Origin of the sequence: Rhodococcus sp. IEGM 1241 (genome assembly GCF_033142365.1) — a bacterium.
Taxonomy (GTDB): domain Bacteria; phylum Actinomycetota; class Actinomycetes; order Mycobacteriales; family Mycobacteriaceae; genus Rhodococcus_F; species Rhodococcus_F erythropolis.
The window spans coordinates 1929839-1987509 of record NZ_JAWLSE010000001.1; the positions used below are offsets into that span (position 1 = coordinate 1929839).

The 57671-nt window shown below is 63.4% G+C and carries 47 protein-coding genes (1 of these 47 cut by a window edge); 21 read left to right on the forward strand and 26 right to left on the reverse strand.

The genetic code is table 11. The features are described from left to right. Positions 1-288 precede the first annotated feature (288 nt). Entirely contained in the window at positions 289-1482 is a 1194-nt protein-coding gene (locus tag R4P70_RS09320; RefSeq protein WP_003945072.1) for an NADP-dependent malic enzyme, read from the forward strand. A gap of 70 nt (positions 1483-1552) precedes the next feature. Here R4P70_RS09320 and R4P70_RS09325 read toward each other — a convergent pair whose 3' ends face one another. Genes R4P70_RS09325 through R4P70_RS09340 form a run of 4 tightly spaced genes read right to left on the reverse strand, consistent with a single transcriptional unit; the run spans position 1553 to position 5015 of the window. Continuing rightward, positions 1553-2242 carry an ABC transporter permease gene (locus R4P70_RS09325; RefSeq protein ID WP_003945081.1) on the reverse strand — a complete coding sequence of 230 codons (690 nt, stop codon included), beginning with the start codon at positions 2240-2242 and terminating at the stop codon, positions 1553-1555. Continuing rightward, on the reverse strand, positions 2239-2922 hold the full coding sequence (locus R4P70_RS09330; protein ID WP_019749338.1) for an ABC transporter permease: 684 nt from the start codon (positions 2920-2922) through the stop codon (positions 2239-2241). Before R4P70_RS09330 ends, R4P70_RS09325 begins: the two co-directional genes overlap by 4 nt. Positions 2923-2926: 4 nt before the next feature. Next, complete coding sequence (locus tag R4P70_RS09335) at positions 2927-4072, reverse strand: ABC transporter ATP-binding protein (RefSeq protein ID WP_020908449.1); 1146 nt, start codon at positions 4070-4072, stop codon at positions 2927-2929. Positions 4073-4076: 4 nt separating this feature from the next. Further along, complete coding sequence (locus tag R4P70_RS09340) at positions 4077-5015, reverse strand: ABC transporter substrate-binding protein (RefSeq protein ID WP_020970194.1); 939 nt, start codon at positions 5013-5015, stop codon at positions 4077-4079. A gap of 203 nt (positions 5016-5218) precedes the next feature. Between R4P70_RS09340 and R4P70_RS09345 the strand changes: the two genes are divergently transcribed. Continuing rightward, positions 5219-6103 carry an ABC transporter substrate-binding protein gene (locus R4P70_RS09345; RefSeq protein ID WP_317830703.1) on the forward strand — a complete coding sequence of 295 codons (885 nt, stop codon included), beginning with the start codon at positions 5219-5221 and terminating at the stop codon, positions 6101-6103. 80 nt (positions 6104-6183) lie between these two features. Here the strand turns inward: R4P70_RS09345 and R4P70_RS09350 are convergent, their stop codons facing one another. The 3 genes from R4P70_RS09350 to R4P70_RS09360 form a co-directional block, all read right to left on the reverse strand. Continuing rightward, positions 6184-7125 (reverse strand): alpha/beta hydrolase fold domain-containing protein, encoded by a 942-nt coding sequence (locus R4P70_RS09350; protein ID WP_019749334.1) that lies wholly within the window; start codon positions 7123-7125, stop codon positions 6184-6186. A gap of 63 nt (positions 7126-7188) precedes the next feature. Then, on the reverse strand, positions 7189-8019 hold the full coding sequence (locus tag R4P70_RS09355; protein WP_019749333.1) for an SDR family NAD(P)-dependent oxidoreductase: 831 nt from the start codon (positions 8017-8019) through the stop codon (positions 7189-7191). Further along, positions 8016-9590 carry a flavin-containing monooxygenase gene (locus R4P70_RS09360; RefSeq protein ID WP_019749332.1) on the reverse strand — a complete coding sequence of 525 codons (1575 nt, stop codon included), beginning with the start codon at positions 9588-9590 and terminating at the stop codon, positions 8016-8018. The genes R4P70_RS09355 and R4P70_RS09360 overlap by 4 nt, the downstream gene beginning before the upstream one ends. Before the next feature lie 71 nt (positions 9591-9661). Between R4P70_RS09360 and R4P70_RS09365 the strand changes: the two genes are divergently transcribed. Next, on the forward strand, positions 9662-10291 hold the full coding sequence (locus tag R4P70_RS09365) for a TetR/AcrR family transcriptional regulator (protein ID WP_007736130.1): 630 nt from the start codon (positions 9662-9664) through the stop codon (positions 10289-10291). A 126-nt stretch (positions 10292-10417) separates the two neighbouring features. On the opposite strand, the gene R4P70_RS09370 is transcribed toward R4P70_RS09365, so the two are convergent. From R4P70_RS09370 to R4P70_RS09390, 5 genes are all read right to left on the reverse strand, one after another. Then, the gene (locus R4P70_RS09370; protein WP_021344987.1) at positions 10418-14179 is read right to left on the reverse strand and encodes a multifunctional oxoglutarate decarboxylase/oxoglutarate dehydrogenase thiamine pyrophosphate-binding subunit/dihydrolipoyllysine-residue succinyltransferase subunit; all 3762 of its coding nucleotides are present in this window, start codon (positions 14177-14179) and stop codon (positions 10418-10420) included. A gap of 175 nt (positions 14180-14354) precedes the next feature. Beyond that, on the reverse strand, positions 14355-18164 hold the full coding sequence (locus tag R4P70_RS09375) for an ABC transporter ATP-binding protein (RefSeq protein WP_317830704.1): 3810 nt from the start codon (positions 18162-18164) through the stop codon (positions 14355-14357). Positions 18165-18200: 36 nt separating this feature from the next. Continuing rightward, complete coding sequence (locus R4P70_RS09380; protein WP_019749328.1) at positions 18201-18974, reverse strand: ABC transporter permease; 774 nt, start codon at positions 18972-18974, stop codon at positions 18201-18203. After that, complete coding sequence (locus tag R4P70_RS09385; RefSeq protein ID WP_020723663.1) at positions 18971-19972, reverse strand: ABC transporter ATP-binding protein; 1002 nt, start codon at positions 19970-19972, stop codon at positions 18971-18973. Before R4P70_RS09385 ends, R4P70_RS09380 begins: the two co-directional genes overlap by 4 nt. A 68-nt stretch (positions 19973-20040) precedes the next feature. Further along, complete coding sequence (locus tag R4P70_RS09390; protein ID WP_317830705.1) at positions 20041-20790, reverse strand: hypothetical protein; 750 nt, start codon at positions 20788-20790, stop codon at positions 20041-20043. 154 nt (positions 20791-20944) lie between these two features. Here R4P70_RS09390 and R4P70_RS09395 point away from each other — a divergent pair, with 154 nt between their 5' ends. Next, on the forward strand, positions 20945-21355 hold the full coding sequence (locus R4P70_RS09395) for a VOC family protein (protein WP_019749325.1): 411 nt from the start codon (positions 20945-20947) through the stop codon (positions 21353-21355). A gap of 12 nt (positions 21356-21367) precedes the next feature. Here R4P70_RS09395 and R4P70_RS09400 read toward each other — a convergent pair whose 3' ends face one another. After that, positions 21368-22402, reverse strand: a complete 1035-nt coding sequence (locus R4P70_RS09400; protein WP_029255797.1) for a glutathione S-transferase family protein — start codon at positions 22400-22402, stop codon at positions 21368-21370. A 35-nt stretch (positions 22403-22437) separates the two neighbouring features. Next, positions 22438-23127, reverse strand: coding sequence for a GNAT family N-acetyltransferase (locus tag R4P70_RS09405; RefSeq protein WP_019749323.1), 690 nt, complete (start codon positions 23125-23127; stop codon positions 22438-22440). Between the two features lie 144 nt (positions 23128-23271). On the opposite strand from R4P70_RS09405, the gene R4P70_RS09410 reads away from it, so the two are divergent. Next, on the forward strand, positions 23272-23895 hold the full coding sequence (locus R4P70_RS09410) for a PadR family transcriptional regulator (RefSeq protein ID WP_019749322.1): 624 nt from the start codon (positions 23272-23274) through the stop codon (positions 23893-23895). 2 nt (positions 23896-23897) lie between these two features. Further along, complete coding sequence (locus R4P70_RS09415) at positions 23898-25382, forward strand: DHA2 family efflux MFS transporter permease subunit (RefSeq protein WP_019749321.1); 1485 nt, start codon at positions 23898-23900, stop codon at positions 25380-25382. Here the strand turns inward: R4P70_RS09415 and R4P70_RS09420 are convergent. Beyond that, positions 25342-26742 (reverse strand): FAD-binding oxidoreductase, encoded by a 1401-nt coding sequence (locus R4P70_RS09420; protein ID WP_133727808.1) that lies wholly within the window; start codon positions 26740-26742, stop codon positions 25342-25344. The two genes, R4P70_RS09415 and R4P70_RS09420, sit on opposite strands and share 41 nt — an antisense overlap. Here R4P70_RS09420 and R4P70_RS09425 point away from each other — a divergent pair. The 4 genes from R4P70_RS09425 to R4P70_RS09440 all read left to right on the forward strand — a co-directional run bounded on the left by R4P70_RS09425 (position 26741) and on the right by R4P70_RS09440 (position 30598). Next, positions 26741-27541 (forward strand): enoyl-CoA hydratase/isomerase family protein, encoded by an 801-nt coding sequence (locus R4P70_RS09425; RefSeq protein WP_031332045.1) that lies wholly within the window; start codon positions 26741-26743, stop codon positions 27539-27541. The genes R4P70_RS09420 and R4P70_RS09425 overlap by 2 nt on opposite strands. A gap of 93 nt (positions 27542-27634) precedes the next feature. Continuing rightward, a complete protein-coding gene (locus R4P70_RS09430; protein WP_042952424.1) occupies positions 27635-28828 on the forward strand; it encodes a class I adenylate-forming enzyme family protein in 1194 nt (397 codons plus the stop codon). Positions 28829-28863: 35 nt separating this feature from the next. After that, entirely contained in the window at positions 28864-29625 is a 762-nt protein-coding gene (locus R4P70_RS09435; protein ID WP_019749317.1) for a crotonase/enoyl-CoA hydratase family protein, read from the forward strand. A 7-nt stretch (positions 29626-29632) separates the two neighbouring features. Continuing rightward, positions 29633-30598: an adenosine deaminase gene (locus R4P70_RS09440; RefSeq protein WP_070797492.1), complete on the forward strand. Its 966-nt coding sequence runs from the start codon at positions 29633-29635 to the stop codon at positions 30596-30598. Positions 30599-30601: 3 nt separating this feature from the next. On the opposite strand, the gene R4P70_RS09445 is transcribed toward R4P70_RS09440, so the two are convergent. Then, positions 30602-31915, reverse strand: a complete 1314-nt coding sequence (locus tag R4P70_RS09445; protein ID WP_019749315.1) for a D-arabinono-1,4-lactone oxidase — start codon at positions 31913-31915, stop codon at positions 30602-30604. Between the two features lie 78 nt (positions 31916-31993). Between R4P70_RS09445 and R4P70_RS09450 the strand changes: the two genes are divergently transcribed. Next, positions 31994-32641, forward strand: a complete 648-nt coding sequence (locus R4P70_RS09450) for a TetR/AcrR family transcriptional regulator (protein ID WP_020908434.1) — start codon at positions 31994-31996, stop codon at positions 32639-32641. Between the two features lie 70 nt (positions 32642-32711). Further along, positions 32712-33887: an amino acid deaminase/aldolase gene (locus tag R4P70_RS09455; protein WP_020970184.1), complete on the forward strand. Its 1176-nt coding sequence runs from the start codon at positions 32712-32714 to the stop codon at positions 33885-33887. Positions 33888-33933: 46 nt separating this feature from the next. On the opposite strand, the gene R4P70_RS09460 is transcribed toward R4P70_RS09455, so the two are convergent. After that, complete coding sequence (locus R4P70_RS09460; RefSeq protein ID WP_317830706.1) at positions 33934-37377, reverse strand: TM0106 family RecB-like putative nuclease; 3444 nt, start codon at positions 37375-37377, stop codon at positions 33934-33936. An 83-nt stretch (positions 37378-37460) separates the two neighbouring features. On the opposite strand from R4P70_RS09460, the gene R4P70_RS09465 reads away from it, so the two are divergent. After that, positions 37461-38102: an alpha/beta hydrolase gene (locus R4P70_RS09465; RefSeq protein ID WP_317830707.1), complete on the forward strand. Its 642-nt coding sequence runs from the start codon at positions 37461-37463 to the stop codon at positions 38100-38102. A gap of 5 nt (positions 38103-38107) precedes the next feature. Here R4P70_RS09465 and R4P70_RS09470 read toward each other — a convergent pair whose 3' ends face one another. Further along, positions 38108-38725: an isochorismatase family cysteine hydrolase gene (locus tag R4P70_RS09470; protein WP_317830745.1), complete on the reverse strand. Its 618-nt coding sequence runs from the start codon at positions 38723-38725 to the stop codon at positions 38108-38110. Between the two features lie 92 nt (positions 38726-38817). On the opposite strand from R4P70_RS09470, the gene R4P70_RS09475 reads away from it, so the two are divergent. From R4P70_RS09475 to R4P70_RS09485, 3 genes are all read left to right on the forward strand, one after another. Continuing rightward, positions 38818-39519, forward strand: a complete 702-nt coding sequence (locus R4P70_RS09475) for a FadR/GntR family transcriptional regulator (protein WP_317830708.1) — start codon at positions 38818-38820, stop codon at positions 39517-39519. Then, entirely contained in the window at positions 39516-40886 is a 1371-nt protein-coding gene (locus tag R4P70_RS09480; RefSeq protein WP_317830709.1) for an FAD-binding oxidoreductase, read from the forward strand. The genes R4P70_RS09475 and R4P70_RS09480 overlap by 4 nt, the downstream gene beginning before the upstream one ends. Before the next feature lie 78 nt (positions 40887-40964). Continuing rightward, the gene (locus R4P70_RS09485) at positions 40965-41960 is read left to right on the forward strand and encodes an NAD-dependent epimerase/dehydratase family protein (RefSeq protein ID WP_317830746.1); all 996 of its coding nucleotides are present in this window, start codon (positions 40965-40967) and stop codon (positions 41958-41960) included. A gap of 56 nt (positions 41961-42016) precedes the next feature. Here R4P70_RS09485 and R4P70_RS09490 read toward each other — a convergent pair whose 3' ends face one another. From R4P70_RS09490 to R4P70_RS09505, 4 genes are all read right to left on the reverse strand, one after another. Further along, positions 42017-43804, reverse strand: a complete 1788-nt coding sequence (locus tag R4P70_RS09490; RefSeq protein WP_019749307.1) for an AMP-dependent synthetase/ligase — start codon at positions 43802-43804, stop codon at positions 42017-42019. Positions 43805-43943: 139 nt separating this feature from the next. Next, positions 43944-44642 carry a hypothetical protein gene (locus R4P70_RS09495; RefSeq protein ID WP_019749306.1) on the reverse strand — a complete coding sequence of 233 codons (699 nt, stop codon included), beginning with the start codon at positions 44640-44642 and terminating at the stop codon, positions 43944-43946. A gap of 126 nt (positions 44643-44768) precedes the next feature. Beyond that, a complete protein-coding gene (locus tag R4P70_RS09500; protein ID WP_024487772.1) occupies positions 44769-45395 on the reverse strand; it encodes a phosphoribosyltransferase in 627 nt (208 codons plus the stop codon). 55 nt (positions 45396-45450) lie between these two features. Beyond that, entirely contained in the window at positions 45451-46278 is an 828-nt protein-coding gene (locus tag R4P70_RS09505; RefSeq protein WP_020908425.1) for a carbon-nitrogen hydrolase family protein, read from the reverse strand. A 102-nt stretch (positions 46279-46380) separates the two neighbouring features. On the opposite strand from R4P70_RS09505, the gene R4P70_RS09510 reads away from it, so the two are divergent. Then, complete coding sequence (locus R4P70_RS09510; protein WP_317830710.1) at positions 46381-48165, forward strand: DEAD/DEAH box helicase; 1785 nt, start codon at positions 46381-46383, stop codon at positions 48163-48165. 101 nt (positions 48166-48266) lie between these two features. On the opposite strand, the gene R4P70_RS09515 is transcribed toward R4P70_RS09510, so the two are convergent. The 4 genes from R4P70_RS09515 to R4P70_RS09530 form a co-directional block, all read right to left on the reverse strand. After that, the gene (locus R4P70_RS09515) at positions 48267-50165 is read right to left on the reverse strand and encodes an ABC transporter ATP-binding protein (RefSeq protein ID WP_019749303.1); all 1899 of its coding nucleotides are present in this window, start codon (positions 50163-50165) and stop codon (positions 48267-48269) included. Between the two features lie 92 nt (positions 50166-50257). Next, a complete protein-coding gene (locus R4P70_RS09520) occupies positions 50258-50848 on the reverse strand; it encodes a hypothetical protein (protein WP_317830711.1) in 591 nt (196 codons plus the stop codon). 56 nt (positions 50849-50904) lie between these two features. After that, complete coding sequence (locus tag R4P70_RS09525; RefSeq protein WP_317830712.1) at positions 50905-51315, reverse strand: YchJ family protein; 411 nt, start codon at positions 51313-51315, stop codon at positions 50905-50907. 22 nt (positions 51316-51337) lie between these two features. Then, on the reverse strand, positions 51338-52900 hold the full coding sequence (locus tag R4P70_RS09530) for a long-chain-fatty-acid--CoA ligase (protein ID WP_317830713.1): 1563 nt from the start codon (positions 52898-52900) through the stop codon (positions 51338-51340). A 260-nt stretch (positions 52901-53160) separates the two neighbouring features. On the opposite strand from R4P70_RS09530, the gene R4P70_RS09535 reads away from it, so the two are divergent. From R4P70_RS09535 to R4P70_RS09550, 4 genes are all read left to right on the forward strand, one after another. Continuing rightward, the gene (locus R4P70_RS09535; RefSeq protein ID WP_092763254.1) at positions 53161-53934 is read left to right on the forward strand and encodes an ABC transporter ATP-binding protein; all 774 of its coding nucleotides are present in this window, start codon (positions 53161-53163) and stop codon (positions 53932-53934) included. Between the two features lie 4 nt (positions 53935-53938). After that, positions 53939-56473, forward strand: coding sequence for an ABC transporter permease (locus R4P70_RS09540; RefSeq protein ID WP_060939479.1), 2535 nt, complete (start codon positions 53939-53941; stop codon positions 56471-56473). Between the two features lie 67 nt (positions 56474-56540). After that, positions 56541-56987, forward strand: a complete 447-nt coding sequence (locus R4P70_RS09545; protein WP_020970172.1) for a hypothetical protein — start codon at positions 56541-56543, stop codon at positions 56985-56987. Positions 56988-57094: 107 nt separating this feature from the next. After that, on the forward strand, positions 57095-57671 hold the 5' end (the start) of the coding sequence (locus R4P70_RS09550) for an acyl-CoA dehydrogenase family protein (RefSeq protein ID WP_007736177.1). Its footprint extends 599 nt past the window's final position; only the first 577 of its 1176 coding nucleotides appear in the window; its start codon is at positions 57095-57097; its stop codon lies off the right edge, out of view.

Consider the following 57671-nt stretch of genomic DNA (forward strand, 5'->3'; position numbering starts at 1 on the left):
GAGTTACTTCGAGGCGGCGCCACAGCCCGGCCCCGAAGTGCAGGTTTCGTCAGAATTTCTCCCGAAACCTAGATTGCATGGATACGCCAGGGCTCACCCGCCCCACACCATGACGCTTCGGATGTATTGCGGCCCACTTTCTCGCGCACGCCGAATGCTCTTCTTCTCAGTAGTCGTTCGCGGAAGAAATGATCTCTGACCGTTGTGAACGTAGTTTCGCAGCGGTCCGAAGGATTACTTCCCAGTAACCCAGCCCCGCTTGAGGCTGGACTAATCAGGAGTGTCATCGTGTCCCTCGTGACTGAAGCCATCAACGTACCCAAGGTCGAGTTGACCGACGAAGAAATCTTTGCCGCTCACGTCGGTGGCAAGCTCTCGGTCGAGACCACCGCGCCGCTCGATACGCAGCGGGCCCTCTCGATCGCCTACACGCCGGGTGTTGCTCAGGTGAGCCGCGCCATCGCTGCAGACGAAACCCTCGCCGATCGCTACACGTGGACCAACCGACTTGTCGTCGTGGTCAGCGACGGCACCGCGGTTCTCGGACTCGGCGACATCGGCCCCCGCGCGTCGCTGCCCGTCATGGAGGGCAAGTCGGCACTGTTCAAGAACTTCGCCGGACTGAACTCCATTCCGCTGGTTCTCGACACCAAGGATCCCGACGAGATCGTCGAGACGCTCATCCGTCTGCGCCCGAGCTTCGGCGCGGTCAACCTCGAGGACATTTCGGCGCCGCGTTGCTTCGAGATCGAGAAGCGCGTCATCGAAGCCCTCGACTGCCCCGTCATGCACGACGATCAGCACGGAACCGCCATCGTGGTCCTCGCTGCCCTCAAGGGCGCCGTGAAGGTTCAGAGCCGCGACATCACCACACTCAAGGTCGTCATCTCCGGCGCCGGTGCTGCGGGTGTTGCGTGCGCGAACATCCTGCTCGCCGCCGGAATCAGCGACGTCATCGTGCTGGACTCGAAGGGCATCATCTCGGGCGAGCGCAGCGACCTCAACGACGTGAAGGCAGAACTCGCGGCCCGCACCAATCCCCGCGACCTGCACGGTGGTGCCATCGAGGCTCTCGAAGGTGCCGACGTGTTCCTCGGTGTCTCGGCGGGCAAGATCCCCGAGGAGCTCATCGCTTCGATGGCTCCCGAGTCGATCGTGTTCGCGCTCTCCAACCCGGACCCGGAGATTCACCCCGAAACCGCGTCGAAGTACGCGGCGATCGTGGCTACGGGTCGCAGTGATTTCCCGAACCAGATCAACAATGTTCTCGCCTTCCCCGGTGTGTTCAAGGGCGCGCTCGACGCCGGCGCCCGTCGCATCACCGAAGGTATGAAGCTCGCTGCCGCCGAGGCAATCCTGTCGGTGGTCGGCGACGAGTTGGCGGCGGACAAAATCGTCCCCAGCCCACTCGACCCTCGCGTGGCACCCGCAGTAGCGGAAGCCGTCGCGGCCGCAGCGCATGCTGAGGGCGTGACCAGCTAAGAGGGACTACGAAAGCCCCGATCGGGACCCGCACACAAGGTTCCGATCGGGGCTTTTCGTGTGTACCGATCTACAGACGAGTGAGGTCGGGTGTTCGGCGCAGCCTGCCGGTCCCGGGAACCGATGCCCAGACCACCAGCGCCAGTAAGCCGTCCACGACCAGAGCCACAACCGCGACCAGAATTGCGCCGACGACCACTCGGTCGTACTTGTAGAGCGCGAGACCGTCGAAGATGTACCGGCCGAGGCCGCCGAGGTTGACGTAGGCGGCGACCGTTGCCGTGGCAATCACCTGCAGTGTCGCGTTACGCAGTCCGCCGAGAATCAATGGCAGCGCATTGGGTATCTCGACGCGGAAGAGCACTTGGAGTTCGGTCATACCCATCGCCCGCGCGGCCTCGACGACGCCGCGGTCGACGCTGGCAATTCCGGCGTACGTGCCGGCGAGTAGTGGGGGAATACCAAGGATGACGAGGGCGAGAATCGGCGGCATCACTCCCAGGCCCATGAGAAGAACAAGGAAGGTGAGCAGGCCGAGAGTGGGCAGTGACCGCAGTGCGTTGACCAGACTGACGACCACGATCTCACCGCGACGCAGATGGCCGATGAGTAATCCGATGGGCACCGCGATCACAGCCGAAAGCGCCACGGCCAGAACGCTGTACCAGAGGTGCTGGAGGATGCGGGTGCCGATTCCGGTGTCGCCGCTCCAATTTCCGGGATCGACGATGAAGTCCCAGGCTCCGGTGAAGATGCTCATACGGGTTCCCCCTCGGCAGCCACGACGGCGGGGACCTTCGACGAGGTCGATGTTCTGGTCCACGGGGTCAGGAATCGGCCGATCAGATACAGGATCAGGTCGAGCGCCAGGGCCAGCACGACAATCGCGATGATGCCGGCAACGATCTGGTCCGGGTAGTCGCGGTCGTAGCCCTGTTTGAACAGAACTCCCAGCCCGCCGATTCCGATCAGCGATCCGACCGAAACCAGCGAAATATTGGTAACGGCAATAACTCTGATGTTCGCGATCATCACCGGCAGTGCCAACGGCAACTCGACCGTCAGGGCGCGTCGTAGCGGTGTGAACCCGACGGCGGTGGAAGCGTCGATGACGTTGTCCGGCACCGAATCGAGTGCTTCGGGCACGGCCCGGATGAGCAGTGCTGTCGCATAGACGCTCAGTGCGATCACGACGTTGAGCGGATCAAGGGTCTTGAGTCCGAACAGTTGGGGGATGGTGACGAACAGCGCGAGCGACGGAATCGTGAACGCAATGCTCGCCAGGGTTAACGTGATTCGGCGCAGCCATCTGACGTTGCGGATCGCTGTTCCGACCGGAACGGCAATCAGGAGACCGATCAACAAGGGCAGCAGCGCCAGATACAGATGGGTCTTCGAGTAGTCCACGACCGTCGAGAAATTGTCGATGAGCCAGCGCATGCCGCTACGCCCCGAATCCCTCGGTGAAGGCGACTCGGTTGCGTTCCTCGTCCTCGCGTCGACGCTGATCTGCCAATTTCGCCACGACTTCGGACCCGAGGATCCCGCCGATGACCGCTCCCTCGCCGTCGACGGCAACGCCGATACCGGAAGGGGACGAGATTGCCGCATCGAGTGCTTGGCGTAGATCACCGCCGGGGGAGAACAACGAACCACCGGCCGACGTCGACTGCGCGAGAGTGCGTCCCGAGCGCAGGCCTTCGACGCCGGTCACGTCGATCCATCCCTGCGGACTTCCGCTGTCCGTGACCACGAGAACCCACTCGCCCAATTCGAGACGCAGAGCCTTCAATTCGTTCTCGACGGCCGTGCGTACGGGGTGCAACGGAACCTCGTCGGCAGCGCGGAACGACAATCCCCGATATCCGCGATCGCGTCCGACAAATCCGGCGACAAAATCCGTTGCCGGTGCGGCCAACACGTCGCGAGGCGCCGCAACCTGCTGAAGCCGCCCGCCGGGACCGAAGACGGCAATGTGATCACCGAGTTTGACTGCCTCGTCGATGTCGTGGGTGACAAAGACGATCGTCTTCTTCAGTTCGCTTTGAAGACGGAGCATTTCGGTCTGCAAATCCTCACGCACCACCGGGTCGACGGCGCTGAACGGCTCGTCCATCAACAGGATCGGCGGATCGGCAGCCAATGCACGCGCAACTCCCACACGTTGTTGCTGCCCACCCGAGAGTTGCCCGGGATAGCGGGTGGCAAGGGAGATGTCCAGACCGACTCGTTCGAGTACCCCCAACGCGGCTTTGCGCGCTGCGCGGCGGGACTCACCGCGCAGTACCGGAACCGTTGCGACGTTGTCGATCACGGTGCGGTGCGGAAGCAAGCCGGCGTTCTGGATGACGTACCCGATGCCGAGACGCAGCTTCACCGCGTCGGTCTGGGCGATGTCACGACCGTCGACGAAGATCTTGCCCGACGTCGGTGTGATCATCCGGTTGATCATGCGCATCGACGTCGTCTTGCCGCACCCGGACGGCCCCACGAACACCGTGAACGACTCGGCCTCGATGGTGAGATCGAGACGGTCGACGGCGGTGGTGCCGTCCGGATACTGCTTGGTGACGCCCTCGAAGGTGATCACGTGACTACGAGACCGGCTTGTCGAGGCCCTGCGCCGTCACCCACGCCTTGGCCGCCGCTGCCGGCTCCGTCTTGGTGTCGCCGGACACCTGGACGTTGAGTGCCAACAACTCTTCGGTGGTGAGCTTGGCGGACACCGCATCGAGGACTGTCTTCAACTTGTCGGAAGACTTCGACGCGCGCAGCACCGGCACCACGTTCTGAGCCGGGAAATTGTTCTTCGGGTCTTCGAGAACCACGAAGTTGTTTGCCGGGATGGAGGCAGACGTCGTGAAGATGTTTGCCGCGGTAATGTCCCCGGACGAGAGAGCCTTCACTGTTGCCGGTCCGCCGCCGTCGGCGATCGGGACGAAGTTGGCTGCCGAGATGTCGAGGCCGTAATTGGACTTCAAACCGGGCAATCCGGCTGGACGTTCCTGGAACTCGGCGGGAGCGCCGAACTTGACCTCGGCGGAATGCGGAGCCAGATCGGCGATCGTCTTCAGGTTCCACTTGTCAGCGGTTTCCTTCGTGACGACGACGGCGTCCTTGTCCTCGGCGGATGCAGGCGTCGCAATTGCCAATTCCGACCCGAGAGCTGCGGGAAGAGCAGCGAGGACGTCAGCGGAGCTGGTGGCCGTGCTGTCGGGATCCAAGTACTGCAGGAGATTTCCCGTGTAATCCGGAATGACGCTGATCGACCCGTCCTTGAGCGCCGGAATGTACGCCTCACGGCTGCCGACGTTGAACGACGTGGACACATCGAACCCGTTGACACGCAGTGCTTCGGCGTAGATGTTGGCGATCGTCTCGGATTCGGTGAAGTTGGCGGAGCCGACGACGATCGCGTTGGGATCGCTGTTGGAGTCACCGTCACTGCTACCGCACGCTGTCAGTGCAGTGAGAGAGACAACGGTTGCCGCGGCTACGAGCCAACGGTTGGAACGAAATCGTGAGGTGCGCATGAGCGTCCTTCCGGTTTTTCGGGCGTCCCGTGTTTCGGGCGTCGGAAACCATCCCCTTGTGGCGAAGCCACCCGAGTGGCTTCGACGGCGCCGCCACCGAGTGGCTGCGTCAGGACTGGTTACCGCGCATCGCCCGACAAGTGTAACGATAGGTACCGACATGGCACGGTTTTCGATCCATGGGATTGGATGTGAGGATTTCGGTGAAGAGCACACGCACGAAGTATTCGACTGTTGTTGCAGCACTGATGGTCCTGCCAATTCTCAGCGGATGCGCAAACGGTGATTCGGTGGTAGAGAGCGCCGGAGCGGAGTCTCGTGACCAGATCGTGGTGGCTGCTGACACATCAGTGGAGAGTTCGGTGTTGGCCGAGGTGTATTCGACGGTCCTCTCATCCTCCGGTCTGTCGGCTCGCGTCGAATCGGTGGGTGGAGGCAGAACCCAATCACTCGAGGCTCTGGACGCAGCGCGAGTCACCTTGGTGCCCGAGTTCACCGGTGCGCTGCTCGATCACTACGACCCGTCATCCCGGGCCCGCAAGGCCGACGACGTCTTCGAAGCCTTGAGTCGCTCTCTGCCGGAGGGTCTTTCGGTCTCCGACTATGCGATGGCCGAAGATCGTGCGGTCCTCGCACTCGACACCGCATACGCACAGTCGTTGGGAGCGAAGACGATAGAAGCCTTTGCTCCTTCGTGCGCCGCGGCGACGCCGCTCGTCTCCGCGAGATTCGTCGAGGACGGGGCAGTGGAACAATTGGCCGAGGGCGCCGAGTGTGTCTTCGCCGGTGTCGATCAGGCAACGCCGGCAGACGTACCCGGTGCACAGGTATTCGGAACCACGACGCTGTCAGCGCTGGCACAATCCGATGCCGTCACAGTGCTCGCTGATTCGAATCACGTTCTGGCTGCGCAGAATGTCGTTCCGCTCTTTCGAGCGGGCGCACTGGGAGATTCGGCTGTCAAGGCGCTCAGCGTCGTTGCGGGTGAACTGTCCACCACCGATCTCGCCGCAATGATCGAGCAGGTGCGGACCGGCAAGGCGTCAGCCTCGGAAGTGGCACGAACCTGGTGGGACACCCGTCAGTGACATGGACGGAGTGGGCCACCCGTCAGTGACATGGACGGAGTGGGCCACCCGTCAGTGACATGGACGGAGTGGGCCACCCGTCAGTGACTGTTCGATCCCACTGCTGAACTCGAATCATCCTTGGCACGAATCAGTTTCGATGCGATGAACTGGCCGAGGTCGGCAACGGCGTCTGCTGCTTCCTTCACCAGTGACGCCTGTGCGTGAGCCACGTGCCACAGTCGCGCGTACTCCACCAGGGACACGTCGACGCCGGCAGCGGAGAGCTTGTCGGTGAACGTCATGATCTGCGGGTAGAGGACCTCCTCGGAACCGACGTGAATCCTGGTGGGCGGCAACCCGTCGAGCTTGCCGTGCATCGGCGCGTAGCCAGGATCAGTACGGTCGCCGCCGGCAAGGTAAGCGTCGGCGGCATCGAAGGACCAAGCTGTGTTGACCACCAGGTCGGCCTTTTTGGTGGCACCCCGATCGCCGGGATCGACCCACGGCGAGATCAGTGCGAGCGCGCCGGGGGTCACGCCGTGACGCTCGATCAGACGCAGAGCGGTCGCCGCGGCCAAACCGCCACCGGCCGAATCGCCGGCAATGGCAACGCGGTCTTCCGAATAGTCGAACTCGGTGACCAACTGCATGAAGGCAGAGACCGCGTCGTCGAGAGCGGCGGGATACGGATTCTCCGGCGCGAGACGGTAGTCCAAGGTGAAGACCGCACTGGACGACTCACGGGCGAGATGAGCTGCGAGAGAACGGTGTGTGGCCAGCGAACCCAGCGTGTACGCCCCGCCATGCAGGTAGAGAACTGCGGTGGGGCGCTCGGTTGCGCCGACGGTGATCTTCTCAGCCGGTCGGCAAGCCAGCTCCAGCGGGCGCACGACGGCGCCCGCTGGAACCTGCTGTAGCGGTGCCCCGGCCTCGAGCAGCAGACGTTGAATCCGATACGGCAGCCGCGAGTTGAAAGCCAGACGGAAGTACGGCTTCAACAAGAATGCGACCACGGGCAGCGGAAGGGTGAACGTGCTCACCGGCAGGGCTCCTGACTCTTTATGCGAACTGCGCTGTGAAACGAACGACGCTGTGAAACGAACTCAGCTGGACTTGGGCATCATTCGGCCGGCGACGATCGCGACGATGCGCTGGTAGCCCGATCCTACGAGGCGAACCCAGGCGTCGAGTGCGATTGCGTCCATCCCGATGAGAACTCGCGGCTTGCTCTTGCGAACACCGTTGACGATCGTCTTGGCGGCGTCCTCCGGAGTGGTGCGCGCGAGCTTGCGGTCGAAGAACTCGGAGAAGACCGCAAGATCTTCGCCCGGGCCTGCGGTGGCGTTGCGTGCGATGGCGGTCTTGATTCCGCCCGGGTGCACACAGGTCACCTTCACCGGGTGCTTGGCGATCAGCATTTCCTGGCGAAGCGACTCGGTGAAACCGCGAACGGCGAACTTGGCCGAGTTGTAGGCGCTCTGACCCGGCATCGACAGCAGACCGAAGAGGCTCGACACGTTCACGATGTGCCCGTCACCGGAGGCGATGACGTGGGGAAGGAATGCCTTGGTGCCGTTGACAACTCCCCAGAAGTCGACGTCCATGACACGTTCGAAGTCCTTGAACTCGGACTTCTCGAAGGTGCCGTGGTACGCGATTCCGGCGTTGTTGTAGATCTGGTTGACCTTGCCGAAATGGGCGACAACCGCGTCGGCGTACTCGAGAACCGCCTCGCGCTGGGTGACGTCGAGATGGTCCGACTTCACCTCGGCGCCGATGGCCTCCACCAGACGTGCTGTCTCGGCGAGCCCGACGGTGTCCACGTCGGAGATCGCCAACTTGGCGCCCTGGCCGGCCAGGTTCAGTGCGAGTGCGCGACCGATGCCCGATCCCGCTCCGGTGATGACTACGACCTTGCCTGCAAAATCACTCATTGTGCTACTGCCTTCTCGTCGTCGAGGTCGATCTGTGAAGTGGTCGCGGTGCCGACGGCGCCGAGATCCGAGGTGGCGACGCTGCGGTATGCCGCGAGGTCGAAATGCTTGGTGGCATTGCGGAACTGGAAGGTGAAGCCAGGCCACAGGGTGGTGTTGTTTCCGTGCTTGTCCATGTACCAGCTGGCGCAACCGCCGTTGTTCCACACGCTCTTGGACATAGCTGCCTGCAGGTCCTTGTTGTACTTGTCCTGCTTGTCCTTGCGCACCTCGATGGTGCCGATGTCGTACTTGTCGATGGTGGCGATCGCGTCGACCAGGTAGTTGATCTGCGACTCGATCATGAAGACCATCGACGAATGTCCGAGGCCGGTGTTGGGGCCGACCAGGAAGAACATGTTGGGGAAGTTGGCAACTGCGGCGCCCTTGTATCCCTGCATGCCGGTCTCTTCGAAGACCTCGGCGAGCGAGCGTCCGTCCTTGCCGAAGATTCCCGCGAAGGTGGGGGAGTCGGTGACGTGGAATCCGGTCGCCACGACGATGGCATCGATCTCACGGGTGGTGCCGGTCTTCGAGACGATCCCGTTGGCGGTGACCTCCTCGATGCCTTCGGTCACCAGGTCGACATTGTCCTGGGCGAGGGTGGGGAAGTAGTTGTTCGAGATCAGCATGCGCTTGCAGCCGATCTGGAAGTTGGGCATGACCTTCTTACGAAGATCCTTGTCCTTGATCTGAGCCTTCAGGTGACGCTCGGCGGCGAACTGCAGCGGCTTCATGAAGACCGGCGCCTTGGCCAGGCCGACGACCTGCGTCTCTCGCATCCAGTAGATACCGGTGCGGCACAATTTCTGGAAGCCGGGAAGGTACTTGAACGCGAGGTGCTCGATCTTGGTGTACTCGCGGTCTGCGCGGGGCAGGATCCACGGCGCCGTGCGCTGGTACACGTCGAGGTGTGAGACCTTCTTGCCGATAGCGGGCACGATCTGGATGGCGGAGGCGCCGGTTCCGATGACGGCCACGCGCTTGCCCGTCAGATCGGCATCGTGGTTCCAGCGCGAGGAGTGGAAGATCTCGCCCTTGAAGCCGTCGATGCCCTTGATGTCCGGGAGTGAAGGCTCACACAGTGCGCCGACGGCCGAGACGACGATCTTTGCGACGAATTCACCCTTGTTGGTGCTGACGTGCCACTGAGCCGACGACTCGTCCCAGCGGGCGGAGAGAACGTCGCAGTCGAAAATGTGCTTGTCGAGCACCTTGTGGCGGTTGGCCACCGACTGGATGTACTTGTAGATCTCGGGCTGGGTGGAGAAGGAGCGCGTCCACTCCGGATTGAGTGCAAAAGAGTACGAGTACAAATGCGACGGCACGTCACACGCGGCGCCCGGGTAGCTGTTGTCACGCCAGGTTCCACCGACGTCGTTGCCGCGCTCGAGAACGACATAGTCGGTGATGCCGGCCTGTGCCAGTTTGATCGCCGCACCGAGACCGGCGAAACCGCTGCCGATGATCAGTGTGCCGACGTGGCGAGTATCCGCGGCAGGTGCTGAGGTATCTGTAACTGGAAGACTCATGTAGGGAACGATATGCCTTTATTGAGTCACGGTCAATAGCTTATTGACGGATATTCAGTAGTCTATTGGGCATGGACGCAGTAAAGCGAACGCGGCTCGACCCTGCGCAACGCCGAGCGCAACTCATCGACCTCGGGGCGCGCATGCTGGCCGAACGGCCGCTCGAGCAGATTTCCGTCGAGGACATCGCCGATCAAGCGGGGGTGTCGCGTGGGCTTCTGTTCCACTACTTCGCGTCGAAAAGCGAGTTCCATCTCGCCATCGTCCGACACAGCAGTGAACAGATGCTCCAGCGCACGGAGCCGAGCGAGTCGGACGATCCGATGCTCACCCTCCGATCGGTGCTGGCGTCGTACGTCGACTACGTGACCGAGAACCGCAATACCTACGTCTCGCTGCTCCGGGGGACCGCCAGCGGGGATCCGCAGATGCGTGAGGTGTTCGAGCAGACTCGCGACATCATGGCCAAGAGAACCCTCGATCAGCTCCCCAAGATCGGCCTGACTCGAACGCCTCAGGTGGAGTTGGCCGTTCGAGGTTGGATCGCGTTTGTCGAGGAAGCCACCATCAGTTGGCTCCGCGCGCCCGCAATCACCCGCGAGGAACTGATCGACCTGACGGTTCAGTCGTTGCCCGCGTTGGCACTGGCCGCCGTCGGCTTCGATGCCGGGCCGGATCTGGGTCTGCTGCAATCGAATTGACGTGAACGCAGAAAGACCGGGCCCCACACTCCTTGCGGAATGTGGGGCCCGGCCTTTGGGTACTGCCACTGCTTACTTGGTCGGCAGGAACGCCACTGCTCAGTTGGTCGGCAGGAACGCCACTGCTCAGTTGGTCGGCAGGAACGCCTCGTCCAAGATCTCCTGCTGCTCCACCGCGTGCACCTTGCTCGATCCCGAAGAGGGAGCGGACATCGGACGACGCGAGATGCGCTTGATGCCGGTCAAGGTCTCCGGCAGAAGATCCGGCAGAGCCAGTCCGAGGAACGGCCACGCACCCTGGTTTGCGGGCTCTTCCTGAACCCAACGGAACTGATCCGCATTCGGGTAACGGTCCAGGGTCTCCTTGAGACGACGCTTCGGCACGGGGTAGAGCTGCTCCATGCGCACGATTGCGATGTCGTCACGCTCGTCCTTGTGCTTCTTCGCCAGAAGCTCCCAGTACAGCTTGCCGCTGACCAGCAGAACCCGCTTGACCGATTCGCGGGCGCTTTCGCCGCTCTCGAATGCAGGCTCCTCGAAGACGGAACGGAACTTGCCCGTCGTGAAGTCCTCGACGTTGCTGACTGCAGCCTTGTTACGCAGCATCGACTTGGGCGTGAAGACCACCAGCGGACGGCGGATGCCGTCGAGGTGATGGCGACGCAGCAGGTGGAAGTAGCTGGCCGGAGTCGACGGAACCGCAACGGTCATCGAGCCTTCTGCACACAGCTGAAGGAAACGCTCGATGCGACCGGAGGTGTGGTCCGGACCCTGACCCTCGTGACCGTGCGGCAGGAGCAGCACGACGTCGGAGAGCTGACCCCACTTGGCCTCACCCGAAGAGATGAACTCGTCGATGATGGTCTGCGCGCCGTTGACGAAGTCACCGAACTGCGCTTCCCACAGGACCAGAGCGTCGGGGTTACCCACCGAGTAGCCGTACTCGAAGCCCAGACCTGCGTACTCGGTGAGAGCGGAGTCGTAGACCATGAACTTGCCGCCGTTTTCGGCGTCGGCAGCGATCTTGGCGATCGGGCTGTACTCGTTGCCGGTCTTGCGGTCGATGAGGACCGAGTGACGCTGCGTGAACGTTCCACGCTTGGAGTCCTGACCCGCGAGGCGGATCAAGGCACCCTGCTCGGCCAACGAGCCGAACGCGAGCAATTCTGCGAACGCCCAGTCGACATGTCCCTCACGGGCCATCTCGCGGCGCTTCTCGGCAACCGGCTTGACGCGCGGGTGAACGGTGAAGCCCTCGGGGACGTTGACGAACGCATCACCGATGCGCTCGAGGACCTCGGGAGCGACAGCCGTGGTCAGGCGAGCCGGGGGAGTCTGGTCGAGTTCGACGGACTCGGACGGTTCGGGCTGGAACTTCTCGAGTTCACGGACTTCGTTGAAGACCCGTTCGAGCTGGCCCTGGTAGTCGCGAAGTGCGTCTTCGGCTTCCTTGAGCGAGATGTCACCGCGGCCGATGAGGGACTCGGTGTAGCTCTTACGAACGCTGCGCTTGGTGTCGATGACGTCGTACATCGCCGGCTGGGTCATCGACGGATCGTCGCCCTCGTTGTGACCGCGGCGGCGGTAGCAGATGAGGTCGATGACGACGTCCTTGCCGAACTTCTCACGGAAGTCGACGGCCAGCTGAGCAACCCAGACGCACGCCTCGGGGTCGTCGCCGTTGACGTGGAAGACCGGTGCGGCGATCATCTTCGCGACGTCGGTGCAGTACTCGGACGAGCGTGAATGTTCCGGAGCGGTGGTGAAGCCGACCTGGTTGTTCACGACGATGTGTACGGTGCCGCCGGTTCGGTAGCCGCGAAGCAGCGAGAGGTTCAGCGTCTCGGCGACAACGCCCTGACCGGCGAATGCAGCGTCACCGTGCAGCATGAGCGGCAGGACGGTGAAGCCTTCTTCGCCCTTGTCGAGGATGTCCTGCTTTGCGCGGACCAGGCCTTCGAGAACCGGGTCGACGGCCTCGAGGTGAGACGGGTTGGCGGTCAAGGAGACAGCGATGTCGTTGTCACCGAACATCTGGATGTACGTTCCGCTGGCGCCCAGGTGGTACTTCACGTCGCCGGAGCCGTGAGCGGCTGCCGGGTTCATGTTGCCCTCGAACTCCGTGAAGATCTTGGAGTACGGCTTGCCGACGATGTTGGCAAGCACGTTGAGACGGCCACGGTGCGGCATTCCGATGACGACCTCGTCGAGCTGGTGCTCGGCGGCCTGGTCGATCACGGCGTCCATCATCGGGATGACGGCTTCGGCGCCTTCGAGCGAGAAGCGCTTCTGGCCGACGTACTTGGTCTGCAGGAACGTCTCGAAGGCCTCGGCGGCGTTGAGCTTGCTCAGGATGTACTTCTGCTGAGCGACCGAAGGCTTGGCGTGATGGCCCTCGACGCGGTCCTGGATCCACTGACGCTGATCCGTCTCGAGGATGTGCGTGTACTCGACGCCGACGTGGCGGCAGTACGCGTCGCGCAGCACGCTCAACACGTCGCGCAGCTTCATCTTCTCTTGGCCGTGGAAGCCGCCGACCTTGAACTCGCGGTCCAGATCCCACAACGTCAGGCCGTGGCTGATGACGTCGAGGTCGGGGTGGCTGTGGAACTTGTCCTTGACGAACTGCAACGGGTCCGTGTCGGCCATGAGGTGGCCGCGGTCACGGTATGCAGCGATCAGTTCGAGAACACGGGTGTTCTTGTCGACAGCGCCTTCCGGCACGTCCTTGCGCCAACGCACCGGCTCGTACGGGTTGCCGAGCGCGTGGAAGATCTCGTCGTAGAACTCGTCGCTGATCAGCAGGTTGTGGATCGTGCGCAGGAAATCGCCCGACTCGGCGCCCTGAATGATGCGGTGATCGTAAGTCGAGGTGAGAGTCATCAACTTGCCGACGCCCATCTCGGCCAGCTTCTCGTCGCTGGCGCCCTGGAACTCGGCGGGGTATTCCATCGCGCCGGCACCGATGATGGCGCCCTGGCCCTTCATCAGGCGAGGAACGGAGTGAACCGTGCCGATGCCGCCCGGGTTGGTCAGCGAAATGGTGACGCCGGTGAAGTCTTCGCCGGTGAGCTTGCCTTCACGGGCGCGTCGGACGATGTCCTCGTACGCCGCGTGGAACTGGACGAAGTTCATCGACTCGGTGTTCCGGATGGCGGCAACAACCAGTGAGCGGTTGCCGTCCTTGCCGGGAAGGTCGATCGCGAGTCCGAGATTGGTGTGCTCGGGGGTGACCGCGTTCGGCTTGCCGTCGATTTCGGCGAAGTGCCGGTTCATGTTGGGGAACGCGTTGACTGCCTGGACGATCGCGTAACCCAGGAGGTGGGTGAACGAGATCTTGCCGCCGCGGGTACGCGCGAGGTGGTTGTTGATGACGATGCGGTTGTCGAACATCAGCTTCGCGGGGATGGCACGCACGCTGGTTGCTGTCGGAATCTCGAGCGAGAGCGACATGTTCTTGACGACTGCTGCTGCGGCGCCGCGGAGAACCTTGGTTTCCTCGGCTCCGCCGGCGGGAGCGGGCTTCGCGGGAGCGGCCGCAGGCTTGGCTGCTGCAGGCTTGGCGGGGGCGGCCTTCGCGGCGGGCGCTGCCGTCTTCGCGGGGGCCGGTGCGGCAGCCTTGGCAGGCGGCGCAGGAGGTGCGGTCTTGGGGGCGGGAGGCGTGGCCTTGGGAGCAGCAGGCGGAGCTACAACAGCGGCGGGTGCAGCCGCGTTGCCGTTCGAGGCAGTCCCGTTTCCACCTCCCGTGTTCGCCGAGTCCGGCGAGTAATCGGTCAAGAATTCGTGCCAACTGGGATCCACGGACGACGGATCGTCCTGGAAGCGTTGGTACATCTCGTCAACCAGCCACTGGTTCTGTCCGAATTGGGATGTAGAACTGCTGCTCACGGCAGGTGTTCGCCTCGTTTCTATTTCGGTACCCGATCAGAGCGCCTATATATATGAGATTAGCCCGAGCGTGTGACGAGCAATTGTGCGGCACACAATTTGTGAGCTGTCTCACGGAAGTCCGTGATCTTGCGATCGCGCACTACCTCTCGGCGGTACAAATCCGTGCCGACTGTCACGCGACGGGGTTGCCTTCGATGACAGTTCTCGACGTCAGATTATTCCCCTCACGCGCCTGCGATGCATCCCAGAGTCCCGAGTAGTGACCACCGGCATACCGCAGAACATCGTGCGGGCCGTATTCAACGATACGTCCCCGGTCAACTACGACGACGAGGTCCGCTCGGGCAGCTGTCGCGAGGCGGTGAGCTACGACGACGGAAGTCCGTTTCCGGGTGACCGACCGACTTGCTTCGAGCACCATTCGTTCGGTCGAGGGATCGAGCGTCGCGGTCGCCTCGTCGAGGAGCAGAAGGTCCGGGTCGACCAGTTCGGCACGGGCCAATGCGATCAGTTGGCGTTGGCCTGCCGAGAGCCCCTGACCGCGCTCGCCGACGGGATGATTCATGCCTCCACGCATGTCGGCTATCGAATTCAGTGCGCCGACGGAACGCGCCGCTTCCTCGATCTCCGCGTGCGACGCCGACGGCCTCCCGTACGCGATGTTGTCGGCGACCGTGCCGGTGAACAGATGCGCCTCTTGCGGGACCACGCCGAGGCGACGTCGGTACTGCGAGAGGTGGAAGTTCCGGATGTCGGTTCCGTCCACGTCGACGGATCCGGACGTCGGGTCGTAGAAGCGGGCGAGCAACTTCACCACCGTCGACTTCCCGGCACCAGTTCTGCCGACGAGGGCAACCGTCGTGCCCGGCGGAATCTGCAGATCGAAATCGGAGAGGGCGTCGACGTCCGCACCCGAGTACCGGAACCCGACCCCGTCGAGATAAACGGCGCCGTCGAGCCGTCCGGAGATCGCGATCAGATCCTCGCTGTCGGCTGTTTCGATCGAACTCCGAGTACGCAGAAGGTCACCGATTCGTTGCAATCCGACGTTTGCCTGTTGGTAACCATCGAACACTTGTGAGAGTTGCTGAATCGGTCCGAACAGCAGGCCGAGGTAGAGCACGAACGCGATCAGTACGCCGGGTGACGTCGACCCGTTGGCGATCTGGTGCGCGCCGACGAACACCACTGCGGCCAACGCGAGGTCGGACAGGAACGAGATGAACGGGAAGTAGATCGAAATGGCTCGCTGCGACCGCATCCGCGATCGGCGGTAGCTTTCGGAGCGTTCTGCGAACCTACGCGCCGCACCTTCTTCGCGGCGGTAGGCCTGAGCCGCTCGCAGACCGGCGATGTTCTCCTGGAAGTCGGCATTGACGAGCGAGATCCGTTCGCGGGACTGGCTGTAGGCAACCGAGGAGATCTTGCGGAAGATCACGGTCGCAACCACGAGCGGTGGGATGACGGCCAGCGCCACCAGTCCGAGCGTCACGTCGGTCGCCAGGAGTGCGATCGAAATTCCGCCGACGGTCAGGACGCTCACGATCGCCGTCGACATGCCGGTTTGGATGAACGACGACAGCGCGTCGACGTCGGTGGTCATGCGCGTCATGATGCGCCCGGACAATTCACGTTCGTAGTAGTCCAGGCCCAGGCGCTGTAGGTGTGCATAGCTGCGTACGCGGAGCCCGAACAACACGCGTTCGCCGGCCCGGGCGGTGAGCACCGTCATGACCGCGACGACGACCCAGTCCGCGGCGACCAGGAGGGCGCCGAATGCCGTCGCTATCCAGAGCGTGCTGCTGTCCGCGGTCACGACTCCGTGGTCGATCGCGTATCTGACGAGGGAGGGAAATGCGATCGCCGCTGCGGAGTCCAGGGCAAGGCACACGACAACCGCCAGTAGAACCCAGCGGACCGGCGTCAAGATCTGTCGGAGTGAGAACTGTGGATTCGATTCGCGCAGGCTCTCAGGAGCGATTCCGGGGTCTTCGCGTGCGGGTGGGAGAGCGTCGACTGCTGCCCGCAGGGACGGCGTCACCGCGATTCCGCTGAGCGCTCCGGCCATCGGTCCGCCCGCACCCTGCGTCGTAGCGGCTGTGCTGTCGGCTTCGGATTCCGGTGCCTGCGGCCACAACTGCTCGGTTGTCGGCTCGCGCCGGTCACGTCCGAAAGCATCGGAGTCGACGTCGTCGAGTTCGGCCGGTAGTTCCGGCGGCGAGGAGAACAGGGCGCGAAAGAGCGGACATCGCGCTTCCAGTTCGTCCACGGTTCCGGAGTCGATGATCCGTCCGCCGTCGAGAACCGCGACCCGGTCTGCGAGCGTCAGGGTGGACCGCCGGTGAGCGAGGATGAGCGTGGTCTGGCGCCGTCTGGCCCGGAACGCGTCGAAGATCGCGGCTTCGGTAGCCGCATCGACTGCGGAGGTCGCGTCGTCGAGGACCAGGATCCGTGGGTCGACGAGCAGTGCCCTGGCAAGCGCGATGCGCTGACGCTGGCCGCCCGACAGCGTCAGACCTCGTTCACCGACAACGGTGTCGTATCCGTCCGGGAGTGCCTCGATGAACGAATCTGCCTGTGCCAGTTCTGCTGCGTCGCGGATGTCCTCGTCGGAGGCGTCCTCGCGGCCAAGTGCGATGTTGGCGGCAATGGTGTCCGAGAACAGGAAGGGCTCGTCGAAGACGAGGCTGACGGCGGCACGAAGCTGCTCACTGCGCAGTTCGCCGATGGGGAACGTCTCGCCGGCGGTATCGACTGTCACCGCACCCGAAGTCGGTGCGTAGAACCGGGGGAGAAGCAAGGACAACGCGGTCTTGCCCGACGCGGCCGGACCCACGACGGCGACGGTCTCGCCCGGTTCCATGCGGAGGTTCAGCCCGGTCAGGACGTCGCGTTCGGTGTCGAATCCGAATGCCACGTCGTCGAAGGTGACTCCGAGAGGACCGTCGGGCAGGTCCACCGGATGGTCTGGATCGGCGATGTCCGGCTGAGCGTTGATGACGTCGTAGACACGCTCTACAGCGGCGCGTGCCAGCTGCGCCATGACGATGACCGACGACAGAGTTCGGGTGACTCCGGTCATCGTCACGATGTAGGTGGCGAACGCGAGAAACGTTCCCACGGTGATCTTGTCGTGCAGTGCGAGATACCCGCCGAGAGCGATCACTCCCACCTGCCCGAGCTGGGGCAAGGCGGCCATGGTTGGCGCGAATTTCGCGTTCAACCACGCGGCGCGAAGGCGCTCGGAGTACAGCGTGCGGCTATGTTTCTCCAGCTGGTCGACGGCTCGTTGTTCCTGCCCGAATCCCTTGACGACGCGAACGCCGGTGACGGTTTCCTCGACGTGTTGGGCGAGGTCGGCGGCCCGCTGCTGCGCGGACCATGTTGCGGCGAAGAGCATCGGTCGCATCAGGAACACCACCAGCCCTACTGCTGGGATGACGGCGACAGCGACGAGAGTCAACAGCGGCGAGAGCCACGCCATGATGCCGATCGCCAGCACGAATTGCAGGAGCGCTCCCGCGGACATCGGCACCATCGCGAGTAAACCCTGGACGAGCTGCAGATCCGTGATGGACCGGGAGACCACCTGGCCTGTGCGGATCTGATCCTGCCCGCGTCCGTCGAGGCGTTGCAGCGAACCGAGCAGGGCGAGCCGCAAGTCGTGTTGAACGTCGAGCGAGAGTCGGCCGGCAAGCATCCGTCGGCCGTACTGGCACGCGAAGCGGACGATCGCGAGCAACGCGATCGCCAACGCGACGAACCCGATCACCTTGCCCGGGTTCTCCTGGCTTGCGGCGTCGAGCGCATAGCGGGTCAGGAGAGGAAACGAGATGTCGATCGCAGAGGCGATGACCGTAACGAGTAGCGCGCCGATCGCAACTCTTCGGTGCAACCAGCATGCGTGGGCCAAGCGGCGGATCCAGCCCGGAGCTCGATCCACCTCTCCAGCTACCGGACTGTCCGTGTTGATCGTGTTCATCGAGATCCACGGTAGACCCGGCCCCAGACAGCTTTTTCAGGTGATGTCGCGGGTCCTGGTCCGTAGCCAACCGAGCCCGCAGAACAGAACTACCCAAGCGGCCAGCATCATCGGGCCGCTCGGCCAGGACGCAAACGCGTCGACGTCGATCGACGGTGCCGCATTGACGATGGTGCCGATCGTGGCCGACACCGGAAGCGCAGCCCCGATCCCACCGAGATCCATCGCGAGCAGCACGGCGCGGACGATCCATTCACCGAAGACGAACCACAGGATGACCGAGAGGGCACCGGCCATCGACGAACCGGTGAGCAGGGCCACCCCGGCGCCGAGCAGTGCCCACAGCGCGCACGCCAGAATGCCTGCGGCGCAGATGGCGAAGAGATCGGTGGTGAAACTGAAGTCCCGGCCGAAGAGCAACATCGCGCCGATGCTGACTACTTCGACCGCCAGTGCGTAGCCGACGGCGAATACCGCGACGACGGCAAGTTTTGCGCCGAGAACTCCGTCGCGGCCCCGAGCTGTGAGGAACGTCGTGGTGAGAGTCTTGTAGCCGAATTCGGATCCGGCGGTGAGCGCTCCGAAGACGGCCGCGAACACCAGGACAAGCGTGTTGGAGACACCGAGGCTGACGCCGGTGGACACGACATCGACGTCGAAAGTGGTGTCGGCCGAATCGGCCACGACTTCGACGAACGTCCGAGTCGAGGCAGCAATCAGCACGGCCACGACGACCGGTGCGATGGCCAGTGCCCACCAGTAGCGCAGGGTGAGAACTTTGAGTGTCTCCGCGCGCACGAGCGTGGTCATCTGTGTCCTCCGGAAGGTCCGTATGCGGCAGGGCCGTAATAGCCCGGTCCGGAACCGGGACCGGGTGGGCGGTGGTATCCGACCTGGGGAACCGCGTACTGCGGTGTTGTCATCGCGAGGAACAGTTGCTCGAGATCTGCGCCTTCGGTCGCGACACCGAAGATCGTGACACCGGCGGCGGATGCCACCGGTGGGAGCACCGACGTGTCGGTGCCGCCCACGGCGAGCCGTCCGTCCTGCGTGATCTGGGCGTCGATGATTCCGCGAGCGGCCAATGCCGTGGCGAGGAGCGCTGGGTTGGAACACGAGACGAGCAGTCGACTGCGCTGGGAGCGACGAAGTTCGTCCATGGTCCCTTGGTAGACGAGTGAGCCGGCGCTGACGATGACCACGCTGTCGACGGTCGCTTCCACTTCACGAAGCGCGTGGCTCGAGATCAGAACCGTTCGGCCGGAACCGGCGAAGGTCTGCAGGAACTGACGTAGCCACGCCATGCCTTCGGGGTCGAGTCCGTTCGCGGGTTCGTCGAGGACGAGGATCTCGGGATCACCGAGCATCGCGGTGGCAAGGATCAGGCGTTGGCGCATCCCGAGTGAGAAGGTGCCGGTCTTGTGGGCTCCGACCGAACTCAGACCGACCATGTCCAGAACCTGCGCCGCGCGCTGAGTCGGCATGCCGATAGCGGCCGCGTAGATCTCGAGGTGTCCGAGCGCCGTTCGTTTCGGATGGAGACTGCCGACGTCGAGTACTGCGCCGACCGTCCGGGCCGGGTTGGGCAGCAAACGCATCGGGGTGCCGTTGATCGTGGCCGATCCCGACGTCGGTGACACCAGTCCGAGGAGCATCCGCAACGTGGTCGTCTTGCCCGAACCGTTCGGGCCGAGAAACCCGGTGATCGAGCCCGCCTGAACGTCGAAGCTCAGGTCGTTGACCGCGCGCGCCGCCTTGAACGTCTTCGTCAACCCACGAATCTCGATGGGGGCAGAGAAGGATCCCATTGCGGTGTTCGTCAATGCTGCTCCCGGGTCGGCGGCGAATACGTGATGCGAGCCTACGGCCCGGACGGCTATCTGCGGATGGCCCGGCGTGTCTGCGTCTGGGGAAGCACTGCGGCATCGTCGGCAGGCATCACGATCAGGTGACCGGTCCACCTGGCCGGTGCGGGTCCAAAGGCTTCGCGCGCATTCTTGACGACGCCCTTGCCGATGGCTCGGTTACCCGCACCGCCGATGACCGCACCGATTCCGGCGGGAACGAGCTTGCCGAGGATCAGTGCGCTGCGCTTGGCGGCGTATTTGGTCACGAATTTCCGCACGAGGGTGCTGTTCATTCCCCTCATCGTGGGTCCGGGAATCTTGCTCGTGATTGCCGTTCCCCAGTTCTTGGCCGTGATCCCGGTGGCCTTCTGGACGATCTCCATGCCGGATTCGCCGAGTGCGACTGCCAGTACCAGGGCACGTCGTTGCTGATGATCCTGCACGGAGATTCCGTGGACAGACGCTATTGCCAATGTGAGCAGCGCCGACGCTTCGAGGAAGAAAGCCGATTCCGCACCGACTGCAGCGATGGACGCGACCGTTCCGACGCCCGGCACCGCGGCCGTGGCGCCGACGGCACTGCCGCTTCCGGTCACGGCGAGAATGAACATCTTCTCCATCCGCTCGACGATCTGAGCAGGTGACTCGTCGGGGTGCGCCTTACGGACGTGGTTGACGTATTTGGCCACTGCGGGCGCTTGCAGGCGGCTTCCGTTGTCGAGAACGGAAACGAGGACCTTCTCGATACGCCCGCTGTCGTTGTTCGTCGACTTGCTCATTGCTGCCCCTCCACAGTTGTCCTCCTCTGAAGCGAGGTGGACCGTATCTCGAGAATAGGTGAAGTTTTCGGTAGCGGCGGTGATCGCAGGGGCCATAGGCTCGTACGAGACTCGGTTTTCTTCGTGAGTTTTCCCAGGCAGGAGTTCGAGTGTTATGACCGCCACTTCGGAATCTCGTTCGACGACCATCTGGCCGACACTGCGCTACCTCGACGCCCGGGCTGCAATCCACTTTCTGGTGAGCACCTTCGGTTTCGTGGAGAAGGTCGTCTACGGCGAGGGAGACGTGGTGGACCACGCCCAACTCGACTGGCCGGGCGGTGGCGGCATCATGCTGGGTTCGCCGCGCACCGATTCGGCGATCGCCGGCCTGCCGCCTGGAATCGGTTCGGTGTACATCGTCGTGGACGACGCGGACGCAGCTGATGCACTCCACGAACGCGCTGTCGCGGCGGGCGCCACGATCACGCAGGGATTGCGCGACGAGGACTACGGTTCGCGGGGGTTCACCTGCCGTGATCCCGAAGGTGTGTACTGGAGTTTCGGCACCTACGCAGGGGAGTAGCCCCGCCGCGACCTACCTGGTGGCCCAGTGCTCTGCTGGAACCACTTCCGACGGGATGGGCGGGTGAGGCGGTGTGCCGTCCCCGAACGGTCGGCCACCCAACTGTTCGCGGCCGTGCGGTTCGAGCCAGTGCGTCAATTCCGGTCCCTTGGGCACGATTCCGGAGGGATTGATCTCGGAATGCACGATGTAGTAGTGCGCTTTGATCTGTGTGAAGTCGATGGTGTCGCCGAATCCGGGAGTCTGGAACAGATCGCGCGCGTAGTCCCACAGCACCGGCATCTCGCTGAGTTTGCTTCTGTTGCACTTGAAGTGGCCGTGATAGACGGGATCGAATCGCGCCAGCGTGGTGAACAGGCGCACATCGGCCTCGGTGATGGTGTCTCCCACCAGGAAGCGTTGCCGGGCAAGACGTTCGGTGAGCCAGTCGAGGCGGGCGAACAGCGTGTCGTATGCCTCGTCGTACGCCTGCTGTGAACCGGCGAAACCGCAGCGGTAGACGCCGTTGTTGACGTCGCGGAACACGTACTCGGCCACTTCGTCGATTTCGTTTCGCAGAGGCTCCGGGTACAGATCCGGTGCGCCTTCGCGGTGGTACTTCTTCCATTGCGTCGAGAAGTCGAGGGTGATCTGTGGGTAGTCGTTCGTGACCACCTTGCCCGTCGCGATCTCCACCATGGCGGGCACCGTGATTCCCCTGGGGTATTCGGGATCTCGGGCGAAGTACGCGTCCTGTAGTCGCGGGATCTTCAGTACGGGATCGACGCCGCCCGGGTCGAGATCGAAAGTCCAGCTTCGCTTGTCGTGAACCGGACCGCAGATGCCCATCGACAGTACGTCTTCGAGGCCGAGCAGACGGCGGACGATGATGGCGCGGTTTGCCCACGGGCAGGCACGTGCCACGATCAACCGGTATCGCCCCGGTTCGACGGGGTAACCGTCGCGACCGTCCTCGGTGATCCGGGTCGGGATGTAGTTGGTGTCGCGTTTGAATTCACGACCCTCTTCGACGAATGTCGGTTCGCTCGCGCCGTCTTCCGTACTCATCTGCGGTCCCTCTCGTTCGAGTGTCATTTCGAGTGTCAACTGGGCAGGTGCACGTGTACCCGAGCGTATGCCCCCAGAACGTCGAATTTGGCTTTACGTGGAAGCGTCGCGGCGATCGCGCTGCCGCGACTCGTGCGTAGCTGCGGGATCAACCCGGAATCGAGAGCGTCCTCCGCGGCGAGAAGCGTTACTGCACAGCCGATTCCGTGACGGCGATGCGCAGGAGCAGTCAGGGTCGTGAGATCTGCCACGAATCCCTGAAATTCGGAGTATGCCGCGCATCCGAGCACCTCGGTGGAATCGGTGACGGCGGTGAACCACCGCGTCCGGTTCTCGAGGTCGGCCGTGGTGCTGTCGTCGGGTGGGCACAGCGCAGCGACGGCGAGGGCGTCGTCGACCTCGTGGGAAATCAGCAGTTGCTCGTCGGGTGGCGCGTCCGTGTAGTCGCCGAGGAAAGCGAGATCGACGGGACCGGTGATTCGCCCGCCGTGATCGCCGGCGATCTCGAGGAGACGTGTCGGTTGCAGTAGTGCGTCGACGGAGATGCCCTCTGTGCGCTCGATGAACCACTGTGGCCCGACGATCGCACCGGAGCCTGCCAGATCGAGAACGTGGATGTCGTCGCCGACGACCCGGGCCGTGTGCGCCGGACGCAGTGCCGAGTCGCCGAGTCCCAGCTCACGCGCCCAGGCAAGTCGGATGATGTCGAGGTGATGATCGTCCACTCGCTACAGGCTAGTCCGATTCGAACGGGTTGATCGAGACGGACAGAGGTCGTATATTCCATGTGGACTATTTCGGGTGGAATAGTCAAGAAATGGTCAATTGCGGCTCGTCAGTCAACTACGGCTTGTCAGGGAGGGGGACTCATGGGTGACGTGTCACTGACGCCTTTGGGAATCACCGTGCTGGGCCTGCTGTCCGAGCGTTCGATGCACCCGTACGAGATGTACCAACTCGCCTCGGTGCGGCGGGGCGATCAGCTGGTGAAAATCAAGCCGGGATCGCTCTATCACACGGTTTCCCGGTTGGAGAAGCAGGAACTTCTGGCTTCGATCGGGACCGATCGTGAGGGCAACCGCCCGGAGCGGACGACCTACGAGATCACTGCCCGCGGCCGTGATGCCCTCGAACATCAACTACGCGAGATGTTGGCGGTTCCGGTGCGGGAGTATCCGCGGTTGCCACTCGCGCTTGCCGAGATGCACAACCTCTCCGCATCGACTGCGTGTCAGATGCTTCGGATCCGTCTCGCGCACCTCGACAAGACGATTGCGAAATTCGAGGTGGACTACGAAGCGGTGAAGGCCGCGGAGAAACCACGAATCTTCACGGTGGGCGCGGACTACGCCCACGCACTGACCGTCGCCGAAAGAGAGTGGATCGGCGCGTTGGTGACAGACATCGAGAGCGGCGAAATGCCCTGGCTCTCACAAGAACTTCTCGACCGGCTGGCCGGCTCCGCAGGCTCGTCCGCACTACCTAAGGACTGAAGATGGAAAAGCAGGTCAATCCCTGGCACGCGCTGTGGGCGCTGTGTATCGGGTTCTTCATGATTCTGGTGGACAGCACCATCGTCGCTGTCGCCAACCCCGCGATCATGGAGGACCTCGGCACCGACATCAACAAGGTCGTCTGGGTCACCAGCGCGTACCTGCTGGCGTACGCGGTGCCGCTGCTCGTCACCGGCCGACTCGGTGACAGGTTCGGTCCGAAGAACCTGTACATGATCGGCCTCGTACTGTTCACCGGCGCATCACTGTGGTGCGGTCTGTCCGGCAGCGTCGAGATGCTCATCGTCGCAAGGGCTTTCCAGGGCCTGGGCGCTGCAATGATGACGCCTCAGACGATGGCCGTCATCACACGCACGTTCGCGCCGAACAAGCGTGGCGCCGCAATGGGTCTGTGGGGCGCCGTTGCCGGTGTTGCCACCCTGGTGGGTCCGCTTGCCGGTGGCGTCCTGGTGGACAATCTCGGCTGGGAATGGATCTTCATCGTCAACGTCCCGGTTGGTGTCATCGCCTTCCTGCTCGCGTGGAAGCTCGTTCCGTCGTTGCCGACCAGCGAGCACAAGTTCGACATCCCCGGCGTGATTCTCAGTGCCGCAGGCATGTTCCTTCTGGTGTTCGGAATCCAGGAAGGCAGTTCGTACGACTGGAACGGATTCGTCTGGAGCCTGATCGGCGCCGGTGTGGTGTTGCTCGCGGTGTTCGTGTTCTACCAGTCGCGCAACAAGAACGAACCCTTGCTTCCCTTGGAGCTCTTCAAGGATCGCAACTTCTCACTCGCCAATGTCGCCATCACCGCGATGGGCTTTGCGATCACGTCGATGGTCCTTCCGCTGATGTTCTACACACAGGCAGTTCGTGGCCTCTCCCCGACGCAGTCGGCGTTGCTGCTCGTTCCGATGGCAGTGCTGACCGGTATCTTCGCCCCGATCATCGGCAAGCTCGTCGACAAGACACATCCGCGCTACATCGCCGGCACCGGCTTCCTGCTGTTCGCCGTCGCCTTGGGTTGGCTGGCACTGGTGATGTCTCCCGACGTCGCGATCTGGGAACTGCTCCTGCCGATCGGCCTGATCGGCTTCGCCAACGCGTGCATCTGGTCTCCGCTCGCGGCCACCGCCACACACAACCTGCCTCCGATGCAGGCGGGCGCGGGCGCCGGCGTCTACAACACCACCCGGCAGGTGGGTGCAGTTCTCGGCAGCGCTGCGATCGGCGCTCTGATCACTGCACGATTGGCGGCTCAGGGACTGACCGGCGGCAGTTCGGAAGCCGGCGTGGGTCACCTCCCCGAGTTCGTCCGTGAACCGTTCAGCACGGCGATGTCGGAGTCGATCTGGCTACCTGCGGGTGTGCTGCTCATCGGTTTCGTCGCGTCGGTGTGCTTCGCCCGGCCTTTACGCGGGGACGCGCACGACGACGCGATGGCCGTCAGTGCCGAAGCGCGTCGGGAAACATCACTGCGCGATTGAGATAGTCGCTCGGGTCAAGGGCTCGCTTGATCGCCCACATCGTGGCTATGTCCTGCGCCGAGAGGGCCAGGTCCAGATAGTTGCGTTTGAGCGAGCCCACCCCGTGCTCGGAACTGACGTTTCCGCCGTGATCGCGAACCAGCTCGAGGACACTGCGATACACGGTGTCGGCGTTCGGACAGTTCAGGACGTTGAGGTGGATGTTTCCCTCGGCGACGTGTCCGAACAGGATCGGAATTGCCTCGGGCGCTCGGCTCGCGATCACCGCCGTTGCGTCCTCGGTGAAGGTGGCAAGCGAGTCCAGCGGTAGCGCCGCGTCGAATTTCAGTGGGGGACCGAACAATCCGACCACCTCGGCGAAGCATTCGCGTGCCGCCCACAAGCGCGTCGAGCCGGGGGCGTCGACCGCCACGGCCGGGGTCTGCGGTGGGCCGATGCGTTCGAGCAGCTCGGCCAGGTCTTCCAGCGGATCGTGGGCCGCGGACACCTCGGCGAGGAGGTACCACGGTCGCCCTGTCGGAACCGCGGCTTTCAAATGGCGTGCGGCCAGTTCGAGACCGCGCCCGTCCAACAATTCGAGTGCGTCGACGCCGTCGAGAGCGCGCAAGACTCGCCCCGCCTCGACGACGTCTTCGAGTGTGTCGAAACCGGTCAGCGACGTGACGCGGTAGGTCGGTATCTTCCGCAATTTCAGGTCGACGGAAGTGACCACACCAAGAGTTCCTTCGCTACCGACCCACAGCGCGGGCAGGTTGTATCCGGAGTTGTCCGACAGCACTTTCGGGGACCGGCGCACCGTTGTTCCGTCGGGGAGTACCACCTCGAGTCCGAGCACCTGTTCGGCCATGTTCCCGTATCGAACCGTGTGCAGGCCACCGGCATTGGTGGACACCATGCCGCCGATCGTCGCAGTGTCCCGCGAGGCTATGTCGACACCGAACTTCAAACCGGCGGCGGCCGCCGCGGAATGTACCTGCGCGAGTGTCACTCCCGCCCCGACGGTGATCCGCCCGGCGGCAAGATCGACGTCGCCGATCGCCGCGAGGCGTTCGGTGGAGAGCAGGACGTCGTCGTGTTCTGGCACCGTGCCGGCGACCAGGCCCGTTCGCCCGCCCTGAACGGTGACCGGTACACCGCGGGAGCGGCACACGTTCAGCAGTGCAGCGATTTCGGCTGTATCGGCCGGTCGGACCAGGGCGCAGGCACGGCCCGCGTACCGGCCTGTCTGGTCGGTCGAACGGGTCGTCAACACGTCGGCGTCGGTGACGACGAACCGGTGTCCCACAACGTCCGCGAGCGCATTTCTCAGACCGTCCACCCGACGATCGTAGGCCGGTTCGATGTGGCAGTGTGGCGGCATGACTGCTCCCGAATCGCATCCCACCCGTCTCGAGCGCTTCACCACCGATGGTGGTGCCGAGGTGGCTGTCCTGACGTTCGCACACGGACCACTCAATCTGTTCGATCAGGCCATGTTCGACGCGGTCATCGCCGATGTTGCGACGCTGACCGAAAACCCACCGCGCGCGGTGCTTCTGCGCGCCGAGGGCAAGGTCAACTCGGCCGGCGTCGACGTCCACGTGTTCGACGGCCTCGACCCGGAGCAGGGCGCGGAGTTGTGGCGCCAACTGTTCGCCCAGATCTGCCATCCGCTCGAGGCATTGCCGTGCCCGGTGATCTATGCGGCGCACGGGTTGACGCTGACTGCTGCATTCGAGATCTCCTTGGCCTGCGACATCATCCTCGCGGCGCCCAAGGCGAAGTTCGGACTGGTCGAGACAGTGGTCGGTCTGACGCCGTCCATGGGTGGACCGCAGCGTTTGGCCGAGCGTGCCGGTTCCGGACGGGCTCGGGAGTTGGTCATGACCGGCGATCTCTACGACGCCGTAACCCTGCACTCGTGGGGCGTCGTCAATGCAGTACACGACGATGTCGATGCTGCGGCGCGTGCCCTGGCGACCAGGCTGGCGGACGGACCCACGCGAGCCCACGACGCCACCAAGCAGATCGTCGCGGCCTGGCGTTCCGGCGGGATCGCTCACGCGGATTCGGTGACGCCCGGGGTGTCCGGTGCGCTGTTCGCCACCGATGACCTACGCGGCGCTGTCCGCAGTTTCCTCGACGTCGGACCGGGCAAAGCGGTCTACTCCGGAAAGTAAGTTTGCGACGATTATCGCCAGAGACCTCCACGAACTGTGATCCACGTCATATAGTCGAATGGCCGGGGGGTTGTCAGTGACGTGGAGGTATCGATGCGGTCGACGCTTGTGGAATACCCGTGTTCGAATCAGCTCCTCGCCGACGCCCGCGTCACCCGCGCCGGTGACGGGGTGCTTCGGTACAGCCAACTGGACCCGTCGTTGTCCGAACTACTGGACATCGCCGTCCATCGGTTCTCCTCACGCGTCGCGGTCGAGGAGGTCGACGGCGAGCAGGTCACCTTCGCGGAGCTGTGGGCCGAGGCGTCGCGGGTCGCGGGAGGGCTGAAGTCGCGGGGCGTCGAGATCGGTGACCGTGTGGCCATTCGTGTCGCCGCTGGGGTGAGGTGGATGGAGGCGTGCCTCGGCGTCATCCTCGCCGGCGGTGTTCCGGTCTCCGTCGGTGTGCACTTGAGTGATGACGCGGCGGACTTCGTCATCGCGGACAGTGGCTCGGTGTTGGTGCTCGACGGGGAACTCCCGCACGGTGTTCCGTTCATCGACGACGGCGCCGCCCCGGACGAGATGGCGATCCTCGCGTACACCGCGGATTCTTCGGGCGAGATGCTTGGCGTCGAGTTGAGCAACGAGAACGTGCTTTCTGCCATCGTCGGAATTCTGCACTCGCGTGACTACGGCGTCGAAGGTGTGCGGAATCTGCTGGTGGACAACGACTTCAAGTCGGTGCGGCAGTTCGTGCACGTGCTCGCGACGTTGGTGGTCGGTGGAACGGTGGTCCTCGCCGGGGACTTCTGGCGTGAGAGTGTGCATACTGTCGACATCGTGACCGGGCGGCCCGAGGACTTGCTCGAGCCACGGTTGCTCACGCTCGGGCCGGCGGCGCGTTCCGGTTCGAGGTCGGTGCAGTGGATCGATTGCAGCGGGTCGCCGATCACGGCCGAACAGGAATCCAAGCTGCTGACCCTGTTCCCGGCTGCTCGGCATGTGATCGGGTGGGGTAAAACCGAAACCTGTGGGGCTGGTCTCATTCTGCCAACCGAGTCGGCGCCCACCCACCTCGGAAGCGTCGGAATCGCTTTCGGTGGAATGGAAGTGGCGTTGTACGGCCCGGATGCTCCAGGTGGTTTCGGTGAGTTGCTGTGCCGTGGACCGAGTGTCACGCGTCGGTATTGGAACTCGCCGCAAGCGACCTCGACGAGGTTCACCCAGGGGTGGTTCTGCACTCACGACACCGCGCAGATCGACCCCGATGGCTTCGTCCGTATTGTCGAACGCAACGTCGCGTAGTCACGCGAGCGTGGTCGACAAACGAGAGGGACATCATGGCGGACGAGGTTCTCACCGAGCGGCGCGGGCGGACACTGATCATCACCATCAACCGGCCCGAGGCGCGTAACGCCATCAACTCGGCGGTCAGTCACGCGTTGGCCGCCGCGGTCGAAGAGCTCGATGCGGACGACGATCTGTCCTTGGCCGTGCTGACAGGAGCCGGCGGAAACTTCTGTGCCGGTATGGATCTGAAGGCATTCGTGGCCGGCGAGAACGTCCTCGTGCCGGGACGCGGTCTCGGATTCACGGAAGGGCCACCGCGTAAGCCGATCATTTCGGCGGTCGAGGGCTTCGCGTTGGCAGGCGGCACGGAACTCGTGCTTGCCACCGACCTGGTGGTGGCGTCGTCCGAAGCGAAGTTCGGTATCCCGGAGGTCAAGCGAGGACTGGTTGCAGGTGGCGGCGGATTGTTGCGCCTGCCCAAGCGGATTCCGTACCAGAAGGCTCTGGAACTGGCGCTGACCGGCGACAGTTTCACCGCCGAGGAGGCATACCGCTACGGCTTCGTGAACACGTTGACCGAACCGGGCAAGGCGCTCGACGGCGCACTGGAGCTGGCTGATCGAATCACCCGCAACGGACCGCTCGCGGTAGCGGTCACCAAGGAGATCATCGTCAAGGCCGGCGGTTGGTCCGACGACGAAGCTTTCGCGAAGCAGTTGCAGGTCATGGCGCCGGTATTCGCATCCGAAGATGCACGCGAGGGCGCGACGGCGTTCGCCGAGAAGCGCGCCCCGGTCTGGAAGGGGCGGTAACACCGACATGGCTACACCTGTCGCAGAACTGCACATGCACATAGAGGGTTCTCTGGAGCCCGAACAGATTTACCGACTTGCCGAGCGCAATCGAATGGATCTGCCGTACAAGGACATCGACGATCTGAAGTCGAGGTACGAGTTCACCGACTTGCAGTCGTTCCTCGATCTCTACTTCGCCAACATGGCCGTCCTGCGCACCGCGGAGGATTTTGCCGACCTGACGCGAGCGTACTTCCGCCGGGCGGCTGCGGCCGGCGTCGCGCATGCCGAGTTCTTCTTCAATCCACAGGCGCACGTAGTCCGTGGTGTTCCGCTGACCGAGGTCCTGGACGGGATCATGGATGCGGTGGCATCGAGCGAGCGCGAGTTCGGGCTCAGCAGCGCGGCAATCGCCGCCATCCTCCGAGATCAGCCCGTCAAGGACGCCGAGGAGATCTTCTCCGAGATAATTCGCCTGCAGGCTCCGATCGTCGGGCTCGGACTCGACTCCGCAGAGGTAGGCAACCCGCCGTCACTGTTCGAGGACGTGTTCGCCCGCGCGCGTGCCGAGGGTTTGCACGTTGTCGCTCACGCCGGTGAAGAGGGACCGCCCGAGTACATCTGGCAGGCGCTCGACATTCTCGGCGCCGAGCGGATCGACCACGGAGTCCGAGCACTCGAGGATCCTGCCCTGATCGAGCGTCTGGTCGAGGAGGAGATTCCACTGACGGTCTGTCCATTGTCGAACGTTCGTCTGCGGGTGTTCGATTCGCTGTCGGATCATCCGCTTCGATCGATGCTGGAGATGGGTTTGATCGTCACGGTCAACTCCGACGACCCGGCCTACTTCGGGGGATACGTCGACGACAATTTCACCGAACTGGGCCGAGCCTTGGGTCTGACCGAGGCCGAGCGAGACACCCTCGCCCGGAACTCGATCAAAGCCTCGTTTGCGAGCGATGCACGAAAAGCGGAACTGCTGCGGCGCTGACCGTCAGTCGCCGAGTACCTGACGCAAGTATTCGTTGTCGAACACACGATTCGCGTCGTACTTGTCTCTCACGGCGACAAAGTCGTCGAGTCGGTCGTACGTAGGACGCAGGTCGTCGACGGTCCGGTTGTGCATTTTTCCCCAATGCGGCCGGCCGTCGACGGCGCGGGCGATGGCTTCCACTGCGGCGAAGTATTCGGTTTCGGGTCGTCGGTGGTACTGGTGTACGGCGATGTATGCGGTGTCGCGTCCGTGAGCAGTCGAGAGCCAGAGGTCGTCGGCGGCAGCAAAACGTACTTCGACGGGGAACGCGACGTTAGTTCCGGACTTCTTCATCCAGCGGTCGATTTCGTGGAGTGTCTCGGTGACGTGTTCGCGGGGGATCGCGTATTCCATCTCCTTGAACTTCACCCGTCGCGAAGACGCGAATACTCGGTAGCTGCGATCGGTGAACTCCCGGGCGCCGAGCAATCGAGACGACACGTTGTTGATTCTCGGGATCGCGGCCGGTGCCAGGGTGGCAACGCGGTTGACACCTTCGAAGAGTGTGTTCGAGAGGAGTTCGTCGTCGACGAACGCGCGAACCTTGCCCACTGGATCGGGTTCGGTATCTCCGGGCAGTCGCGTATTGCTCTTCGTCAGGACACGGTCGGTGTGCGGAAACCAGTAGAACTCGAAGTGGTCCAAGCCCAGACGATCGCTCTCGAGGGTGTCCAGTATGTGAGACAGCGTGTCGGGTTCCTCGATTGCGCGAAGTGTGAATCGCGGGACGCAGGCGAGAGTGATCTTCGAAATGATGCCGATTGCGCCCAATCCGAGGCGGCCCGCTTCGAACAATTCGACGTTTTCGTCGGCGCTTGCGGTAACGACAGATCCGTCGGCGAGAACGATCTCGATTCCGCGAATCTGTGTGGCGATACCGCCGAATCGTGCGCCGGTGCCGTGCGTGCCGGTGGACGTCGCGCCGGCCAGTGACTGGACGTCGATGTCACCGAGATTGGCCATCGCATATCCGCGTTGCCACAAGGCGTCGTTGAGAGCATGAAGGCGAGTGCCTGCAAAAACAGTGACCAGCGCACCGTCGTCGGTCGGCGTGATCGAATCGATTCCGCTCAAGTTGTCCAGGCTGACGAGGACACCGTCGGTGACCGCGACACCGGTGAACGAATGGCCGGCGCCGACGGCCTTCACACGTTGGCCGCGCGCCGCGGCCTCGGCGACCAACGACGAAAGTTCACGGGTATTTGTCGGCGTCGCAAAGCGACGCGGCGCGGCACTTTGAGTGCCCGCCCAGTTCTGCCAAGTGTCCGAAGCCATTACGCAATAATGTACTTGGACGGTCGTCCAGGCAAGTATTGCGCGAAGATTTTGTCATTTGCGTTCTACGATCATTGGATGCTGAACAGGCTTCCGGCGGACGAACGCCGCACACAATTGGTCGAGTCCGCTTTGTCTATTGCGGAACAGCGCGGTGTCAGTTCTGTGACGGTAAGGGCGGTGGCAGAGGAGGCCGGCGTATCGCTCGGCGTCGTTCATTACTGCTTCGAGAGCAAGGAAGCGCTGATCGCGGCAATGGGTGAAACGCTCATTCTGCAGCTCAGTGCGTCGATGCAGTATGCGTTCGCGCAGGTCCGCCATGCGCCGGATCTCAGTGGTGTGCAGGGGCTCAGGGAATTGCTGCATATCGGCCTGACCGGAATGTGGCCGACCATCGAAGCAACTCCGGATCGCCAGTTGTTGACCTACGAAATCACCGCGCAGGCACTGCGTAGTCGCAATCTCGGAGCCGAACGTGCTGGGGCAGTTGCATTTGAGCAGTACCGAATCATGGATGAGCTCGCGGTGTCGTTTCTCGAAGAGTGCGCCAAGATATCGGGCACGGTGTGGACGGAGCCGTTGAGTTCGATTGCGCGACTGAGTCTTGCAATGATCGACGGCCTTGTTCTGCGATGGCTGGTCGATCGTGACTCCGACGCGACTATTGCCGAGTTCGGAGAAATGGTTCAGGTAATCGCCAATAAAGCAGTGGTCGCGCCTCAGTAGAACCGCCATCCTGGACATACGTCCAGGATTGGTGATTGACTGGTCGCACGCCGCGACGATTGGATCATCTGTGACCAGGACCCTCGATCGACTCACTGCTGCCACGCGAGAACTCGACCCGCCTCTGGCTGCTCTGGATCTGACCACACTGCGCAGTAATGCAGCCGACCTGGTGCGCCGCGCCGGTGGAACCCCGGTGCGAGTGGCGAGCAAATCGGTTCGTTGTCGTACGGTTCTGACTGAAACTCTCGGTGACACACTGACTGCATCCGGCGGGTTCCGCGGAATCATGGCGTACTCACTGCGCGAGGCTCTGTGGCTGGTCGGGCTCGGCGCACGGGACATCCTGATGGGATACCCGACCGCCGATCGTGGCGCCATCGCCGATCTCGCTGCCGATGACACCGCACTCCAATCGATCACCTTGATGGTCGACGACGATGCGCAGTTGGATCTCATTCGTTCGGCGTCGACGGGAGATGCGCCTGTCCGGGTATGTCTCGACGTCGATGCGTCACTGCGGATCGGTCCGATCCATCTGGGTGTACGACGCTCGCCGCTGCGCGAACCTGCCGCGGTCGCCGCACTCGCGGCGCGTGCTCGCCAGCGCGGATTCTCAGTTGTCGGAGTGATGTTCTACGAAGCCCAGATCGCCGGCCTCCCGGACACCAGCGCTCCGATCGGTTGGGTCAAGAAGGCCTCTGCACGCGAACTGGCGTCCAGAAGGGGCGCTGTGGTCGCGGCCGTCACCGATGCCGTGGGTGCACTCGAGATCGTCAACAGCGGCGGTACGGGGTCGCTGGAGGTCAGCTCGGCCGATCCTGTGGTGACCGAGGTAACAGCGGGCTCCGGACTGTACGTACCGACCCTGTTCGACCGCTACCGTGCCTTCCGTCCCGATCCGGCGCTGTTCTTCGCACTGTCGGCCGTGCGCAAGCCGACGCCGTCGGTCACGACCCTTTTCGGCGGCGGATACATCGCGTCGGGACCTGCCGGAGCCACCCGCGTTCCGTCACCGGTCTGGCCCGCTGGTCTCAAACTGCTCCGCAACGAAGGAGCCGGCGAAGTCCAGACACCGGTCACCGGGAAGGAAGCCGGAAACATCGCGATCGGCGACCGCGTATGGTTCCGTCACGCCAAAGCCGGCGAGCTGTGCGAGCGCTTCGACCGCGTGTATGTGGTCGAAGCCGACGGCACCCGAACCTCGGTTCCCACCTACCGCGGCGAAGGGCAGTGTTTCGGGTAAGGCAGTGTTTCGGGTAAGGCAGTGTTTCGGATGTGAAAATATTCGGTTAGCTCGTCAACCTCATGAACGCGCCGAGCTCCACCAATCCTGCGGGCGTGCTCGGCATGTACTGCGTCAACGCGTGTGATCGGACGATGATCGCGCACCACTTGCCGCGGGAGACAGCAACATTGAGGCGGTTCCGCGACAGGAGGAACGACATTCCTCGCGGGACGTCCTCGACGGCAGATGCGGCCATCGACACGATTGCCACCGCGGCCTCGCGGCCCTGGAACTTGTCGACGGTCCCGACCTCGACCTCCGTGAGACCGGCTTCGGTGAGATCGCGCTCAACGGTACCGACCTGGGCGTTGTATGCCGCGACCACGAGGATGTCCGACTGCTCCAGGGGCCGGGTTCCCTCGAACTCGCTCGGATCGGTCCATGGCGTACCGAGAAGGCCCTGGATCTGGCGAACGATTTCCTGGGACTCTTCCGGGGAGTACGTGGAATTGCCGCGGTGATCGACGAACACCGTGTGCACTCCGGCAGCGAGTCCGTCGAGTTTCCTTGCCGCACTCACGGTTTCCTGAGAATGGAGCTTGCCCTCGTACGACAGTGCGGACACGGGCGCACACAGATCCGGGTGCATCCGCCAAGTCTTCTCGAGGAAATAGCCGAGTTCGGGTGGCAGTGCGCCGTGTCCCTCGGCGAGCCAACCGAGCGCCGATTCGTCGACAGGTTCGGGGTGAGTACCTTGGCTCACCTGCGGCAACTGCTGCGGATCGCCCAGCAGCAACAGGTTTCGCGCGGAAATCGCGACGGCAATGGTGTTGGCGAGCGCGAACTGGCCCGCCTCGTCCACCACGAGCAGGTCCAAGCTGCCCGCTGGAACACGATCGGTGTTCGCGAAGTCCCACGCAGTGCCGCCGATGACGCAGCCGACGCCTTCGGCCTCGGCGATGAATCCCGCATATTCTTCGGATGCGATGTCCTGCCATTCTGCGGTCTTGCTGCGGCTGCCCTTCTTCGCGACCAGTGCAGGGTCCACGCCGGCCTTCAGAATGCCGCCGAGCATGTTCTCGACCACCGAATGTGACTGAGCCACCACTCCGATTCGCCACTGATGTTCTTCGATCAGTGTCTTGACGACACGAGCACCCGTGTAGGTCTTGCCCGTACCAGGGGGACCCTGTACTGCCACGTAGGAATCATCGAGGTCGAGAAGTGCGGCGGTGATGGCGTCCGCGTAGTTGTTGTCGGTGCCGACGGGCGGGAGCGGTGAACCCGAGCGTGTCCTCGGGGTGCTGCGCCGGAGAATGTCGACCGCTGCTACGGGTGGCAGTTCGGGCAGGATCTCGCTGGCGCCGGATGCGGCAGCGGCGATGGACTTCTCCATGCGTCCGGTGGGAATCGGACGTCCAGGTGCCAATGCGACTGGGGCATCGAGGTATTCGTCACCGCCGAGCAGTTCTTCGACGGTGACCACGTCGAGTCCTTCGGACTTGACCACGGCCGTGACCTTGACGCTGCTGGTGCCGCGTTGGGTGGGGTTCTCGCTTGCAACGGCATCGGGGGAGGGTGTTGCGTAGAGAGCGAACAGATCACTGCCCGGGCTCAAAGACGTTCCGGTGCCGAAACTTCCGGTCAGCTGAATGTGTCGACGGAACTTCTTCTGACGTGGGGTGCTCTTGTGCCAGTCCGCCTCGATTTCGGACTGTTCGACCACCATGACGTCGCGGATGTCCACCAGGTCTTCGATCGGTGTGACCAATCGGTCGAAGTGGGCCCACCAGTACGGCTTCCGCTCACGATTGTGGTACCCCACCGCAGCAGCCAGTAGAGCAGCTGCCTGCTGATCGGGGGTACGCGCCGAACCTGCCTTGTGTCCTGCGAATTCGCGGAGCGCGATCTCCGATTCGGTGAGCTCCTCGAGTGGAATCTTGATCTGCCCGGTCGGCTCACGAAGTTCGACGCCGTGTTCTGCGGCGCGCTCGGCAAGCCAATCACGCAGGCGCAGAGTGGATTCGCAGTCGTACTCGTTGTAGTCGGAGATGCCCTGAAGAAGTTCCCTGGCCTGGTCGGCTTGTCCTCCGTCGCGCAATTGGCAGTAGTCGGCATAAGCGACAACCGAAGCGGCGGCATTGGTCACGTCGCCGTCGCGGCCGTGCTCACCCATGTAGAGCGGCTCGAGTTTCTTGATGCTGTACGAGCGTTGTCCGATCCGCAGGCAGGCGCGGACGATCGGGTACAGGTCCACGAGCACGTTCTCGCTGAGCAGCGTGTCCACCGTTTGCTCGCCGACACCGTGACGTGCGGCCAAGCGCAACAGCGCCGATTTCTCGTACGCGGCGTAGTGATAGATGTGCATGCCGGGGTGAGCTTCTCGGCGCGCGGTGACGTAGTCGAGGAAGTCGAGGAGTGCTTGGCGTTCACCGTCGCGATCGTGTGCCCAGAACGGCTTGAACACGTAGTCGTCCGCCGGTCCTTCGACCACACCGAAAAGGTATTCCAACCCCCAGTCGGTGGATCCGTCCTCGGCCCAGAGGGGATCGCCCTCGAAGTCGAAGAAGATGTCGCCGTCGTCGGGGACGGGTAGTCCGCCGAGCGCCGAGGGTTCGTAGACCTCGAATTCGGCGTCGCCGGATTGTTCCTGACGAAGTTGAACCGCGGCCTGTGCACGGAGTTTGTCGAGTGTTTCCCGTCGAATTCCCTCGACAGGGCCGGTGCTCGCGGCGAGTTCGTCAATTGTCGTGATCCCCGAGACGATCAGCTGTTCACGCTGATTGCCGCGGACGCCCGCAACCAGCAGCAGGTCCCGATGATTTTCGACTTCGACGCTGCAGGTGTTGCATCGACCACAACGCAGGTACCGATCGTCGAGCCACTGTGTCGGTTTCCCCTCGGCGCGGTGCTCGTCGAGGACTCGTTCGAGTTCAGCTCTGCGTGCTGCGAATACCGGCGCGATGTCTCCGATGTCGTGCGACGACGTGCTGCCGTCGCCGAGCAGTAGATGAACCTGATCGGAGGCGGCAATTGCATTGCGCTCCAACGCATCCGCGTATGCGGCGAGTTGTAGAAGTGCCGACACCTTGGCGTGCCGGGAGAGCTTGCTGTCGTAGACCGCGTAGGTGTCGCCTTCGCGGACGAGGAAATCGCAGAACCCGAGGAATCGGCCGTCGAAAAAGGTTCCCTGATAGATGACGGGCGCGCCCGATCGTGCTGCCTCGACGGTGGCCAACGTGGCAGCGGTCAGGCCTGCGCGTGAGTGTTCCGGTCGCGGCATGACGACGACGCCGTCTCCGTGTTGATCGATGAACTTCTGAAGCTGTTCGCGCTCGTGCGAGTCGCCGAGGCTCGACGTCCGCTCGAGCATCGGATCTGCCTCGACCGCCTCGGCTGAGATCAGACCGGTTCGGGCGTCGAGTTGCCGCAACAGTGCGAACTCGCACGAGGCCGCGGCCGAGAGGTCGCTGGCGCTGTAGACGATCTGATCATCGAGTAGGAACACACGGAGATTGTGCCATCGCTCACCGACAAGGCAACCCACCAGTAATCGCCCACCGCCCGCGGATGCCCGTAGGAGAGTGCAGAATGACGAGCATGCCCTTCTTCGACGGACGAACCGGTCAGGTGCACTTTCGGCATTGGCCGGCGGCAGCGGGCGCAGTGCCCACTGTGTCTTTGGTCTTTCTGCACGGCCTCGGTCAGCACAGCGGGCAGTATCACCGTTTCGCGGGTGCAATGACGGCGTCGGGGATTGACGTGTGGGCGATCGATCACACCGGGCACGGTTTGTCGGAGGGTGATCCGGGAGTCGGGGCTCCGCTCTCCGATCTTGCTGCCGATGCAGCCGCGCTGGCTGACATCGCCTTGGCGGAACTGCCCGAAGTTCCGCAGGCGGTGATGGGTCATTCGTTAGGTGCCGTGACTGCGCTGACGGTGCTGGCTCATCGCGATCACGAATTCGCGTCCGCCGTGTTGTGCGGCATCCCGCGCAGCGCGGTGGAGCAACACGGGTGGGCGGAACTCTCCGACGCGGGCATCCCAGTCCTGGTCGTTCACGGTACCGACGACCGGATCGCCCCGGTCGATCCCGTCCGGGACTGGGCGCGGACGCTGCGCAACGTCGAGATGCGCGAGTTCGAGGATGCCGGTCACGACCTGCTGCACGAGAAGGTTCACGCCAGTGTCACCAACGTCAGCCGTGAATTCCTTCTCGCGCATTCCAGGTAGTCCTCTCAGGAGAGCGCGCCGAGCACCTCTTTCGACGTGACGGGGTGCGAGAACATCGGGTAGTCGTAGGTGATCGCGTTCTCGTGTTCGGCGACCGAAGCGCCTGCCACGCAATCGGTGAGTGTGATGACCCGGTAACCGTTCTCGTATCCGGTGCGCATGGTCGATTCGACGCAGCAGTTGGTCAGGAAGCCGCCGAGAACGATCGTGCGAATTCCTTTGCTGCGCAGAATGAAATCGAGGTTGGTGCTGGCAAAAGTGTCGAGTCCGCGCTTGCCCTCGATGACGATGTCGCCGTCTTTCGGGGTGAGGTCGTCGACGATCGCAGCTCCCCAGGAGCCCTTCACGAAAGCCTTGCCGTCGACGACGCCCTTGAGGATGCCGTACGGATGCGAGGTGATTTCGTTGTATCCCTCGGCGAAGGTGATCGGTGCGTGCATCACGGTGACACCCGCCGCCCGAGCCGCATCGACCAGCGCAGTGGTGTTCGCGAGGAGTCCGTTCGATTCCATGACCGGAGCGACGGCCTCGTGAAGAACACCGCCCTCGGTGGTGAAGTCGTTCTGGTACTCGATGAGCACGACGGCCGTGGTTGCTGGATCCAATTCGAGCTTGTCGGTCATGGTCGACACCTTGTCTGTTGTGGTCCGGGTCACGAATCTCCTCAATTAAACAGTTTGTCAGACAAGCAGGCAAGGGGTGGTAGCGTCGCGGCATGGATACGACTCCGTTGTCGCGCATGCCGCTCAGCCTTGCCGTGTCGGGAAGAATCCGTGCTGCCATACTCGACGGCTCGCTTCCCGTCGGCGAGGCATTGCCAACCGAACAGGAACTCGCGCAGACGTTCTCGGTGGGTCGGTCGACGGTCCGCGAGGCACTTCGTGTCCTGCAAGCACAGGGATTGTTGACCGGCGCGGACACCACCTCTACCGCCAGGCCTCGGGTGACGCACGAGCACACCGCAGATTCTGCGGCCACCGCTCTCAGTACGGCACTGCAAGTGGGCGCGGTTCCGCTCGGCGATCTTGTCGAATTGCGAGTGCTGCTCGAAGCTGCTGCGCTACGAACCGTCGCCGCCGTGCCAGAGGACGCCCGGGCTGCGATCGAGCGAATGCGCATCGCAATCCGGGCCGACGACTCGGTCGCATTCCACGACGCCGACGTCGACTTTCACGTTGCGCTCGCCGGAGCGGGCGGAAACAAGGCGTTCGGGTTGGTCATGACGGTTCTCCGCGACAGCATCGCCGGCTACCTGCTGAGCGAACTCGACTCGCGCGAGAACTCGGCGGCCACGCTCGGCGCACTGCTGGCCGAGCACGAGGGTATCGCCGACGCGATCGAGCGCGGCGCAGCTGACGAGGCCGCCGATTTGGTCGAGCGCCATGTGCGCGGATTCTACGAAGGACGAACGGAATGACCACGAGTATCGATCTGTTGGGTGAACGCTTGCAGAAAGCGGTGGGGGACAGGGCGACAACCGATCCCGACCGGATGGGCGCGTACGTCCGGGATCAATCACTGCTCACTGCAGCCGGAAGGCCCGCCGCGCTGGTCAAGGCGAAGACGGTCGACGACGTCGTTGCGGTCATGACGGTGGCGCACGAACTCTCCGTTCCGGTGGTGACACGAGGGGCAGGTACCGGGTTGGCCGGCGCTGCCAATGCGCTCGACGGGTGCATCGTCTTGAGCGTCGCGGGCATGGATCGCATTCTCGAGATCGATCCTGCCGCGCGCACCGCCACGGTGGAGCCCGGAGTGATCAACGGTGACCTGGCGGAAGCTGCTGCACAGCAGGGTCTTTGGTACGTACCGGATCCGGGAAGCCGGTCCATCTCGAGTATCGGCGGCAATCTGGCGACAAATGCAGGCGGCATCTGTTGTGCCAAGTACGGCGTCACCGGTGATCACGTCGCGGCCCTGACGGCGGTACTCGCCGACGGGCGTGTGATCCGTACCGGTGCACGGACGCGCAAAAATGTTGCGGGGCTGGACCTGACACATCTGCTCGTGGGGTCGGAGGGAACTCTCGCGGTCATCGTCGAAGCCACGATGCGGTTGCGTACGGCGCCCACTGCGGCGACCACTGTGGTCGCCTTCTTCGATTCCGCGGAGTCCGCGATCGATGCCGTCCTCGCCGTGTCGGCAGTGGCCGAACCGTGTCAGATGGAGTTGATGGACGACGTCACCATCGGCGCGGTCAATCGGCTGACGAAGATGGGGCTGGACGAATCGGCCGGGGCGATGCTGCTCATCCAGTGCGACGGTAGGTCGGCGGCCGCCGAGGCAGCGGACTGCGCCGCGGCGTGCGAAAGTGCCGGGGCTCGAGAGGTTTTCCACACCGACGATCCGGTGGAAGGTGAAGAGTTCACTGCCGCCCGTCGGATGGCGTTGCCAGCTCTCGAGGCGTTGGGCACGGTACTTCTCGACGACGTCGCGGTGCCGGTGCCGGCGTTGCCGTCCATGTTGGGATGCATTCGTGAAGCGGCCGATCGCCACGGTGTCACGATCGGAACCTTCGGCCACGCCGCCGACGGCAATCTCCACCCGACCATCGTGTTCGACGCTGCCGAAACGGGAGCGCAGGATCGTGCGCGCGGAGCTTTCGACGATATCGTTGCCGGCGCACTGGCATTGGGCGGAACGATCAGCGGTGAACACGGTATCGGGGTTCTCAAAGCGCCGTACATGGCAGACATGGTCGGCCAGACCGAACGCCAGTTGATGCTTGCGGTGAAGGCCGCATTCGATCCGAAGAGCATTCTCAATCCCGGACGGGGTATCTGAGCGCTTCGTCCGACCCTCACTCGTCGGAAATTGCGCTACCAGACGAACTTGTTGCTGCACGACGCTTTTCGAGTGACGATGGCCGTCATGAAGCTGCTGATGCTCGGAGGAACACGGTTCCTCGGCCGTGCCCTCGTCGACGACGCCCTGGCACGGGGCTGGGAAGTGACAGTGCTCCATCGGGGGCTCACCGGAGCGCCACCACCTACCGCGGAGGTTCTGTTCGCGGATCGCACCGATCAGCGAGCGATGGTTGAGGCGCTCGGTGATCGTCGATGGGATTTTGTCGTCGACACCTGGTCGGGTAGCCCCCGAGTGGTCGGTGAGAATGCACGCGTCTTGCACGGTCACGTCGACCGGTACGCATACATCTCCAGTGGATCCGTCTACCAATGGGGCTTGCACGTGGACGAGGGCTCGCCGGTGGTTGCCGCATCTGCGACGTCCGATGACAACAGCGATTACGCGTCCGCCAAACGCGGGGCCGAACTCGCTGTCCTGGAATCCTTCCCGGACGCGCTGCTCGCGAGGGCAGGGTTGATCCTCGGCCCGCACGAGGACATCGGGCGGTTGCCGTGGTGGTTGCAGCGCATCGCTGAGGGCGGACGCGTCGTTGCTCCCGGAGCGCCGACCAGACCGTTGCAGTACGTCGATGCCCGCGACATCGCATCGTTTGTCCTGTCCGGACTGGCGGCCGAAATCAGCGGGACGTACGACGTCATCAGTGCGTCCGGGCACACCACTACCTCCGGGCTCCTCGAGGCGTGCGTGGACGCCACCGGTTCGGGTGCGGAGTTGGTGTGGATCGACGAGGACCGACTTGCAGCAGCGGGAGCGCAACCGTGGACACAACTGCCGTGTTGGGTCCCGCAAGAGGGCGAGTTCGCGGGTTTCCTCGAAGCCGACACTGCCAAGGCGGCGCGGGCAGGGTTGCGGTGCCGTCCCGTCGAAGACACCGTGCGCGATACCTGGGAATGGATGCAACGGGAAACTCTGCCGACCCAGCGGGAGGATCGTGCGGTGCACGGCCTTCCATCCGAGATCGAAAAGGAACTACTCTCCGCCGGAGAGTGAAACGAGTCTGGCCCGGTTCGCATTCGAACCGGGCCAGACTCGTGAAAGACGATCGATCAGGCGTACAGGTCGCTGATCTTGGTCTTGTGAGCTTCGTGAATGATGTTGCGCTTGAGCTTGAGTGTCGGCGTCAATTCACCGGTCTCCTGGGTGAAGTCGACCTCGAGGATCGTGTACTTCTTGATCTGCTCGGGGTTGGAGACCTTCTTGTTCGCGTCGGCAACGGCCGAGTCGATCTCGGCGATCAGGTCGGCGTTCTTCACCAGATCCGCGATCGCGGTGCCGGCGGGCAGGCCGTTGCGCTCGACCCAACCGGGCAGAGTCTCCGGATCGAGGGTGATCAGTGCGCCGATGAACGGCTGACCGTCGCCGACGACGAGGCACTGGCTGATCAGAGCGTGCGCACGCAGGGAATCCTCGAGGCCTGCCGGTGCAACGTTCTTGCCTCCGGCCGTGACGATGATTTCCTTCTTGCGCCCGGTGATGGAGACGTAGCCCTCGTTGTCGATCGATCCGAGGTCGCCGGTGTGGAACCAGCCGTCGACGATCGATTCGGCCGTCGCCTTGTCGTTGTGCCAGTAGCCGGCGAAGACGACCGGGCCCTGCAGGAGGAGTTCGCCGTCCTCGGCGATCCGTGCTGCATGGCCGTTGATCGGCTTGCCGACGGTGCCGACGCGCTGCGCGCTCGAGGTGTTGACGGTGATTGCGGCGCTGGTCTCGGTGAGTCCGTAGCCCTCGTAGATCGGGATGCCGACGCCGCGGAAGTAGTGGCCGAGACGCGCGCCGAGGGCGGCGCCACCGGAGACTGCACGCTCGCACTCGCCGCCCAGAGCTGCGCGCAACTTCGAGTAGACGAGCTTGTCGAATACCGCATGCTTGAGCTTGAGTGCCAGCCCGGGGCCACCCTTTTCGAGGGACTCGCTGTATTCGATGGCAGTGGCGGCAGCCTTGTCGAAGATGCTGCCCTTACCGCCGTCGACTGCCTTCTGGCGAGCCGAGTTGTACACCTTCTCGAACACGCGCGGTACCGAGAGGATGAAGTTGGGCTTGAAACCGGCGAACTGCTCGAGGAGCGTCGTCAGATCCGACGTGTGGGCGACGGTGACCTTGGCGTCGAAAGCGCCGAAGGAGATAGCTCGCGCGAATACGTGGGCGAGCGGCAGGAACATCAGCGTCTTCTTGCCGGGGACCATCGACTCCGGCATCGCCAGGCGGCAGGCGTTGGACTCGGCGTAGAAGTTGGAGTGCGTCAGCTGGACACCCTTGGGGCGTCCGGTGGTTCCGGAGGTGTAGATCAGGGTCGCGGGCGAGGCAGCGGTGACCTGGTGACGACGAGTGTGCAGTTCTTCGTCGGTGATTGCCGAGCCGCGACTGGACAGCTCGTCGATAGCACCTGACTCGATGACCAGAACCTCGCGGAGGGCTTCTGCACCGTCGGTGACTTCCTTGTGAGTTTCCGCGTGCTTGGCCGTTTCGACGACCAGAAGTGTTGTCGCGGAATCCTCGAGGATCCACTGCGCCTGATCAGGGGAGGAGGTCTCGTAGATCGCGACGGTGCATCCGCCGGCAGTCCAGATGGCGTAGTCGAGAACGACCCACTCGTAGCGAGTTGCTGACAGGATAGCGACGCGGTCGCCGAGCTCGACGCCCGAAGCGATCAGGCCCTTGGCAACTGCGGAGACCTGCTTCGCGAATTCAGCTGCAGTGACGTCGACCCATCCACCGTTCGACGGCCTCTTGAACGGCACGAATGTGGGGTCTTCTTCGGCGTGACGGAACACGGAGTCGGCCATGGATACGTTCTCCGGAATTGAGAACGACTGTGGAACTGAGAACTCGCGCACTATTGACCCCTCCAGTGACTACTGACATTTCTGATGTGCATTGCATCACATTAGTCGTCATTTTGCACTGTCGTTACTATTCGGTAGAACTGGTCGGGCGCTGACCTGCAGTTTAGTGTGACCGCCTGTTTACAGGTACTTAGGCGACGTGTTGGAGCATGCGGCCGTGCACGGACAACCACCGGCGAATTGCGTAGTCCAATCGGTCCGGATCCACTCCGAGTTGCTCTGCAGTAGCTGCAAGGATCTCCGAGGTGTCTCCTGGCAACTCGGTGGTGCCGAGTGTTGCGCTGATGAACGTGTCGGCAGCGGTACCCAGATCGGTGTGTGGAATTCCGGCCAACATCAACAGGTGTGCCCAGGTCACTTCGGAACCGTCTCCGCAGGCGTCCACCCAGGCAAGGTGAACCGCATCGAGAGCGTTGTCGGAATCTGCAGCAGAGAGCAGGTCCTCGACGCTGTTGATCCGCAAGTGATGGAGTTTCTCGGCGACCTGTTGGATGTGACGTGCCTCGATCGGGACACCCGTCGCCGTGTAGCGACGCTTGTACGAGCCGATCTTGCCTGCCCACTGGTCCGAACTCCCGGCTTCCTCGAAGGTGCGGAGTAGTTCGCGTGCGCCGTCCGTGACGGGTTTGTCTTCGCGGGCTTTCCGGTAGGCCAGGTAGCGATCTACGACGGTCACTTCGCTGTGACCCGACGTGGACTGAACGGATTCGATGATGCACAGGGCGAGGCTCTGTCGATAAGCGTCTGACGCAACCCAGGCGGAAGGGTCGCCCAGGCGGTCACGGCACGCAGCTGCGACGGCGTCGACGGTATCGGTCGAGATGGTCACGGTTCCTCCAGAAAGCCGAATTCTTTTTGTTCCATTTGGGCTATCGGCACCGAGGAGCGAAATGTTGCACACATCACAAATTCTCAGAGATCTCTTGGACTGCGCTCAGGCTGGAGGGGTGTCCTCTCAGGCGAGGAAGGTCAGCACTTCGTCGTCGCTGAGTTGATGAAAGTCCTCGAATGCAGCACCGACGCCGCCCAGCAGGGCAGGAACGAAGGGGCAGACGACCCGATCGGCTGAGCACGCGATCACTCTCATTGCTTCAGGGGAGGCAACTGGGACAGCGACGATGACGGAGGCAGCACCCGCGGTGCGCGCGCAGCGGCAGGCAACGGCGGCACTCGCACCCGTGGCCATTCCGTCGTCGACGATCACTGCGGTGCGTCCGTGGAGGGAAACCGGGGTCCGTCCCTCGCGCAGGAGCCGCGCTCGCCGTTCCAATTCGGTTCGTTCGTCGCGTTCGACGGCGACGAGTTCACTTTTCGAGACGCGAACCGCTGCGATGACGTCGTGATTGAGGACCCGCACGCCACCCTCACCGATGGCGCCCATCGCCAGTTCCGGGTTGTACGGACTGCCGAGCTTGCGCACCACCACGATGTCCAGCGGAGCGTTCAGTGCCGCAGCCACTTCGGCTGCGACCGGTACTCCGCCGCGTGGGAGTCCGAGAACGACAGGCTTGTCGAGACGCAAAGACTCGAGCCGCCCGGCCAGAAATTTGCCGGCGGAAGATCGATCCCGATACTGGGTCACTGCGTTGTCCTCGAGAAGCTCGAACCCCGACCTGTTCGACGCTACCCGCTGCAGGTCACCGCGACGAGACCGTGAACCTCCGCAGCGCGAGAGCGGGATTCTTCTCGCGTACTTCGGCGATGCGAGCGGCCGAAACAGTCGCGGCGGCAACCCCGACCTGCTCGCCCAGTGAACACATCACGACGCCCATCGGGTCGACGATCATGCTGGCACCCGCGCCGCCGCGCGCGCTCTGGTCAGCCGCTGCGATGTACATCGTGTTCTCGATGGCCCGGGCGCGTACGAGAGTGGTCCAGTGGTCTTCCTTGAGTGGCCCGGGCACCCACTGGGCGGGCAGGAGCAGGATGTCCGCGCCGACGTCGACGATGCGCCGGGTGACTTCCGGGAAGCGCAGGTCGTAGCAGGTCTGGAGGCCGAAGGTCAGGCCGTCGCACCCGAAAGTCTGCGGTTCCGTGATGTCGCCGGCACGGATCACGGCCGACTCCTGGTAACCGAATGCGTCGTAGAGATGCAGCTTCCGGTAGGTCGCCACCAGTTCGCCGTTCGGGTCCATCGCGACGAGGGTGTTGGAGATTCTGCTCACGTCGTCGATCCGCTCGTTCATTCCCGCTACGAGGAAGATTCCGAACTCCGCGGCGACCGCCGCCAGTGCCGAACCGAATTCGCCGTCCAGGTCCTCCGCGGACTCGATCAGTCGTTCATCCGTCTTCGGTGCGGTGAACATCGAGTATTCCGGCGCCACGACAACTTTCGCGCCCCGTGCTGCTGCATCGGAAGCCAGTGATCGCAGTGATTCGAGGTTGGCTTTCTTGTCCGTCCCCGGGGCGAATTGGGCAATCGCGACAACGGTCTGGGCGGGGGTGGCAACGGTGGCTTCGGTCATGCTCCATACGCTAGGCGAAACCCGCTGGGAGGGTGGATCTGTCGTAAATGCACCCCCGGTATGTCGTCGTGTCTATACTCTATCCGCTAAACTGCTGGTCAAATGAGTGATATTGAGCGTGACCCCGAACCCCCAACATTTGCCGACCTCGACATCGATGATCGGGTACTGAAGGCACTGTCAGACGTGGGCTACGAGTCGCCCTCGCCCATTCAGGCTGCCACCATTCCGCCGCTGCTCGAAGGCAAGGACGTCGTCGGTCTCGCACAGACCGGTACCGGCAAGACCGCAGCTTTCGCAGTTCCAGTCCTGTCGCGGATCGACACGTCGATCAAGCAGACCCAGGCGCTGGTGCTTGCTCCCACGCGTGAGCTGGCGCTTCAGGTTGCCGAGGCATTCGGCAAGTACTCCGCGCACATCCCCGGACTCAACGTGCTGCCGATCTACGGTGGCCAGAGCTACGGCGTCCAGCTGTCGGGCCTGCGCCGCGGCGCACACGTCGTCGTCGGTACCCCGGGTCGTGTCATCGACCATCTCGAAAAGGGCACCCTGGATCTGACCAATCTCAAGTACCTCGTTCTCGACGAGGCCGACGAGATGCTCAAGATGGGGTTCCAGGAGGACGTCGAGCGCATCCTCCGCGACACCCCCGGCGACAAGCAGGTCGCCCTGTTCTCCGCAACGATGCCCGGCTCGATTCGCCGGATCTCGAAGCAGTACCTGAACAATCCGGTCGAGATCACCGTCAAGTCCAAGACGTCGACCGCCTCGAACATCACGCAGCGCTACATTCAGGTTGCTCATCAGCGCAAGCTCGATGCACTGACCCGAGTCCTCGAGGTCGAGGCATTCGAGGCGATGATCATCTTCGTCCGTACCAAGCAGGCCACCGAAGACCTGGCGGAGAAGCTGCGGGCCCGCGGGCACTCGGCCGCCGCGATCAACGGCGACATCGTCCAGGCACAGCGTGAGCGGACCATCGGTCAGCTCAAGAACGGCGCCCTCGACATCCTTGTCGCGACCGACGTTGCCGCTCGAGGCCTCGACGTCGATCGAATCTCCCACGTCGTCAACTACGACATCCCGCATGACACGGAGTCGTACGTTCACCGCATCGGTCGTACCGGCCGCGCCGGTCGTCAGGGTGACGCGTTGCTGTTCGTCGCTCCGCGTGAGCGTCATCTGCTCAAGTCCATCGAGAAGGCGACGCGTCAGCCGCTTGCGGAGATGCAGCTTCCCAGTGTCGACGACGTCAACGCCCAGCGCGTGGCCAAGTTCGGTGACTCCATCACGGAGAGCCTGGCCTCGGAGAATCTCGCGATGTTCCGCAAGATGATCGAGGACTACGACCAGGAACACGATGTTCCGCTCATCGACATCGCTGCCGCTCTGGCATTGCAGTCGCGCGACGGCGAAGCATTCTTGCTTTCTCCCGAGCCGCCGGCACCGCCGCGTCGTGAGCGCGAGCCGCGTGAACCGCGTGAACCGCGTCCCCCTCGTCGTTTCGACGACGGCCCGGCTCCTCGCTCGCGTGGACCCGAGGGCCAGGAGTTGGCTGCATACCGCATTGCAGTCGGCAAGCGTCACCGCGTCGTTCCGGGTGCCATCGTCGGTGCCATCGCCAACGAGGGTGGACTTCGTCGAAGCGACTTCGGGCACATCAGCATTCGCCCGGATCACAGCATCGTCGAGCTGCCGGCCGACCTCTCCAACGAGACTCTCGAAGCTTTGCGTCGCACACGCATCTCCGGCGTCCTGATCCAGCTGCAGCCTGATTTCGGCCCGCCGCAGGGACGTCCGAGTGGCCGTGGCGACCGTGGTGGCCGGGACGATCGCGGTGGACGTGACGACCGCCGCGGTGGCGGACGCGATCGCTACAACGACTGACCTACAGCTTCAACGACTGACATAAAGACTGAAACAGGCGCTGCCCTCCGCGAGGAGGACAGCGCCTGTTTTCTGTGTGGAGGGCAAGGCGCCGCGCGGTATCAGATCGGCGTCGGTGCGAGGGCGCCGTTCTTCCGGGCGTTGGTGTCGAACTGCGTACGGTACAACTCGGCGTAGCGGCCACCGCGCGCGAGCAGTTCCTCATGGTTGCCGCGCTCGACGATCTGGCCTGCTTCGACGACAAGGATCAGGTCGGCGGAACGGATCGTCGACAACCGGTGAGCGATCACCACCGCAGTCCGCCCGGCGAGTGCTTCGCCGAGTGCTTCCTGAACCGCGGCTTCCGACGTCGAGTCGAGATGCGCGGTGGCCTCGTCCAGGATGACGACGCGAGGCTGGGCCAGGAGCAGTCGTGCGATGGTCAGGCGTTGACGCTCGCCGCCCGAGAGGCGGTAACCGCGTTCACCCACCACGGTCTCCAGTCCGTCGGGCAGCGACGCAACCAGGTCGGTGAGCCGTGCTCGCTCCAGAACCTCGCGCAGATCTTCTTCGGTGGCATCCGGTCGCGCAAGGAGCAGGTTGGATCGAAGGCTCTCGTGGAACAGGTGCCCGTCCTGCGTGACCATGCCGACGGTCTCGCGGATGGAATCGGCACTGAGGTCGCGGACGTCGACGCCGCCCAACTCGACCGAACCGGAGTCGATGTCGTAGAGGCGCGGAATCATCTGCGCCACGGTCGACTTTCCGGCGCCGGACGTGCCGACCAGGGCGACCATCTGCCCTGCTTCCGTGCGGAAAGACAGGTCGTGCAACACGTCCTCGCCGCCGCGGGTGTCGAGGATCGCGACTTCCTCCAGAGAAGCTAGTGACACCTTGTCGGCAGACGGGTAAGCAAAAGTGACGTTCTTGAACTCGACGGACACCGGGCCCTGCGGCACCGTGCGTGCATCGGGCTTCTCGGTGATGAGCGGCGCCAGATCGAGAATCTCGAATACCCGCTCGAAGCTGACCAGGGCGCTCATGACATCGACCCGGGCGCTGGCCAGTGCGGTCAACGGTGAGTACAGCCGCGTCAACAACAATGCCATCGCCACGACGGCGCCTGCGTCCAACTGTCCGCGCAGCGCATAGAAGCCGCCGAGTCCGTAGACGAGGGCAAGAGCAAGTGCCGAGACCAGGGTCAGCGCTGTGACGAAGACGGACTGCAGCATTGCGGTCCGGACTCCGATGTTGCGCACACGCCTGGCGCGAACCGCGAACTCCGCCGACTCTTGCGACGGGCGGCCGAACAGCTTGACCAGAGTCGCGCCGGGAGCGGAGAACCGCTCCGTCATCTGGGTGCTCATGAGCGAATTATGGTTGGCTGCTTCACGATTGAGTGCTGCAAGTTTTGCGCCCATGCGCCGTGCGGGGATGACGAAGATCGGGAGAAGTAGCAGCGCGAGGACGGTGATCTGCCAGGAGATCCCGAGCATGACGATCAGCGTGATCACCAGGGTGACCAGGTTGCTGACCACTCCGGACAAGGTGTCGCTGAAGGCGCGCTGAGCGCCGATGACGTCGTTGTTGAGACGGCTGACCAGTGCTCCGGTTCGAGTTCTGGTGAAGAACGCGATGGGCATCTTCTGGACGTGATCGAAGACGGTGGTGCGCAGATGCAGGATCAGGTCTTCGCCGATGCTGGCCGAGAGCCACCGGGTCAACAGGCCCAGAGCGGCTTCGAGAAGTGCAACCAGTGCGATCAGGGCGGCAAGTTTGACGACCACGTCGACGGCGTCGCCGCCGACTATCGCGTTGACCACACGCCCGGCCAGGACAGGTGTTGCCACGGCAAGCGCAGCAGTGACAACACTGAGTACGAGGTACCAGCTGAGGTTGCGTTTCTGTGGAACTGCGAACGTCGCGATCCGCTTCAGTGTCGCCTTCGAGAACGGGCGCCGATCTTCTTGCGCGTGCATCGCGTTGTACATCGCGTTCCACGCGGTGACTTCCATACTCATGACTTCGCCCCTCCGGTCGCCGGCCACGAAGATTACGTGGCCGGTACGACACGAAGGTAGAACCTCAACCAAACTTCAGGTCAAGTGCGGCCTCAGCGGGCCACGTCGACCACCACGCGCGGAGGGTCGTTGAGCGTCGTGACCGTGAACGGCTGCTTCTTTGTCACGCCGATGAACGACTGGGTGACTCCCTCGAAGACGTTGGACCCGTTGACCTCGGTCACGACTCCGCCGACGCCGGGGACCGGGTTGGGGCCGGAGTACTGCTCGACTCCGCTGTCGAAGGGATAGGCGGAACCGTCGATCAGGACCTGGATCACTGCGGCACCCTTGATGTCCACGGGCTTACCGCTGCCTTCCTGTGTCGCCGCGTCGACGTACTTGACGCGCCATCCGGGTGTGCCGGTTCCGCCCATTTCGTAGACGACACGATCGAATCCGTCGTGCTCGCCCACTCGGATGTCGACGACGGTGAGCTTGGATTCGGTGCCCGCAGCCGACGTCTTGTCGGAGCTGTCCGTCGGGACTGGTTCTGTGGTCGACGCTGCTGCACTCGAGGTCGAGGTGACGGCCGAGGTGGCTGCCGTGGGAGTGGTCTCCGCGTCCTGCGAACAGGCAGTCAGGCTCACGCCCACTGCGATGGCAGCGACAGCGGCAAATGATCTCGTCCGGTTCGTTGTCATGACTCGATCGTAGGGCTCGTGTTATCGGGATCCGCGGCGGCGGTGCCCGGAGTTACCTAACCGATATCGCCGTCGACGTAGAGCCACTTGCCTTCTGTTCGCGCAAATCGACTGCGTTCGTGGAGCATTCCCCGCTCGCGCCCGAATGTGTAGTGAGCGCGAAATTCCACGACGCCGTCGGAATCGAACAGCCCGCCCCGTTCGGTGTCCAGGATCTCCAACCGGAGCCATGTCTGGTCGGGGTCGAGATCGAGTTCGGCGGGGCGATGGTCGGGATGCCAAGTCTGCGTGAGATATTCGTCGTCCATCACAGCGAAGGCCGTGTAACGCGAACGCATCAGGGTTTCGGCAGTCGGTGCGTGCGCTTCACCGCTGATGTACTTTCCGCAGCATTCGGCCAATGCGTTGCCGCTGCCGCACGGGCACGGATCGGTCGGATTGGGTGTGGTGGGGCGGCGCGAAGTCACCGCCCCATTACAGCACGCGAACTCAGACCAGTTTGTGTTCGCGGTTGTCCCAGTACGGTTTGCGGAGGTCGCGCTTGAGGATCTTTCCGGTGGGATTGCGGGGAAGGATCTCGGCGACGTCGATACTGGTCGGGCACTTGAACTTTGCGAGGCGTTCCTGTGTGTAGGTGATCAGTTCGGCTTCGTCGATCTGCGCTTCGGCAGTGAGAACCACGACTGCCTTGACGGTTTCACCCCAACGGTCGTCGGGAACGCCGATGACCGCGACCTCGGCGATTGCCGGATGCTCCACTAGTACTCGTTCGATCTCGGGGGAGTAGACGTTCTCGCCGCCGGTGATGATCATGTCCTTGAGGCGGTCCTCGATGAAGACGAAGCCGTCGGAGTCGGCGCGGCCCATGTCGCCGCTACGCAGCCACCCATCTGCGGTAATCGTTTCGGCCGTCGCCTCGGGCTTGCCCAGGTATCCGGGGGTGCACTGTTCGGATCGCCACCACAGTTCGCCGGTCGTTCCGGTGGGCACGTCCTCGAGCGTGACGGGGTCCACCACACGCATCTCGACGCCGGGGATCGCCGTGCCTGCTGATGCCATGCGCTCGACCTGCGACTCGTCGCGGTGAACGTCCGGCATCAACGCGGTAATGACACCTGCCATTTCGGTCATGCCGTAGACCTGGACGAATTCGGTGTCCGGCCAAGCCGCGAGTGCTGCTCGCAACAACGGAAGGGGCATGGGGGCGGCGCCGTAGGTAATGCGTTTGAATGCCTTGAAGGCGGCGACGGCCTGCTCGCCTGCGGCCAGGACTCCGGCAATGACCGGTGGGACGAGAAAGGCGATGTTGGCTCCGGCGGCGAGGCCGGCGAAGATCGACGGTCCGTCGGCTTCTCTCGTGAAGTAACAGCGCCCACCCGTGTGAATTGCCATGATGGCGTAGCACGTTCCGCCGACGTGAAACATCGGCATCGCGATCAAGAATCGGTGATCCTCGTGGGCCGGCAGGATTTCGAGCACATTGTTGCTGTGCGCGAACAGGTTTCGATGCGTGAGCTGTACGCCTTTGGGCCGACCGGTCGTCCCGGAACTGTAGAGAACCAGAGCGGTGGCATCGGGGCTCACCTCGGGGCGGGAGTGCAGCGGTGCGACCTCGTCGATCCACGGTTCGAACTCGTCGTGTTCCCCGCCGACGGCGAAGATCGATTCGACGGCCGTCAAGCGGTCGCGCATGGCGACGATCTGGGGGAGTAGTTCGCTGCCGACAAACAGAATGCGAGCGCCACAGTCCGCGAGGACGTAATCCAGCTCTTCGCCCGAAAGTCGCCAGTTGGGAATGACATTCGCGGCGCCGAGCAGTGAGGCGGCGTAGGTGACTTCGAGGCAGGACAGATGATTCTTGTCGACGAACGCGACAGTGTCGCCGGCGCCGATGCCGGATTCAGCGAGGGCGGCGGCGATACGCAAGATGCGGTCTCGCCACTGGGCCCACGTGTATTCGGTCCCTTGGAAGGTCATCGCTGTTTGATCAGGCTTGACCGTCGCCCAGTGCTCTAGCCGATCGAAAATGATTCCAGCGGTGGCGTCGGACATTCGGCCGCCTCTCTCGTGTGATTGGTGTCACAAGGTTAATGTGCGCCCGGTCTTCGTATCGCTGTTTCTCGTCAATGCGCACAAGCAGAAAGAGCACATTCCCGCGACCCTGACCGGCTCGGCTGCAGATATCAGGGTGGTCCCCGATGGCGAGCGCGCCCGACACCCGACAGGATGGAACCAACCATTGCGGGCGTCCGTGTTTTCACGGGCGCCCGTCACGCCCACAAGTAGTACCGAAGTGAACAGGAAAGGCGATCATGAGTTCGCACGCCCAGGATGTCGCGGCCCGCGCAGTCGGCCTGTCCAAGACCTACGGCACCGGAGATACCCAGGTGCACGCACTCAGTTCGGTGTCCGCAGATTTCGCCCGCGGTGAGTTCACGGCGATCATGGGGCCGTCCGGTTCCGGTAAGTCGACGCTGATGCATTGCCTCGCCGGTCTGGATTCCGCAAGTTCGGGTTCCGTTCTCATCGGCGACACGGAACTCACGACGCTTTCCGACAAACAGATGACCCAATTGCGACGCGACCGCATCGGTTTCGTTTTCCAGGCGTTCAACCTGGTGCCGACGCTGACGGCGCTCGAGAACATCACGTTGCCGCTCGACATCGCGGGACGCAAAGCGGACCAGACCTGGCTGAACAGCGTCCTGACCAAGCTGGGTCTCGGGGATCGCCTCGATCACCGGCCGGGAGAGCTCTCGGGTGGTCAGCAGCAGCGTGTGGCGTGTGCGCGTGCCCTGGCGGGTCAGCCGGAGATCATCTTCGGCGACGAGCCGACCGGAAACCTCGATTCGAAGTCCTCCGGGGAGGTGCTCTCGATCCTGCGGGCGGCCGTCGACGAGTTCAACCAGACCGTGGTGATCGTGACGCACGATCCGCGGGCAGCGGCGTATGCCGACCGGGTGGTGTTCCTCGCGGACGGCAAGATCGTCGACGAATTGCGCGAGCCTACGGCGGATTCGGTCCTCGACCGGATGAAGCGTCTGGACGCTCCGCAGGCGGTCGTGAACGTGGAAGCCGGGGCTTGAGCACATGGCTTCGGTAAGCAACTCGCCGATGCGCAAGGTTTCCCTGCGCAACTTGGCGGCACACAAGGTGCGACTTGCGCTGACGGTTCTCTCCGTGGTGCTTGGCACGGCTTTTGTCGCGGGGTCGTTCGTTTTCACCGACACCCTCCAGAAGACTTTCGATTCGATCTTCGAGAACACCGCCCAGGGCGTCGACGTCCGGGTATCGATGGAAGAACGCAACACCAGTGGTGTTCCGGTGGAGGATGTCGACAAACTTGCGGCGGTCGACGGCGTCCGAGCGGTAGCCCCGGCCGTCAGTGGACAGATCGTCCTGATCAACGCAGACGGCGGCGCTGTTCAGACCGGCGGCGCGCCGAGTATCGGGCAGTCCTACCTACCGCCGGGCCAGGCGATTGCCGAACCCGACACCTTCGTCGAGGGCGCGCCTCCGACGCAGACCGGTCAGGTCGCGCTGAACACCAGCGCCGCCGAGCGAGCCGGACTGAAGGTGGGGGACTCCGCCAAGGTTCTGGCACCGGCCCGCGGAATCGTGGACGTGACGTTGTCCGGCATCTACGAGGGGGCGGGTAGTGACACCGGCGGGTTCATCGGCGCGCTCTTCACCGACGAGCAGGCCCGTGGACTCTTCACCGACGGCCAACACGTCGAGTACATCGACGTCGCGGGCGACGGGGTGTCGCAGACGGAACTACAGCAACGCGTCGAGCAGGTTTTCCCCGATCTCAAGGTGCAGACCGGCGACCAGGTTCGTGAGGAGACCAAGGCCGAGGTCGACTCGGCGCTGAGCTTCATCAACTACTTCCTGTTGGCGTTCGGCGCGATTGCTCTGCTCGTCGGAACGTTCATCATCTACAACACCTTCTCGATGATCGTGGCGCAGCGTCTTCGTGAGCTGGCGCTGCTGCGTGCGATCGGTGCGAGCCGAGCGCAGGTCGGCCGTTCGGTGGTCACCGAGGCGCTCGTGGTCGGACTCATCGGCAGCATCATCGGTCTGCTCGGCGGTATCGGTCTCGCCTACGGATTGCGCAGTCTGCTCAACACATTCGACGTCGGTCTGCCGGAAGGCCCGCTCCAGGTGGGTGCCCGCACGATCATCGTCGCGTTGGTAGTCGGCGTCGTCGTCACGACGCTCAGCGCTTACGCCCCGGCTCGTCGTGCGTCGAAGATCCCGCCGGTAGCGGCCATGCGTGAGGAGTTCGCCTCTACCGGTGACTCACTGCGAGTGCGGACGTTGATCGGTGCGATTCTCGGCGTGATCGGTGTGGCACTGCTCGTGTTCGGCTCTCGCGGTACCGGTGGTGGGGCTGCGTTGATAGTCGGACTCGGTGCGTTCTCGTTGATCATCGCGGTTCTTCTCGGGGCTCCGGCGCTGTCGCGACCGATCGTCGGTGCGCTCGGTGCCGTGTTCGCCAAGCCGTTCGGCGCCATCGGGCGATTGGCCCGTACCAATGCGGTGCGTAATCCTCGCCGTACGGCCGCAACGGCATTCGCGCTGACTCTCGGTCTGATGCTGGTGACGGTCATCGGAGTGTTCGGTTCCTCGGCCAAGGCGAGCATCAATGCTCTTGTGGACGTGGGTGTCTCGGCCGACTACATCCTGACCGGTCCCAACGCGATCGGTGTGCCGCGAGGTGCGGCCGACGCGGTCCGGCAGGTACCCGACGTACAGAGCGCCACGTCCTTGCACGGGGTGCGCGCGAAGGTCGACGGTGAGGACGAGCAGGGTGCTTCGTTCGACGGACCGATCGAAGGCGTGCTCGAGTACAAGATCCTCGAGGGCACTGTCGATCTGACCGGCAACAACATGCTCGTCTCGAAGTCGACTGCGGATGACAAGGGCTGGACTGTCGGCTCGACCCAGACGTTGACCGGTCCTGGCGGCGTCGAGTACCAGACCGTTGTCGCGGGAGTGTTCGAGGACAACCAGCTGATCGGCTCGTGGATCGTCTCGGACGAGGCGTACCGGAAACTGATGCCGGCCGAGAGTCTCCCGGACTTCGTGGTGCTGGTGAAGGCGAAGCCTGGTGCGGATCTGACCATGCTGCGATCCGAGCTGGAAACGGCCACGGAGAAGTACGTCGTCGTCCAGGTGCAGGATCGTGAGGAGTTCAAGGGAACTCAGGGCCAGCAGATCAACACCTTGTTGGCGATCCTCTACGGACTGCTTGCACTCGCGGTCGTGATCGCAATCCTGGGCATCATCAACACCTTGGCGCTGTCGGTGGTCGAGCGGCGACGAGAAATCGGAATGCTGCGAGCTGTCGGCATGCAGCGCGGACAGATGCGACGCACGATCTACCTCGAGTCGGTGCTCATCGCGGTGTACGGCGCGGCGGTCGGAGTTGTTCTCGGCATCGCGTTCGGTTGGGCCTTCGTGAGCACTCTCGCGGATCAGGGCCTCGACAAGATCACGATCCCGTGGGGTCAGGTGGTCGGAATGCTGATCGGCTCGGGTGTGGTCGGTGTCTTGGCGGCGCTGTGGCCGGCCAACCGAGCGGCCAAGACGAAGCCACTGGAGGCGATTGCAGACATGTAGGGCCTTCGGCCCCGTGCGCACTTTTGGTAGCGGAAGCAGCCGAAAGTGCGCACGGTACCGTTGCCACATGAGCACCCTTCAAGAAGTCGGCGAACGTGAATCCTGGCGCTGCTGGCTGTGTGACGAACCGGTCGATCCCGACATGTCCGTCAATGATCCGCGCGGCCCGAGCATCGACAGCATCAACACCGCAAAAAAGGGTGGCAAGACCAAAGGTGGCGTCGAACGCTTGGCGCACCGCGCATGCAACACCAAGAAGGGTGCGGTCAAACCTGTTGTGGAATGGCCGGATCGGCTGTTCGTCGTGGATCCCGCTCCGATCATCGGGGTCGTGGAGCAACTCGAGCGCAAGGGTGGCCGCGTCGCCGTCGCTCGCTGCCCCGGCAAGGACGACGCCCAGGAAGCGTCGGATTGGTTGATCGATCGGTTGTCACGTTTGGCTCCGTCGTTGAACGTGGAAACGAGCATCGACGCCGCGGGCGGGGGCTACCTGTTGGTCCTCAAAACCGTGTAGAAGGTCGGCCCTGAGTGCCGTCTTTCGCGGTACCTGTTCCGCCTCCATGGTCGTCGGGGTACGGTCGAACCGAACATGAATCCGGTTTCGAGTGCGAAGGAATCCCGATGAACCTGGCATTGACCGACGAGGAACTAGCGTTCCGCGACGAGATGCGGACGTTCTTCCGTACGCAAATCCCCGCGGACATCAGGGAGGCGTACGCCCACGGCGAGGAATTGGGGCGCGACCGTATGGTCGAGGCGCAGCAGATCCTCAACGCTCACGGTCTGGCGGTACCGCACTGGCCGGTCGAGTGGGGCGGCAAGGACTGGACCCCGGTCCAGCACAACATCTGGCTCGACGAACTTCAGCTAGCGTCGGTCCCCGAACCGTTGGCGTTCAACGCCAACATGGTCGGTCCGGTCATCGCAGCCTTCGGCTCGCAGGAGCAGAAGGAGAAGTTCCTTCCCGCGACCGCGAACCTCGACATCTGGTGGTGCCAGGGATTCTCCGAACCCGAGGCCGGCTCCGACCTCGCTTCGCTCAAGACCCGCGCGGTCCGCGACGGCGACGACTGGGTCATCAACGGTCAGAAGACCTGGACGACGCTGGGACAGTACGCCGACTGGATCTTCTGCCTCGTGCGTACCAATCCCGATGCGCCCAAGCGCCAGGCAGGTATCTCGTTCATCCTCGTAGACC

Excerpts from the sequence above, each read along its gene's own strand:
- R4P70_RS09510 (WP_317830710.1), top strand. The coding sequence starts at position 46,381 with ATGAGTGATATTGAGCGTGACCCCGAACCCCCAACATTTGCCGACCTC.
- R4P70_RS09430 (WP_042952424.1), top strand. The coding sequence starts at position 27,635 with ATGCGGTCGACGCTTGTGGAATACCCGTGTTCGAATCAGCTCCTCGCC.
- R4P70_RS09485 (WP_317830746.1), top strand. The coding sequence starts at position 40,965 with ATGGCCGTCATGAAGCTGCTGATGCTCGGAGGAACACGGTTCCTCGGC.
- R4P70_RS09330 (WP_019749338.1), bottom strand. The coding sequence starts at position 2,922 with ATGCGCTGGCTCATCGACAATTTCTCGACGGTCGTGGACTACTCGAAG.
- R4P70_RS09420 (WP_133727808.1), bottom strand. The coding sequence starts at position 26,742 with ATGCCGCCACACTGCCACATCGAACCGGCCTACGATCGTCGGGTGGAC.
- R4P70_RS09395 (WP_019749325.1), top strand. The coding sequence starts at position 20,945 with ATGACCGCCACTTCGGAATCTCGTTCGACGACCATCTGGCCGACACTG.
- R4P70_RS09410 (WP_019749322.1), top strand. The coding sequence starts at position 23,272 with ATGGGTGACGTGTCACTGACGCCTTTGGGAATCACCGTGCTGGGCCTG.
- R4P70_RS09400 (WP_029255797.1), bottom strand. The coding sequence starts at position 22,402 with ATGAGTACGGAAGACGGCGCGAGCGAACCGACATTCGTCGAAGAGGGT.
- R4P70_RS09475 (WP_317830708.1), top strand. The coding sequence starts at position 38,818 with ATGGATACGACTCCGTTGTCGCGCATGCCGCTCAGCCTTGCCGTGTCG.
- R4P70_RS09375 (WP_317830704.1), bottom strand. The coding sequence starts at position 18,164 with ATGAACACGATCAACACGGACAGTCCGGTAGCTGGAGAGGTGGATCGA.
- R4P70_RS09390 (WP_317830705.1), bottom strand. The coding sequence starts at position 20,790 with ATGAGCAAGTCGACGAACAACGACAGCGGGCGTATCGAGAAGGTCCTC.
- R4P70_RS09325 (WP_003945081.1), bottom strand. The coding sequence starts at position 2,242 with ATGAGCATCTTCACCGGAGCCTGGGACTTCATCGTCGATCCCGGAAAT.
- R4P70_RS09470 (WP_317830745.1), bottom strand. The coding sequence starts at position 38,725 with ATGACCGACAAGCTCGAATTGGATCCAGCAACCACGGCCGTCGTGCTC.
- R4P70_RS09480 (WP_317830709.1), top strand. The coding sequence starts at position 39,516 with ATGACCACGAGTATCGATCTGTTGGGTGAACGCTTGCAGAAAGCGGTG.
- R4P70_RS09535 (WP_092763254.1), top strand. The coding sequence starts at position 53,161 with ATGAGTTCGCACGCCCAGGATGTCGCGGCCCGCGCAGTCGGCCTGTCC.
- R4P70_RS09435 (WP_019749317.1), top strand. The coding sequence starts at position 28,864 with ATGGCGGACGAGGTTCTCACCGAGCGGCGCGGGCGGACACTGATCATC.
- R4P70_RS09385 (WP_020723663.1), bottom strand. The coding sequence starts at position 19,972 with ATGGGATCCTTCTCTGCCCCCATCGAGATTCGTGGGTTGACGAAGACG.
- R4P70_RS09445 (WP_019749315.1), bottom strand. The coding sequence starts at position 31,915 with ATGGCTTCGGACACTTGGCAGAACTGGGCGGGCACTCAAAGTGCCGCG.
- R4P70_RS09520 (WP_317830711.1), bottom strand. The coding sequence starts at position 50,848 with ATGACAACGAACCGGACGAGATCATTTGCCGCTGTCGCTGCCATCGCA.
- R4P70_RS09545 (WP_020970172.1), top strand. The coding sequence starts at position 56,541 with ATGAGCACCCTTCAAGAAGTCGGCGAACGTGAATCCTGGCGCTGCTGG.
- R4P70_RS09425 (WP_031332045.1), top strand. The coding sequence starts at position 26,741 with ATGACTGCTCCCGAATCGCATCCCACCCGTCTCGAGCGCTTCACCACC.
- R4P70_RS09530 (WP_317830713.1), bottom strand. The coding sequence starts at position 52,900 with ATGTCCGACGCCACCGCTGGAATCATTTTCGATCGGCTAGAGCACTGG.
- R4P70_RS09505 (WP_020908425.1), bottom strand. The coding sequence starts at position 46,278 with ATGACCGAAGCCACCGTTGCCACCCCCGCCCAGACCGTTGTCGCGATT.
- R4P70_RS09360 (WP_019749332.1), bottom strand. The coding sequence starts at position 9,590 with ATGAGTCTTCCAGTTACAGATACCTCAGCACCTGCCGCGGATACTCGC.
- R4P70_RS09355 (WP_019749333.1), bottom strand. The coding sequence starts at position 8,019 with ATGAGTGATTTTGCAGGCAAGGTCGTAGTCATCACCGGAGCGGGATCG.
- R4P70_RS09380 (WP_019749328.1), bottom strand. The coding sequence starts at position 18,974 with ATGACCACGCTCGTGCGCGCGGAGACACTCAAAGTTCTCACCCTGCGC.
- R4P70_RS09340 (WP_020970194.1), bottom strand. The coding sequence starts at position 5,015 with ATGCGCACCTCACGATTTCGTTCCAACCGTTGGCTCGTAGCCGCGGCA.
- R4P70_RS09440 (WP_070797492.1), top strand. The coding sequence starts at position 29,633 with ATGGCTACACCTGTCGCAGAACTGCACATGCACATAGAGGGTTCTCTG.
- R4P70_RS09515 (WP_019749303.1), bottom strand. The coding sequence starts at position 50,165 with ATGAGTATGGAAGTCACCGCGTGGAACGCGATGTACAACGCGATGCAC.
- R4P70_RS09365 (WP_007736130.1), top strand. The coding sequence starts at position 9,662 with ATGGACGCAGTAAAGCGAACGCGGCTCGACCCTGCGCAACGCCGAGCG.
- R4P70_RS09540 (WP_060939479.1), top strand. The coding sequence starts at position 53,939 with ATGGCTTCGGTAAGCAACTCGCCGATGCGCAAGGTTTCCCTGCGCAAC.
- R4P70_RS09415 (WP_019749321.1), top strand. The coding sequence starts at position 23,898 with ATGGAAAAGCAGGTCAATCCCTGGCACGCGCTGTGGGCGCTGTGTATC.
- R4P70_RS09450 (WP_020908434.1), top strand. The coding sequence starts at position 31,994 with ATGCTGAACAGGCTTCCGGCGGACGAACGCCGCACACAATTGGTCGAG.
- R4P70_RS09465 (WP_317830707.1), top strand. The coding sequence starts at position 37,461 with ATGACGAGCATGCCCTTCTTCGACGGACGAACCGGTCAGGTGCACTTT.